The organism is Georgenia satyanarayanai, from assembly GCF_900116375.1.
In the GTDB taxonomy this organism is placed as follows: Bacteria; Actinomycetota; Actinomycetes; order Actinomycetales; family Actinomycetaceae; genus Oceanitalea; species Oceanitalea nanhaiensis.
The window spans coordinates 1-57,671 of record NZ_UETB01000008.1 but is presented as its reverse complement, the minus strand read 5'-3'; the positions used below and the strand labels follow the sequence as shown (position 1 = coordinate 57,671).

Below are 57,671 nucleotides of genomic sequence, written 5' to 3'. Positions count from 1 at the left end.
TCCGCGTCGACCGTCCCCCGGCCGGGTCCCGCTGGTCGTGCTCGCGCATCGTCACCCCTTCGTCGACTGGGAACCACGGTCCCAGCGGGTGCCGCGCCGCTGAAGGGTCCGCGGTCCGTCCCAAGGGGAAGCAGCACGTGCCCGAAGGGGCGGCTCACCGCACGAGGGACCAGTACCCGCCGAACTCGCTGGGCACGGTGAGCCGCCCGAGCTTGCGGTACTCGCGCTGCACCGCGGTGACGACGTGGCCCATCGTCACCGTGCCGCCGTCGTCGGCCGCGAAGTACGCGGCGGTGACGGCGGCGGACCGGATGGCGCCCCCGGCCAGCTCGAAGGTGTCGGCGCAGAAGCCGAGGTCGAGGTCCGCGGCGCGGGGCAGCGTCGTGCCCAGGCAGCGGTCCCACAGCCGCCGCCGCTGGACGACGTCGGGCACGGGGAAGTCGACGACGACGTCGAGCCGGCGGGTGAAGGCGTCGTCGATGTTGGCGCGCAGGTTGGTGGCGAGCACGGCGAGGCCGTCGAAGCTCTCCAGCCGCTGGAGGAGGTAGGCGCTCTCGATGTTGGCGTAGCGGTCGTGCGCGTCCTTGACCTCCGAGCGTTTGCCGAAGACGGCGTCGGCCTCGTCGAAGAGGAGGACCGCGTTGACGCCCTGCGCGGCGGCGAAGATCCGCTCGAGGTTCTTCTCCGTCTCCCCCACGTACTTGTCGACGACGGTCGCGAGGTCGACGACGTACAGGTCCAGTCCCAGGTCCTGGGCGACGACCTCCGCCGACATCGTCTTGCCGGTGCCCGAGTCGCCCGCGAAGAGGGCGACGACGCCGCGCCCGCGAGCGCCGCCGGGGCGCATCCGCCAGTCACCGAGGACCTGCTCGCGGTGCCGGGCCCGCAGCGCGATCTCCTGCAGGCCGGTGAGGGCGGGCTCGGGCAGCACGAGGTCGGCCCAACCCACCGCGGGGCGCACCCGGCGGGCCAGCCGCTCCAGGGCCGTGCCGTTCTCGGCGCGGGCGCCGGCGAGGAGGTGCTCGACCCCGACGACACGCTCCCCGGCCAGGCGCGCCTGCACGCGGGCGGCCTGGGCGGCGCGCACGACCTGCTCGGGACGCAGCCGCAGCTGGGAGGTGGCCGCCACCTGGTCCGGGCCCACGCCGTCGGCCGCGAGCTCGGTCAGCCACAGCGCGCTGCGCTCGCCGACGGTGCTCTCGGGCACCTCGACGAGGAGCGGCACCTGCGCCGACCACGCCGGGTCCCAGCTGCGGTCCCCGACGAGCAGCACGGGTGCCTCCCCGGCGGTGAGGACGTCGAGCACCCCCGCCGGGGGCGTCTCGACCGGCCCGACGACGAGCCCGGCGCCCCGCAGGCGGGCCTCGCGCAGCACCAGCCGGGTCAGCTCGACCGGCTCGGGCTGGGCCGCGAGCACCGTGAGGTCGACGTGGACGGCGCCCCGTCCGCTCCCGTGGAGGGCCCGCACCGCCAGGGCCCGGCCCGACCCGGTGGCCGGCTCGCGCAGGTAGACCAGGCACGTGCCCTCCTCCAGGGCGCGGGCGAGCGGCGCGGGCTCGCCCCACGCGACGTCGGGGAGCTCACGCAGGAGGGGGGCAACGGCGGGGTCGGGCGTGTCGTCACCGAGGAGGTGCCCGACGACGCGGTCCGGCACCCGCAGCGAGCGCCCGGCGAAGGCACGCTCGCCGTCCTCGACGGTGAGCAGCCGCGCCGTCGTCAGCGGGCCGTGGAGGAGGCGGGCTCGGACCTCGGCGGCGGCCAGCGGCACCCCGCACAGCGCCAGGGCCACCTCGACGCTGGGCCGGCGGCGCGTGACGTCGTCGTTGAGGTAGCCGTAGAGCGCCTCGAAGCGGACGTCGAGGTCCCCGGCGAGAGCGACGAGCAGGAGCTCCTCGTCGAGCGGCGTGAGGCCGAAGTGGCGGCTGAGCTCGCGCAGCCGCACGCGTTCCCCACGCGCCTCGGCGGCGTCGGCGAGGGCCTCCGCTGCGGCGAACCCGCTCGGGTCCGTGGGCGGGCGAGGGACGGGCGGTCCCGACTCGAGCAGTCGGGTGACCATCTCCTCGCTGAAGTAGAGCCCGCGGAAGGGGTCGTCGGGCTGCGGGTCGGTGGCGCGACGCTCGGCGACGAGGTCGCGCACCCGCTGCTCGACGACGCCGAGCCGGGCGAGGAGGTGGCCGATCACGTGCGCTTCCTCGGTTTGCGTGCGCGTCGGGCGGGTGCGGAGGGCTCGGGCGGCGTGCCGGGCTCCTCGGGACGGGCGCGGCGCCCACCGGCACGCTCCTGGGCCGGGCCGCGCAGGTCGGAGATGTTCACGACGGCCGGCTCGGCCACCGGCGGGCCGACCGGGACGTCAGCGCCGGCGCTGAAGGGCGCGGTGAGGACGACGTCGATCGAGGGCTTGAGCTGGCCACCGAGGGAGGACCAGACGTCGGCGAAGCCGCGGTCCTCCGGCGGGGGCAGGCCCACGGTCAGCGGCACCCGGACGCCCTCGAGCTCGCTGCTGAGCAGCTCGGCGGGCAGCACCTCGACCGCGAGGAGCGCGTGGAGGAGCGCGTCGAGCAGCCGGTGCTCGTCCTCCGGCCGCGCCGTCCACGCGGTGACGAGGTAGGAGAGCTTGAACAGCCGGGGGGCGGGCACCCGGCCCGTCACCGTGCCGTCGGCACCCGTGCGGGGCGCCCAGCCGCGCTCGCGCCAGCGGGTGTCCTCGCGCAGGTCGTAGAGGTAGAGGTTGACGGTGGGGGCGTTGCGGCGCGCGGCCCAGTCCGTGGTCGGCGCGTCGAGGACCACCTCGACGTCGGAGCCGTCCAGCGCGTGGGTGCGTACGAGCTCGCGCAGGGCCTCGTCCATCTCACGGATCACGGCTCACCCCCGGGTGAGGAAGTCGGGCGGGGCGGAGGTCTCCGGGACCACGAGCATCGGCAGGGCCGGGACGTCAGCGAAGCCGGGACCGGACGCCCAGGTGGCGGTCGCGACCCGCTCACCGAGCACGTCGCCGGGCAGCACGAGCAGCGGCGAGCGCACCGTGCCGTCCGCGGCGACGGTGACCGGCCGCACCCACGCCGTCAGGCCCGGCGCCCACGACAGGGTGAGCCGGGCGCCGGGCGGGAAGTCGGTGCCGTAGGCGAGGGTCGCCTCCCCCGGCTCCCCGACGGACGGCAGCAGCCGCAGCTCCGGCTGGATGACGGTGAGCTCGGCGGCGCCGGAGTCGTTGGCGGGGTCCAGGTCCAGTGCCGTCGTGCTCACCGTGGCCGTGACCGGACCGGCGCCCGCCCTCACCGGGTCCAGGGCGACGGCGACGGTGCGGCTCCCGCCGGGCGGGAGCGTGCCCAGCGCGCAGGGCGCCGCCGCGAGGCAGGCGTCCGGGCCGGCCGTGACGACGTCCGGGTGGGCCAGCGTGAGGACCACCCCCGTGGCCGGGCCGGCGGCGTCGTTGGTGACGACGAGACGCACGCCGACCGGGTCGCCGCCGACCCACGCGGTCGGTCGTTCGAGCTCCACCCGCACGGCGACGTCGGACACCAGCGTGACCGGTGGTGCGGCGAGGACCTCGACGGCGGCCTGGGCGGTGTCGTTCTCGGCCAGCGGGTCGATCATCCGCGAGGTGACCGTTCCCCGGGTGACGTGGCTGCCCGCGACACCGATCTCCAGTGGCACCGTGACGCTGTGCGCCGCGCCCACGGGGACGGCCTGCGGCGCCTCGCAGCGCAGCCCGGTGGCGGTGGCCGTGCAGCCGGCCGGGACGCCGACGAGGTGCTCACCCCCGCCGGGCAGCGCGATGTCCAGGACCACGCCCCAGGCCGGTGAGGGGCCGTGGTTGGTCGCGGTGACCGTGAGGTCCACCCGCTCCCCCACCTCGACCTCGGCCTCGGAGGCGGTGACCGCCACGCCGAGGTCGGCCCAGGGCTGGTGGTCGAGGTCGGCGAAGCCGTGGCGCAGACCCGGGACGACCTCCTCGCGCAGGACCACCGGCTCGCCGCCCGTCGCCGGGACGCGGAGCAGGGCGTCGCCGCCGGAGGCTCCCGCTCCGTGGGCGACGACGGCGATCGACGCGCCGTCCAGGGACCAGTCCGGGTCGGCCGGGGACCAGGACCCGTCGCCGGCGCCGGCCACCCGCAGGGGCGCCGCGACGCGGTAGGCGCCGGCCTCGGGCGCCCCCGCCACGGCGACGGTGTACAGCGCCTCCCAGTAGATGTCGTCGGGAGCGACGAAGGCCACGCGTGAGCCGTCCGGTGACCACGCCGGCGTGCGCCCCGCCAGTGGCTGGTCGCAGGACCCCGGCGGCCCGGCGCACGTGTCCGGCACGACGACGACGGGGCCGGCCTCCTCGCCGTCGACGTCGACCACCCACAGCTGCCCGCCGGCCTCGACGGCGAGCCGTCGGCCGTCGGGTGACCACGTGGGGGCGTTGGCCCGGACCGGCAGCGCGGCGTCGAGCAGACGCACGTCGCCCGTGGCGAGGTCGACGATCCCGAGGCTGCGCCCCGTGCCGGCGGACCGGACGAAGGCGAGGCGGGTCCCGTCCGGGGACCACGCCGGCTCCTCGTCGCTGGCCTCCGGGTCCCGGTCGTAGTCGAGCGGGACCACGTCGACGAGCCCGGTCGTCCCGGGCCGGGTGGTGCCGACCATGAGCTGCTGGCGTCCCCCGAGCGAGGGCGGGCCCCCGGTCGGGGCGCCGACGAGCTCGCGGTCGGCGGCGAGGACGAGCTGCCGCCCGTCCGGGGAGTAGGTCGGGTGGGTCTCGTGGGCACGGTGACGTCGCCCGAGCAGGTCGGTGGGCCGCTCGTCGGCGAGGACGCGGAACTCCTCGCCGTCGGCCCAGAAGACGTCGGCGACGTCGGAGGGGAGCTCGGCGTCGAGGTCGGGGACGTAGCCGAAGGCGAGACGCGGCTCGACCCCCGTCCCCGGCACCCGCGGGTCGACGACGACCACGGTGCTCGCGGCGTCGTTGCCCGGCACCGGGTCCAGCGTGCTCGCCGTGACCGCACCTGTCACCTCGTGCTCCCCCGGCTCGTCGAGGACCACGGTGAAGGTCAGCTCGAGGTCCTCGCCCGGCCCGAGCGGCCCCGGCTCCGTGCACGTCGCGGAGGTGCCCGAGACGGAGCAGCCGGCGGGCGCGTCGAGGACGCGCTGCCCGGGCGGCAGGGTGAGGGTCACGGTCAGCCCCCACGCCGGGGAGGGGCCGGCACTGGTGACGACGACGGTCATGTCGGCGGGCGCGCCGGCGACGACGGTGCCGGCCGGCGGGCGCAGGGTGATCCCGACGTCGCTCCACGGCTGGTAGGCCGGGTCGCCGTAGCCGCCGGGGGTGTCCTCGCCCCACTCGGCCACCCGCACCTCGGGCGCGCCGCCACCTGCCGGGACGGCGTGCAGGGCCGGCCACGACTCCCCCGTCGTCCGCCCGACGAAGGCGACCTCCGTGCCGTCCGGGGACCACGCCGGGTGCCAGGCGGCCTCGAGCGTTCCCGGTGGCTGCTCGCCCTCGGCGTCGGCCGGCCGGCCGGCGAGCACGCGGGAGTCGGTGACGGCGTAGAACCCGTCGACCGGCTCCGGGGCGAGGTCGTGGACGAGCACGGCCGAGTACTCGGGAGCGTCGCCGAAGACGGTCGCGTCCCCGGCCGCGACCTGCCCACCGTCCGGTGACCACGCGGGGGCCACCGCCCGGACCGGGTCGAGGCACTCGAGCGCGGTGCCCGAGCAGCCCGCGGCCGGGGTGCCGGCCGGGTACCAGGTGCCGTCGTCGAGGTGGACGACCCACAGCTCCTCGCCCTCGGTGCGGTACCCGTCGACCGCGACGACGAGGCGCTGCCCGTCCGGCGCCCAGCTGGGGTCGGCGCTCCCCGAGCCGGCCTGCTCGGGCAGGTCGAGCTCCCGGGTGGCGCCCGTGGCCACGTCGAGGACGAGGAGCCGCGGGCTGCTCCCGTACAGGCTGTCCCGGCGGGTGAAGGCGATCCGGGTGCCGTCCGGTGACCACACCGGGGCGACGTCGCTCTGCCCCGGTTCGGTCGCGTAGCTGAGGAGGCGGAGGTCGGTGAGGGGCGGCTCGCCCACCGCCACGGGCTCGCCGGTGAGGTCACCCACGGCGAGACGCAGGTCGAGCGAGACGGCACCGTCGATGACCTGGGCGGCGCTGAGGGCGAGCCGGGTGCCGTCCGGGGAGTAGGAGGGGTGGCGCTCGTCCAGGTAGAGCGGCGGGCCTTCGTCGGTCGTGACGACCCGGTGGGCGAGGAGCCTGGCGTGCTCGGCCCCCTCGGAAGGAACGTCGGCGAGGTCGCGGCTGTCGTCCCCGCCCGGGCGGTCGGCCCAGCGGGTGAACGCGAGGTGGGGCTCGAGCACCGGTGGCGGAGGATCGCTCACCTCGAGGGTGACGACGGCGGCGTCGTTGCCGGGCACGGGGTCGACGGAGGCCGAGGACGCCGCGGCCCGGACCGGGTGCCCGCCGGGAGCGGTGGTCCTCAGCTCGACCGTCAGCCCGACCGCCTGCCCGGCCGGGAGCACGTTGGGGAGGGTGCACTCCAGGCCCGCGGCGCTGGGCGTGCACTGGGCGGGCCAGCCCTCGAGCACGGCATCACCGGCGGCGACGGCCGGGACCTCGACGGTGACACCCACGTCCCACGCGGGCGACGGGCCGAGGTTGGTGACCGTCGCCGTCACCGTGGCCGGCTGCCCGGCGTCCACCGGGCCGGAGCCGGTGAGCTCGACGGCGACGTCGGCCCACGGCTGGTAGACCGGGTCCCCGACGTCCGGGGCGATGCCCGGAAGCTCGCGCACGAGCGTCGCGGGACCGCCCTCGGCGGGGACCGACAGGAGGCTGCCGAGGCCATCCCCGTCCTGGCCGACGACGGTGACCGAGCCGCCGTCCAGCGCCCACGTCGGCTCCCGGAGCAGGGGGTGGTCCTCGGGGTCGGGCTCGGAGACGAGCCGGGGTGGGGGGACGAGGTGGACCACCTCGCCCCAGCTCGTCGTCGTCGGCTCCCCCATCGTCACGGTGAACAGGCCGTCGACGTCGTCGCCCGCCAGTGCCGTGTAGGCGATGCGGTCACCGCCTGGCGACCAGGCCGGACCCTCGCCGACGACGGGCTCCACACACGTCTCTGGCGCCCCTGTGCACCCGGGCACCTCGGTGACCATCCTGTGGACGGTGCCGTCGTCGGCATCGACGACGGCCAGCTCGGGTCCCGGCTGCGTGTCCGGGTCCGCGATCACCAGGTGCTCGCCGTCCGGGGACCACCCGACGTCTGCGGCCGGTACCGGCCAGTCCTGCACGGCTCCCGTCGCCAGCTCGACGACGGACAGGGTGCGGCCCTCGCCCCGGTGGCGCAGGAAGGCGATCCGGGTGTCGTCCGGCGACCAGACAGGCGAGGTCGCGGAGGCGTCCTCCTCGTACGCGGCCGCGAGCAGCGTGAGGTCGCGGGCCCCGTCCGGCCCGACGTCCGCGACGAAGAGCGTGGGCTCGTCCGGCAGCTCGCCGTCGTCGAGCTCGTGGCGCTCGCTGCTGAGGACGAGGCGGCGGCCGTCCGGGGAGTAGGAGGGGTGCTCCTCGACGGGTCGCGCCACGCTCGCGCCGTCGTCGACGAGCTCGTCGACGAGGATGCGGAAGTCCGAGGCGTCGGCGGCGAGCACGTCGGCGATGTCGGCGCGGCGGTCGTCCGCCGTGCCGTGGCGGTAGGAGAAGGCGAGCCGCGGCTCGGTGCCGACCGCGGGTGGGAAGGGCCCGTCGAGCGCGACGGTGGCGACGTTGTCGGTGGTGGCGGGGTCGGGCGTCACGGCGTCGACGCGGACGTCGGTGCGGTACGTGCCGGGCTCGGGGAGGGCGACGGTGACGGTGAGCTCGGCCGTCTCCCCCGCAGCGAGCGGCTCGTCGAGGACGCAGCTGAGGACGCCGCCGTCGCCCTCGCACTCTGGCGGCCAGCCGACGACCGTGTCCATGCCGTCCGGAGCCCCCGGGAGCTCGTACTGCACGGTCACGTCCCAGGCGGCGGAAGGTCCGGGGTTGGTCACGGTGGCGGTGAGCTCGACGAGCTCCCCCAGCTCGATCCCGCCGGTCCGGGAGGCCTCGATGGCGACGGCGAGGTCGCTGAAAGGCTGGTGGTCAAGGCCCGAGACCTCCTCCCACGGTCCTGCGGCGGGAGACGCACTGCTGATGGTGCGGTAGGTCCCGTCTGCGACGGAGATCGCGTACACCCCGTGCGTGGCAGCGCTGCCGGCGTAGTCATCGGCGACGACGGCGATCTCCGTCCCGTCCGGTGACCACGAGGGTTCGCGGATGCCCCACAGCCCGACCCTCGGGTCGTTGTCCGCCGGGACGTAGACGGTATCGGCATCGATCTCGATCGCGCCGGCGTCCGGCTCCTCAAGAACGCCTGCCACGAGGGTGACCAGGACCTGGGCGTCGCCCGCCGAAAAGGCGAGCTGAGAGCCGTCCGGGGACCAGGCCGGCCCCCGGCCGGTGACCTGCTCGCCGTCGGCGTCGACGAGGCCGAGCAGCTGCTCCTCCTCGAGATCGACGACCCACAGCTCACCGAAGTTGTCACCGTCACCACCCACGACCTCGAAGGCGATCCGCGTCCCGTCGGGCGACCACACCGGCCGGTGCACGTCCGCGTCGCCGAAGGCCTCCTCATGCGTGGTTCCGACGACGGCGAGAGGGTCGGTGACGGCACCGCTTCCCTCGTCGACGACGCGCAACTGCGTGCTGATGCCCTCGGTCAACTCGTCGACGACCTCCCGGGTGAATGCGATCAGGCCGCCCGCGGACCAGTCCGGCTCGTCGTCGCGCGTACCGTCGGTCCATCCCGAGTCGAGCGTCTCGGTCGTGGCCGAGAGCCCCGCGGTGAGGTCCGCGGTGACCAGCTGCCGACCCTCCGCGCCCTCGTCGTCGACCTCGCGGCTGAACACCGCTCGTGAGCCATCCGGGGAGTAGGACGGCGACCGGAAGCCGTAGCTGCCGTCCTGGGCGGAGTCGACCCGCTTGCGCTGGTCCGTGGCGCTCTCGGCGATGACGTCCCACACGTCCGGCGCGCTGTCGGGTGTGTCCGCAACTGGGATGCCGGCGAACAAGAGGCGTGGTTGCGCCGGGTCTGGCGCGGGGAGAGCCGTACTGACAGCCTGGACCGGCGTGGCCCCCGGTAGCGCGCTGGGCGCCAGCAGGCTCCCGACCACCCCGAACCCGGCGACCGAGGCCACCACTGCGCGTCTCACCTCTGAGCCTCCACGCGTCCACGGTGGCAGCGGCGCCCGGCCCGGTCAGCGGGCGGCGGACAGCACTTCGGGCAGTCCCTCCCGCACGAAGGGGCACCGCGCGCCCACGCCACCCCCACCGCCCGTGCCGGGTGGTGGGCAGACCTGTCCCCTGGGGCTGCTAGGTCTGTTCGTGCTTGGCGGTGATGAGCTGGCCGTGGCGGGTGTAGAAGTACCAGCGGCCGGCGGCTCTGACGATGGTGATGCCGTAGGCGTGGACCCAGTCGTGGTGGTGCCAGCACAGCAGGATGCCGTGCTCCACACAGGTGGCCCCGCCGTCGCGGTACCACTGGATCGAGTGGTGGATCTCCCCGGCCCCGGGTGGTTCGTCGCAGTCGGGGACCTGGCACTTCTTGTCGCGGGCGATGATGGCCCGCACCATGTGGGCGGGGAAGATCCGCTGCTCCCTACCCACGTCCAGCACCGTGGACTCTGGTCCGAACACCACCCGGGAGAGGCTCGACTCGCACACCAGGCGGGCGAGCATCGCCGGCGGGACCGGTGTCCCGTCCTCCATGGTCGCCGGCTGCACCCCGGTCATCGCACGGGGGTCGATCGCGGCAGCGATGACGTGGGTGTCACCCGGCTGCCAGGTGTCCATCCAGGCCTGCGCCTCCGGGGAGAGCCGGAACGGATCGTCAGTGGTGTGGTCGGGGTCGCGGGGACCGCCGGGAGCACTGAAGGTGGCCTCTTCCCAGAACCCCAGCTCGGCGCCCGGCTCGTGCTCCCGGCCGCTGGCGGTGACCGGCGGCTTGGGGGAGCCGGTCGCGGCGGCCAGCGCCCGCAGGGTCTCGATGTCGGCGGTGACGGTGAGGTGGGGGCGGATGCGGGCGCCCTTGCCCTGCTCACCCGCGTCCAGGGACTGCCGCGCCAGCGACGTCAGTGCCGCCGCCCGGCGCTGGGCCGGGGTGCGCTCATCGCCCTTGGCCTTGCGGCCCATGTGCGCGCGTAGTGCGGTGTCCACGCTCTGGCCCGACAGCTCGTCCAGCCACCCGTTGAGGTGGTAGCCGTCCAGGGTGCGCGACAGGGTCAGCTGCTCCTTGGTGCCGTCCTCGCGCCACGCGCGGTCGGCGGCCTCGGGGTCGGTGGCGATGGCCCAGGTCTCCACGAGCCTGGCGAAGGACCCGGCATCCATCCGCTGGGCCTGGGCCACCAGGAACGCCTCACCCAGGTCCTCGTCGGCCAGCTGGGCCCGCAACCGGTTGGTGGTGGTCGCGCGGCGCACCAGGACGCCCACGTGCTCCTCGCTGATCCGTCCCTGCGCCAGCGCCTCCCGTGCCAGGGGCAGCAGGTCACGCAGGGCCCGGGCGTGGCGTACCTGCCGTGAGGCGCTCTGGGCGGTGGCATCGGTCCGGGTACGCAGCCACGCGGTGAAGGTCCGCTGACCGTCCAGCGCCCACAGCCCGTTCGCCTCGATCGTGGCCAGCATCGCCGCCCGCACCCCGGCCAGCCGCCGTTCCAGCTGCTCCCCGATCCCGAAGACCTCGTGGAGGCGGTGGCCGTCCATCTCGTGCCAGTCCACCGCCTCCAGCCGCGTCAGACACTCCAGGATCGTGTCCAGCTCGCTCCTCGCATCGGCCACCACACCCGCGCCCGGCCCGCGCCCAGGAGCGGAACCCACGCCGCCGGTGTTCTCCTCGGCCACGGTCCCCACCCCCTCCAACACCCTCGATGTGCTGCTGGTCACATCGTCCCAGGGGGGTCTGACATTCGGCACCGAGACCGGTGGATCGCTCAGATGAGCCCCTCCCGCAGCGCGTAGGCGACGGCGTGGGACCGGTTGCGCAGCTGCAGCCGGCTCGTCACGTCGTGCAGCACGTTCTTCACGGTGCGCTCGGAGTAGGACAGCTGCCGGGCGACCTCACCGGTGTCGTAGCCGTCCGCGATGAGACGCAGCACCTCGATCTCGCGGGACGCCAGTCCGGTGAAGGTGAGACCACGGGGCCCGAGGACCTGCCGCTGCAGCTTGCCCACCTGGTCCATGAGACGGCCCAGGAGGTCCGGCGGGACGGTGCCGTCCCCCGTCGCGGCGGCACGGATGACGGCGACGAGCCGGTCCGAGGTCGCCTCCCCGCGTCGCACCAGCCCGACCACGCCCGCCTCGATCGCGGTGACGAGGTCGCTGTCCTCGAGCTGCCCCACGACGAGCACCGTGCGGGTGAAACCCTTGCGCTGCACCGCGCGGAGCATCCGCAGCGTGTCGCCGTCGAGACTGTCGCTGATGACGACGGCGACGAGCGCGTCGTCGTCCTCGTCGCGTCCGACGATCCGCACCTCCGGGCGTGGGCGCAGCTGGCTCACCACGCCGGCCTCCGAGATCGGGTCCCGGGCACTGACCCAGACCGGCACTCGTTCCATCATCATGTCCTCCTCCACCCCAGCACGGCCGCGCCGCCGTGTCCGGGACACTGTCCCGCTGAGGACTCTTCGTGCACTCAACGCGGACTCAACGGGCAGAACCGCTGCCCCGCGAGCCGCCGTTTCGCCCTCAGGGACGCGTCTTCGCCGGTCGTACCGTCTGGGCCATGACCACGACCGCGCGCCTGGAGCGCCCCTCCGTCCAGCTGACGGCCGGCGCCGTGGAGCAGGTGCCCCTCCAGATCCGCAACGACGGCGAGATCGTCGAGGGCTACCGGATCGAGGTGCTCGGGGTGCCGGGCGCGTGGACCTCCGTGGAGCCCGCCGAGATCACCGGCCTGTTCCCCGGCACGGAGACGACGGCGACGATCTCCTTCGCGCCCCCCCGATCCGCGTCCGTGCCGGCGGGACAGCTGAGCTTCGGCGTGCGGGTGGTGCCCACCGAGCACCCCGACCAGGCCGTCGTCCCCGAGGGAATGGTCGAGGTCCTGCCGTTCCTCGAGACCACCGCCGAGCTGGTTCCCCGCACCTCCCGCGGCCGGCGCGGGGCCACGCACCACGTGGCCGTGGACAACCGGGGCAACGTCCCGGTCACCGTCCGCCTGGACGCCCCCGACCAGGACGCCCTCAAGGTGGAGGCGCGACCCCCGGCACTCACCGTCCCGCCCGGAGAGGCGGCCTTCGCCGACCTGCGGGTGAGCCCGCGTACCCGCATCTGGCGCGGGGCCTCCGTCACGCACCCCTTCTCCCTCACCGTCCACACCGAGGAGACGACGCCGGTCACGCTCGAGGGCACCCACCTGCAGGAGGCGCTCCTGCCGCCGTGGTTCCTCAAGGCGCTGCTCGCTCTCCTCGGCCTGCTGCTCCTCCTCGCCGCGCTGTGGTTCCTCGTCCTGCGCCCCACCATCGTGTCGACGGCGGAGCGAGCCGTCGAGGAGGACGTCGCCGCGGCGAACGAGGCCGCCCAGGAGGCCGCCGTCGCGGCGCAGCAGGCCGGCGAGGAGGCCGCGCAGGCGTCCAACGCCGCGCAGGCCGCGCAGGGCGCGGCGACCGAGGCCGGCACCGCCGCCGTCGAGGCGAACGAGCTGGTGGGCTCCCCGACCCTGGACGACCTCGTCGTCCCGGTCGCCGACCGCTTCCAGGTCAACACGCCCCCGGGGGCCACCCAGTCACCGGAGTCCTTCGTCGTCCCCGCCGAGGGGACGGTCCGCCTCACCGACTTCGTGCTGAGCAACCCGCAGGGCGACTTCGGGCGCGTCGAGGTGACCCTGGAGGGACGCACGCTCCTGGACCTCGCGCTGGAGAACTTCCGCAGCGTCGACTACCACTTCCAGGAGCCGATCGTCGCCGGAGAGGGCGCCGAGCTGGTGATGACGGTCCGTTGCGACGAGGTCGGAGTCCCTCCGGCCCAGGACCCGCCGCCCACCACCTGCGACACCTCGGTGCTCTACGGCGGCACCCTCCTCCAGCCCGTCGAGGACTGAGCGGTGCCCGTAGGACCGGCCCTCCGCGCGGGCGACAGCGCGCTGTGCCCGCTGTTCGACGGCCCCAAGCCGCACGTGGGCGGGCCGGTCACGCCGGCGGCGGCGGTACTCACCGTGCTCATCGGCGGGATGCCCGCGGCGGTCGCGAACTCGATGCCCGGCGGCATCGCGTGCGTCTCCCCCGCCCCCAACGGGATCGCGATGGGCAGCATGACCGTCCTCATCGGCAACTTCCCCGCCGCGCGCCTGGGCGACCTGTCGATGCACGGCACGCCGATCGCGCCAGGCCCCGGCTGCCCGACGGTCATCATCGGCGGCTGATCCGTTCCTCGACGCTGCCCCCCGGTCCAGCACCGAAGCACGTGGTCGGCCACCCACGCTCGCGGGGTCGAGAGCGTCGGCAGCTCACCGGCCGCGACAGTGGCGCGCGGGCCGCGGCGTCCCTCGACCTGCGAGACGGGCGCACGCAGGCGACCATCGAGGTTCCCGCCCCCTGCCGAAGGAGCCCCCATGGCCACGAGCATCGCCGAGCACCTCGTCCGCCAGCTCGCCGCCGCCGGCGTCGAGCGCATCTACGGCATCGTCGGGGACTCCCTCAACCCGGTCGTCGACGCCGTGCGCCGCACCGAGGGCATCGAGTGGGTCCACGTCCGCCACGAGGAGGCGGCGGCCTTCGCCGCGGCCGGCGAGGCCGAGGTGACCGGCCGGCTCGCCGTCTGCGCCGGGTCCGCCGGGCCGGGCAACCTCCACCTCATCAACGGGCTGTACGACGCCAACCGCTCGCGCCTGCCCGTGCTCGCGATCGCCTCGCACATCCAGAGCAGCGAGATCGGGACGCAGTTCTTCCAGGAGACCCACCCCGACCGCCTCTTCACGGAGGCCTCGGTCTTCTCCGAGCTGATCACCACCCCCGCCCAGCTCCCGCGCGTCACGCGCAGCGCGATCCAGCACGCCGTCGGCACGCCCGGCGTCGCCGTCCTCACGTTGCCCGGCGACGTCGCCGACGCCGAGATCGACGACGACGGTCAGCACCTCGTGCCGGCCACCGGGGCGGCCACCCTCGTGCCGGCCGAGGCGGACGTCGCCGCCCTCGCCGAGGCGGTCAACGCTGCGCGCAAGGTGACACTCTTCGTCGGCGCCGGGGCCAGGGGGGCGCGCGCGGAGGTCCTCGCCCTGGCGGAGCAGGTGGGTGCACCGGTGGGCCACTCGCTGCGCGGCAAGGAGGTCATCCAGTACGACAACCCATACGACGTCGGGATGTCGGGCCTGCTCGGCTACGGCGCCTGCCAGGACGCGATGGAGGGGGCCGACCTGCTCGTCCTCGTCGGCACCGACTTCCCGTACACCGACTTCCTGCCGGCCGACGTGCGCACCGCCCAGATCGACGTCGACGTCACCCACCTGGGGCGGCGCACCCGCCTGGACGTGCCCGTCCACGGCGACGTCGGCGCCACACTGCGCATGCTGCTGCCGCTCGTGCGACGCAAGAAGTCGCGTGCCTTCCTCAAGGACATGCGCAAGCGCCACGAGAAGGTCATGACGAAGGTCGTCGGCGCGTACACCCGCAAGGTCGACAAGCACCGGCCCATCCACCCCGAGTACGCGGCCGTGCGGCTGGACGAGGCCGCCGGCCCGGACACCGTCTTCACGGTGGACACCGGGATGAACAACGTGTGGGCGGCGCGCTACCTCACGCCGAACGGGCGACGGCGGGTCATCGGCTCCTTCATCCACGGCTCGATGGCCAACGCGCTGCCGCACGCGATCGGGGCCGCCTTCGCCGACCCCGGCCGCCAGGTCGTGGCCCTGGCCGGTGACGGCGGGCTGTCGATGCTCCTGGGCGAGCTCGTCACGCTGCGGCACTACGACCTGCCGGTCACCGTCGTCGTCTTCAACAACGCCTCCCTCGGGATGGTCAAGCTCGAGATGCTCGTCGAGGGCCTGCCCCACCACGCGACCGAGTCCCCCGCCGTCGACTACAGCCGTCTGGCGCAGGCGCTGGACATCCCCTCCCTGCGCGTCGAGGACCCGCGCGAGCTGTCCGGCGCCTTCCGGGATGCCTTCGACCGGCGTGGACCGGTGCTCGTGGAGGTGATGACCGACCCGAACGCCCTGTCGATCCCCCCGAGCATCTCGGCGGGCCAGGTGCGCGGCTTCGCGACGTCGATGACCAAGCAGATCTTCGGTGGCGGCTCCGGTGAGGTCATGGCGATGGCACGCTCCAACCTCCGCAACGTTCCCCGCCCGTAACTCCTTTGCAGGACGGCGCACCACACGTCAACCCTTGACGCAGCCCTCGTCGGTTCGTCACAGTGGGCGGTGCCGGCGAGGACGCCGGGACCTACGGGAGGGGTACGTCATGCGCAGGTTGCTTGCTGTCGGTGCGACGTTGAGCGTCATGGTCGCCGGGGCGGTGCTCCCCGCCGCCGGCGCACAGGACGACCGGATGGGGTGGGACCGGGCGGGGGCGCCCGAGCGGGTGCTGCGGGACGGCACCGCGGAGGAGGTCGGGCTCGTCGCCCGCGAGCTCGAGCAGATCGAGCCCGCACTCCGCGACGGGCTCACCCGCGAGCCGACGCCGTTCTACCCCGGTGCGGTGGCGCTCGTCGCCGCCGAGGGCGTCGTCGTCGAGCGCACCGCGGTCGGTCACGCGGTGCGGTGGGCGGACGCGACCACCGAGCTGCCCGCCGAGGAGCAGGTCGAGATGCGCACCGACACGATCTTCGACCTCGCCTCACTGTCCAAGCTCTTCACCGCCGTCGCCGTCATGCAGCTCGTCGAGGCCGGCGAGGTGGACCTCGCCGACACCGCCGCCTCCTACGTCCCCGCGTTCGCCGCGAACGGCAAGGAGGCCATCACCGTCCAGCAGCTCCTCACCCACACCGCCGGCCTGCCGGCGTGGATCAACCTGTGGAGCGCACCGGACGAGACCGCCGCGCTCCAGCGGGTCTGGGACGTCACGCCGACGAGCACGCCCGGGACGGGGTACCTCTACAGCGACCTCGGGCTCATCACGCTGGGTGAGATCGTCGAGCGGGTCTCCGGCCAGGGCCTCGACAGCTACGTCGCCGAGCACATCACCGGCCCGCTGGGCATGGGCGACACGATGTACAACCCGCCGGCCGAGCTGCTGCCGCGCATCGCGGCCACGGAGTACCAGGCGACTCCGGCGCGGGGGCTCGTCCACGGCGTCGTCCACGACGAGGCCGCGTGGCGCCTGAACGGTGTCGCCGGGCACGCCGGCGTCTTCTCCACCGCCGACGACGTCGCGGTCTTCGCGCAGATGCTGCTGAACGGCGGCAGCTACGACGGGTCGCGCGTCCTGGAGGCCGCGACGGTCGAGACGATGATGCGGGACTACACCGGGCAGCTCTCCTCCTCGCACCGCGGCCTCGGCCCCGAGCTGGAGGCGTGGTTCTACCACGACGTCCTCACGAGCGCGGAGTCGGCCGGGCACACCGGGTACACCGGCACGTCCCTCGTCATCGACCCGCACACCGAGACCATCGCGATCCTCATGACCAACCGGGTCCACCCGAGCCGCGACTGGGGCAACATCAACCCCGTGCGCCGCGCGGTCGCCCGTGCCGCCGGCCTGGCCCGCCCGATGACCGGCTTCGCCCGCGGCGCCGCGTGGTACTCGGGCATCGGTGACCTCCTCGACCGCAGTCTCACCGTGCCGGCCACGCTCTCCGGCGACGGCGAGCTCCTCCTCGACCTGTGGTTCCACACCGAGCCGACCGACGTCCTCCACGTCGAGGCCTCCACGGACGACGGCGCCACGTGGCAGCCGCTGACGGGCACCGTCGCCGCCGGGGACGCGGTCCGCGACGCGACGGACGGCGTGTCCGGTGACGGCGAGGACCGCTGGTGGGAGGGCCGCTTCGAGCTCGCGGGCCTCACCGGCGACGTCCTGCTGCGGCTGCGCTACGCCACCGACACCTTCTACTCCGGCCGCGGCGTCTACGTCGAGCACCTGCGGGTGGTCGACGACGGTGGCCCGGTCGTCGACGACTGGGACCCCGCCGACCGGGCGACGGTCGTCACGGACGGCTGGACGCGGGTCACCGCCGACGGCTCCGCCGTCCCCACCGCGCCGGCGGACGCGCTCGCGGGCCTGGACGCCGCGCTGGAACGACACCTCGCCTCCGGCGGTGTCGCCGGGCCGATCGCCCACCAGCTCGCCACCGCCCTGCACCAGGCGCAGGACCGGCTCGACCGCGGCCGCGAGGACGCCGCCGCCCGAGTCCTGGAGCGCGTGCTGCGGCACCTGGACAACCCGCGCCGGCCGGACACCCTGCGGCCGGACGCGCGGTCCGAGCTGCGCGGCCAGGCGGTCCTCACCCTCGACCTCCTCGCGCCGGTCCCCGTAGCGATTGCGGACGCCGTGTGACTGGGGCCACACTTAGCGGGTGCCGAGAGTGTGAGGTGACGTCGTGGACGCCGACATCGAGATCCTGCCCATGCTGTCGCGGGGAAAGCACCGCAGTCCGCGCAGGGGTGCCTGCTTCATGGAGCTGGCCTCCTACCTGGCCGGTGAGCGGTGGAGCGACAAGCCTGCCTGCACCCATCCGTTGCTCGCCCACCTGGCACGGCTCGTCAACGACCTCACCGAGGACGCCGAGCGGCCACGGCTGGCGACGCTCATCCCGGCGGTCATCGGGCTGCGCAGCGAGGACCCGCGGTGGGACGACGAGCTCACGCTCCTCGCCGCCTCACGGGCGCTGCCCGTGGTGAGCGAGCACCACCAGCGCGCCCTCGCGGTGGGCATCCTCAGCTGCGAGCGCCGGCGCGCCGAGCGGACGGGCGAGGCGGGCCTGCACCCGGCGAGCCGCCGCGCGCTCGACGCCGTGCCGCTCGCGGAGACGTGGGCACGCGCCTTCGTCGAGCAGGTCGGTGGGGTGGGCGCGCACCACCCGGGCTCCGCCGTCGTCGAGATCGCGACGGTGGGACTGGCCACGGCCTGCGTCCCCGACCCCTCGGGGATGCTCCGCGAGCTGCTCGCCGACGCGATCACGCTGTGCGAGCACCTCGCCGGCCGCGAGGAGCAGCAGCACGAGCCGCTGGCGGCGGAGCAGTGGCGCGAGGTGGTCACCCCGGCGCCCCTGCGCTAGACGACCGGCAGGCTCGGCGCGGCCGCCTCCAGCGCGCGGCGCTCGCGGTGCAGGGCGACGCGCAGGACGAGGGACAGCAGCAGTGCCACGGTGCCGGCGACCACGGTGACCCGGTAGGCGCCCGTGTAGCCGGCGACGTCGGCCAGCCGGCCCGCCGTGCTCGAGCCGAGCGCGTAGCCCAGGGACGTGGCCGCGGCGAGGATCATCATCGCCGCACCCAGCCGCGACGGGTCGACGACGCGCTCGCACGCGGAGTACAGCGTGATCATGTAGGGCGCCACGGCCAGACCGAGGATGCCCAGCACGGGAGCCAGCACCCCCAGCGAGCCGACGACGAGCAGCGGCAGGGTGAGCACGGCCAGACCCGCCGCGAAGACCGGCAGCCGGTCGGCGAGCCGGAAGCGCACGGGCAGGACGACGATCGCGAGCCCGGCGACGACGCTGCCGACGCCGAGGACGGCGTGGAGCAGCCCGGCGAGACCGGGCTCGCCGGCCTCGGTGGCCATCGCCGTCGTCCCCGCCTGGACGGAGCCGAAGATCGTGCCGACGATGAGCTGCCCGGCGCCCAGGCCGACGAGGAGCGGGCTCACCCGGGGACCGCTCGCCCCGCCCTCGCCGCGGTGCCCGCGCACGAGCTCGACGGTGGGGTGGACGGCGAACCACGTCGCGAAGACGGCCAGGCCGCCGGCGGCGACGAGCAGCGCGCCGGCCGGGGAGACGAGCGCAGCCATGGTCCCGACGATCGCGGGGCCCAGGACGAAGCCGGCCTCGTCGGCCGCGCCCTCGTAGGAGAAGGCGGTCGACAGGAGCGTGAAGCGCTCCTTGCCGCGGGTCTTGGCCAGCTCACGCCAGCGCACCCGCGCCATCGTCCCGATCTGCGGCACAAACACGCCCGCGACACCGCTGACCACGGCGAGCAGCTGCCACGGCACGTCCTGTCCCGAGAGGACGACGAGCGCGACGAGCGTCAGCGCCCCACCCGCCGACTGGACGAGGAGGACGGGTCGCTGCCCGATCCGGTCGGTGAGGGCGCCGGCGACGGGTGAGGCGACCGCGTTGACGATGGCGAAGGCACCGGCAGCGGCACCACCGCCGCCGTAGCTGCCGCTCACCTCGGCGACGAGGAGGAGCGTGCCCATCTGCGCCATGGCGAGGGGCAGTCGTGCGACGAGCGCGACGACGACGTAGAGCGGACCGGTCAGCGAGAAAAGGCTGCGGTAGGAGGACAGGGCGGACAATCGGTCTCCACGGAGGATCGGACCGCGCTCCTCCCACCCCGGAAGCGCTGCGAACCCTGTGAGGACCTCAGTCTAGCCGAGCGCGCACCCGCTCGACCTGCGAGACAGGCCACTGCAGCCGGGCGGCGAGCTCCGCCGTCGTCGCGTCCCCGCCGAGGGCGCGCTGCGCGTGGGCGACGAGGCGACGGCGCAGGACCGTGCGGCGCCGGCGGCGCAGCACCGCGGCGCCGACGAGCCCGTGGCGGGGCGCGGCGAGGAGCGCGAGGAGGAAGAGGACGCCGACGACGCTCGCGACCATCCCCGCGATCGACAGGTCCCCGACGACGGCGAGCCCGTACCCGACGAGCACGGCGACGGCCCCGACCGCGAGCGCCGTCGCGAGCATGAGGCCGAGCCGGTCGGTGAGGAGGTACGCGGTGGCCGCGGGCCCGGCGAGGAGGGCGACGACGAGGATCGCGCCCACGGAGTCGAAGGCACCGACGACCGTGACGGACACGAGCGCCATGAGGACGTGGTGGACCAGCACCGGGGAGAGGCCGACGACGGCGGCGAGCGCCGGGTCGAAGGTCGTCACCTTGAGCTCCTTGTGGAGCAGCGTGACGACGGCGACGGCGAGGACCGCGACGGTCCCGGTGGTCCACCAGGAGCGCGGTCCGAGACTCACCCCGTCGACCGTGAGCAGGTGCAGGGGCGCGAAGGCGATCTCACCGAAGAGGACGTGCTCGAGGTCGAGGTGGACGTTGCCGCCGTAGCGGGCCACGAGGAGGACACCGAGGGCGAAGAGCCCGGTGAAGACGATGCCGGTGGCGGCGTCGCCCCTCACCGTCCCGCTCCGTTCGAGGAGGTCGACGAGGACGACGGTGAGCAGCCCGAACACGGCGGCCCCGGCGACCGCGGCGAGCGGCCCGAGGGACCCGGTGAGGAAGAAGGCGAGGACGATCCCGGGCAGGGCGGCGTGGGAGATCGCGTCCCCCACCATGACGCTGCGGCGCAGCAGGAGGAAGCAGCCGAGCAGTGCGCACGGGGCGACGACGAGCAGGGCGGTGACGATGATGACGAGGTCGACGTTCATGCCCGCTCCCCCACCGGTGCGCGCCGGGCGCCCCGCCGGCCGCGGACGCGGCGCGCGGGCAGGGACAGGACGAGGAGCGCGGTCGCGACGAGGACGACGAGCGGACCGGTGGGCAGGTCGGTCGCCGTCGCGCTGAGCACCGCCCCGGTCACGCCGCTGAGCGCCCCGATGAGCGCGGCGAGCACGATCATCACCGGGAGCCGGTCGGTCCACTGCCGCGCCGCGGCCGCCGGGGTGATGAGGAGCGCGGCGACGAGCACGACGCCCACCGTCTGGATCCCCACGACGATCGCGACGACGAGCAGGACGGTGAGCAGAGCCTCCACGCGCCGCACCGGGTAGCCCACGGCCCGCGCGAAGGCCGGGTCGAAGGCGACGAGCTTGAGCTCCTTGTACGCCACGGCGACGACGGCGAGCGCCACCCCCGTCAGCGCCGCCATGGCGCGCACGTCAGCGGCGACGAGGCTCGCGGCCTGCCCGAGGACGAAGCGGTCCAGGCCGGACTGCCCGGAGGCGCCGGTGCCCGCGACGTAGGTGAGCAGCACCGTGCCGGCACCGAAGAACACCGACAGGACCAGCGCGAGGGCGGCGTCCTGCTTGACGCGCGTGCGCTGGACGACGACGAGGACGAGCCCCGCGGCGAGCGCCGCCGTCGCGCCCGCGCCCAGCATGGGACCGGAGCCGGACGTGGTGCCGGTGAGGAGGAAGCCGAGGACGACCCCGGGCAGCGTCGCGTGCGCGAGCGCGTCGCTGAGCAGGCTCTGGCGGCGCAGCACCGCGAAGGTGCCCAGCGTGCCGCCGAGCAGCCCGAGGACGGCCGCGCCGAGCGCGACGGTCCGCAGCGTGTAGTCACCCGCGAGCGCGGCGAGGTCACCCATCGCGACCCATCTCCTCCGCACGGCGCGCCGCCCCGCCGTAGGTGCGGGCGATGTTCTCGGCGGTGAAGACCTCCGCCGTCGGGCCCGCGGCGACGAGCTCGCGGTTGAGCAGGACGACGGTGTCGAAGTAGTCGGCGACGGTGGAGAGGTCGTGGTGGACGACGACGACGGTGCGGCCCTCGTCGCGCAGCTCACGCAGGAGGTCGACGACGACCCGCTCGGTGAGGTAGTCCACGCCGACGAAGGGCTCGTCGGCGAGGTAGAGCCGCGCGTCCTGGGCCAGGGCCCGGGCGAGGAAGACGCGCTGCTGCTGCCCACCGGACAGCTCCCCGATCTGCCGGCCGGCGAGGTCGAGCATGCCCACCCGCTCGAGGCAGCGCTCGGCGGTGCGCCGCTCCTCCGCGCCGGGCCGCCGCAGCCAGCCGAGCCGCCCGTAGGTGCCCATCTCGACGACGTCGCGCGCGTCGGTGGGGAAGTCCCAGTCCACGCTCCCCCGCTGGGGGACGTAGCCGACCTCGCGGCGCACCCGCTCCAGGGGCTGGCCGAAGATCTCGACGGCGCCTGCGACGGGGCGCACCAGGCCCATGGCGGCCTTGAGCAGCGTCGTCTTGCCCGCGCCGTTGGGGCCGACCACGCCGACGAGCCGACCCTCGGGCACGGAGAAGGACACGTCCCACAGGACGGGCTCGTCGCGGTAGGCGGCGGTGAGCCCGTGGACGGACAGCGGCGCGGTCATGACCCTCCCAGGGCGGTGGCGACGGTCTCGGCGTTGGCACGGAGCATCCCCGCGTAGCTGCCGGTGGGGGTGCCGGGCTCACCGAGGGCGTCGGAGTACAGGCCCTGCTCGGGCACGTGCACGTCCCAGCCGCGGTCGGCCGCGGCCGCGCGGACGGCCTCGATGCTCGCCGGGGAGACGCTCGACTCGGTGAACAGGGCGGGCACCTGCCGCTCGACGAGGAGGTCGACGAGGCGGCGGACGTCCGCGACGCCGGCCTCGTCCTCGGTGGACAGGCCCTGCACGCCCCGGACCTCCAGGCCGTAGGCGCGGCCGAGGTAGCCGAAGGCGTCGTGGGAGGTGACGAGGACGCGGCGCTGCTCGGGGACGGCGCCGAGGAGCTCGGCGGCCTCGGCGTGGGCGTCCAGCGCGTCCTCGACGTACTCACGGCCGCCGGCCGCGAAGGTCTCGGCGTGCTCGGGGGCGATCTCGGTGAGCTCCTCGACGAGGGGGTCCACGACCTGTACCCACAGCTCGGGGTCGAACCACACGTGGGGGTCGTACTGGTCGGGGTGGTCGGCGGAGGCGAGCAGCGCGTCGGGGGGCAGCGCGTCGGTGAGCGCGAGCACCCGCTCGAGCGCGCCGGCCTCGAGCACCTCCTCCATCCGGCCCTCGAGGAACAGGCCGTGGTAGACGACGAGGTCGGCGTCGACGAGGGCGCGCACGTCGCCCTGGCCGGCGCGGTACAGGTGCGGGTCCACGCCCGGCCCCATGAGCGCGGTGACCTCGACGTGCGCACCCCCGACCGCACGGACAAGGTCGGCCGCGTGCGTCGTCGTCACGGTGACGCGCACGCGCCCGTCGTCCGCGCCGCCCGCCGGCCCCGTGCACGCCGCGAGCAGCACGAGACCCGCCGCGAGCGCCACACGGTTTCGGGTACCCGAACTCATAGGGAGAGGTTAGCCGAACTTGCGCCCGGCGTCCCACCCCACCCCTCGCACCATGCGCCCGCTGATCCACTGTGCGCCCGGTCGGCCAGGCGCACAGTGGATCAGCGGGCGCACAGTCGAGGAGCGGACCGGCTCAGGCGGGCGCACGGCGCCGACAGCCAAGGCCTCCTGTCAGGCCGGGGTGAGGACCTCCGCCTCGAGCCGGGCGTAGCTCGTCTCCATGCCGTCGACCATCCCGGTGGCGAGGACGGCGTCACGCGTCTCGGTGTCGGGGTAGGTGACGACGAGCGTGAGGAGCGTGCCGCCGTCGACGGGCGTGAGGGTGAGCTCGTTGACGGCGGCCGGGCCCTCGGTGCCGATCATGCGCTCGGTCGTCACCTCGCGGCGGGGCGGCGCCGACTCGAGGAGCTCACCGGTGAACCCGAAGCGCCCGCCCCCACCGTCCCGCTCCCACTCGTTGCGGAAGGAGTCCCCGACGGACGTCGCCACCTCGCACACCGGCATGCTCCACCCGTCGGGCCCGAGCATCCAGCGGCGCAGCAGCGCGGGCTCGTGGTGAGCGTCCCACACCGTCTGGACCGGGCCCCGGATGACGCGGCTGACCCGCACCTGGGTGTCGCCCAGGAGCTGGGCCGCGGCGGGCAGGTCCGCGGCGAAGGAGGCGAGGTCGGCGACGACGGCGTCGACCTGGCCCATGGCGGCGGTCAGACCCTCCTCCATGCCCATCGAGAGCAGCTGCTCGAGCTCGCCGAGGGAGGGGAAGTAGGTGCGGGTCGTCAGGCGGGAGCCGGTGTCGGTCGGCTCGAAGTCGTAGACCATCCGCATGGACGGCAGCTCGGCGTCGGGGGCGCCGTCGGGCGTCGTGAAGCCGTCGCGCACCTCGAAGGACCGGCCGGGCTCGACGGCGAGGAACTCCCAGTACCCGCCCGACCGCTCGCCCTGGGGGCCGGTCATGACGTACTCGGAGCGTCCGCCGACGGCGAGGTCGTGACGCGTGAAGGTGGCGGGCCAGCCGGGCGGGCCCCAGAACTTCTCGATCTGGCGGGGGTCGGCGTAGGCGTCCCACAGCCGGTGGACCGGCACGGGGAAGTCGGCGACGACGGTCATCGTGAGGGCGTCGAGGTCCTTCTCGACGGAGGTGACGGGCATGGTGGTGCCTTTCTGGCGGTCACTCGTCTTCGGTGAGGAGCGCGTCGAGCCGGGTGACCCGTCCGCGCCAGAGCTGCTCGTACTGGTCGAGCAGGAGCTGGGCGCGGCGGATCGTGTCGGGGTTGCCGCGCACGAGGCGTTCGCGGCCCTGCCGGTGCTTGGTCACCAGACCGGCTCCCTCCAGGACGGCGACGTGCTTCTGCACGGCCGCGAACGACATGTCGTAGTCGCCTGCCAGCTCCGTCACGGTCGCCTCCCCCACGAGGGTGCGCCGGACGATGTCGCGCCGGGTGGCGTCGGCGAGGGCCCGGAACACCCGGTCCGTCGCGGCGTCGTCCAGCACGTCAAGTACAACCATGTGGTTGTACGTTAGTGACGTGGCGCCGGGCCGTCAACCCCCTCGGTCAGACGTACTGACGGGCGACCTCCACCGTCCGCGGGCCGTAGTGGCCTCCGAAGATCACCGCGTGCATGACGAGCATCGTCAGCTGGTGCAGGCCCACCCGCTCGCGCCAGCCGTCGGCCAGCGGGGAGACCTCCTGGTAGCCGGCGAGGATGTCGGGCAGCCGGTCGACGCCGAAGAGCGCGAGCGCCGCGAGGTCGGTCTCGGCGTGCCCGCCGTGGGCGGCCGGGTCGATGAGCACGCCCTCGACGACGCCGTCCCGACGCGTCCACACGACGTTGCCTCCCCACAGGTCGCCGTGCAGGCGCGCGGCCCCCTCCCCGACGAGCGCGGGCTGGTCGTGGTCGAGGTCGCCGGCCGAGAGCCGGTCGGCGACGCGCTCGAGGACGCGGGCGCCGTCGTCGTCGACGGAGCCCTTCGCGAGCGCGCGGGCCACGTAGGGGCGCAGCTGGTACTCGGCGTAGAACTCGCCCCACCGGCTGAACGGTGCCTCGGCGTCGTGACCGTGCAGCGGCATCGGCCCGGAGCTGCGCGGCACCTCCCCCCGCCAGCCGGGCGGCGTGCACCCCAGGGAGGGGGCACCCGCGGCGTGGGTACGGGCCAGGCCGCGCCCGAGAGCGGCGGCGGCCCCCGCCGTCGGCTCGGCCGCGGGCAGGTGGACCAGGTCCATCCACCCCTCCCCCTCCGCGAGGATCTCGACGACGGGTGCGCCCCCCTCGTCCACGGCCTCGGTCAGCCAGCGGAGGCCGGCCGCCTCGAAGCGCAGCGTCACCGGCTCGTCGGTCTTGCGGAAGGTGCTCATCGGACCATCGTGGCAAGGCGGTGGCCGCCCGGCGAGGGCGACCCCGGTTCGCTACAGTCGTCCCCGTGAGTGAAACGGGCGCGCGTGGCACGGCAGTGGTGATCGAGGACGACGCCGACATCAGGTTCCTCCTCGAGGTCACCCTGGGGCAGGCCGGCTTCACCGTGACGACGGCGCCGACCGGCCAGGCCGGCGTCGACGCGGTGCGCGAGCTGCAGCCCGTCATCACCACCCTCGACATCTCCCTGCCCGACTTCGACGGCTTCGAGGTGGCGCGGCGCATCCGTGCGTTCTCCGACACCTACATCCTCATGCTCACCGGCCGGGCGGAGGAGATCGACACCCTCCTCGGTCTGGAGGCCGGGGCCGACGACTACGTGACCAAGCCCTTCCGGCCCCGGGAGATCCGGGCGCGCATCGAGGCCCTCCTGCGCCGCCCGCGCGCGGTGGCCGCCGAGGCGCCGCCGGTCGGGTCGCCGGCGCCACCGCAGGCGCCCGAGGCGCAGGACGAGGCCCTCCTCGTCCACGGCGACCTGCGCCTGGACCGCGACGCCCGCGTCGTCGAGCTGGGCGGGAAGCCGCTGGAGCTGACGCGCAGCGAGTTCGACATCCTCACCGCCCTGCTGTCCAACCCGCGCCGGGTGCTGTCCAAGTCCCAGCTCGCCGGCGTCCTGTGGTCCGAGGGCTACGACACCGGCCTGGAGGCGACCGACGCGGACCGCCGCTCGGTGGAGGTCCACGTCGCCAACCTGCGGCGCAAGCTCGGCGAGGACGCCAGCAGCCCGCGGTACGTCGAGACGGTCCGCGGGGTGGGCTACCGGCTGGCGCTCAGCGCCCGCTGAGCGCGGCCCGTGCCCCGCGCAGCGCGTGGCACGTGGGCCCGGCCAGGGCCTCGACCTCGGCCAGCGCCCGCTCGGCGGCTGCGCCGTGCTCGGTGCGGCAGCGGGTGGCCGCGTCCGCGAGGGCGTGCGCCCCGAGCATCTGCGCCGAGCAGCCCAGGCTGAGGGAGACGTCCCGCAGGTCCTCCCCGGTGACCACCGCGAGGCGGAGCCGGGAGAGCCGGGCGGGCACCATCTCGATGAAGCGGTCGACCATCCCCGCCGTGGCCTGCACCCCCACCTGCTCGACCAGCCCGGACAGCTGCGACCGGTCCAGCGCCCCCTCGTTCACGGTGTCGTCCCCCGCGCTCAGGAGCAGTACGCCGCACCGAGACCGATGCGCTCGACCCGGACCCGGGTGCTCGAGGGCGCCGGGACGGTCGTGCCGTCGGCGAGCACCGCGGCCACGCGCAGGGTGTAGCTGTCGAAGTTGACGAAGTCGAACTGGTAGGGGCTGACCGTCGTCGTGCGCTGACGGGCCGGGACGGTGCCGACCTCGCGCCAGGTTCCCCGGTCCTCGAGCTGGAGGCTCCACCGGGCCACGGCCTGGTTGAGGCCACCGGCGTCCCAGTCCCAGCCCAGGGTGACCCACTGGTTGAGCCAGCCGGACGTGCAGCGCATGGCGGAGACGCTCGGGGCGGCCGGCAGCTGGTGGGTCGCGGTCCACGTGCTCGCGGCGGTCCACGCGCCCGCGGTGGCGGCGCCGTCGACGGTCGTGGCGAGCGCGAGGGTACGGCCGCCGAGCTGGACGCGGACCTGGTCGGAGGGCACGAAGGCGAGGCACACGGTGCGGGCGCCGCTCAGGCGCTCCCCGCCGGTGACGGCGAAGGAGGTGCGGGGACCGGTGAGGCTGGCGGTGTAGGCGACCGGGTCGGTCGCGGCGCAGGTGCCGTTCGTGCCGGCGAGGCGGTAGTCGACGCGGGAGCCGTCGAGCTCGGCGCCGGTGAGGGCGCGTCCACCGGAGGTGACGGTGACGGCGCCCGGGCGCCACGTGCCGCTCGTGTCACCGGACATGCCGAGGGTGGCGGTGGTGCCGGCGCCGGCGGTGGTGACGTCGACCTGGACGCCGCCGGTGCGCAGCTGGGGCACGGTCGTGGTGGTCTCGTCGCTCCACGCGGCGAGGGTCGACTCGCTCGGGCCCAGGAGAAGCACCCCGCCCAGCACGACGGCGAGGGCGAGGAGGCAGGCAGTGAGCCGCGTGGTCATGGCATCTCCTGGGTGAGGGTCCAGCGGATCGCGCCGGCGTCGAGGGTGGTGTGCTGGGCGACCGTCGTCGGGACCGTGAGGTCGACGACGGCGGTGACGGAGGCGCCGTCGTTCGCCGGCGTGACGGTCCAGCCGCGCGTGCCGGCGGCGGGGAGGGTCGTCGTCACCTGCGGCGTGGAGCGGGTCAGGCCCTGCAGGCCGGTGACCTCGAGACCGAGGGTGGCGGTGAGGAGCTCGCCCGCGGCGCTCACGCGCACCGTGGAGGTGAGGCGCACGACGTCGCCCGGGACGAGCGGGGTGCTCGCGGGCAGCGGCTGGGAGGTGCCGGGCCGCAGGACGACGGTGCTCGCGCCCAGCGGCTCCACGCTGAGCTCTCCGGCGGAGACGACCTGTGCCTCGCGGAGCTCGGCGTCGTTCCACCCGGCGAGGGTGGTGCCGCTGCCGGAGAGGAGGACCGCCGCCACGACTGCGGCGAGTGCGGCGCGGGTCAGGCGGTTCGGCACGATGGTCCTCCTCTCCGGTGGGTGGTGCGGGTGGTGGGTGCTGGTCAGGCGGCGGGGACGGTGTCCTGCGTCAGGGTGATGTCCAGGCCACCGAGGGAGACGGCCTGGCCCTGGCCGACGAGACCGGCGGTGCGGGCGTCGAAGGCGACCGTGACGGCGACGTCGAGCGTCTGCTTCTCGTCCTCGGCGACGACGGCGGCGGAGGTGCCGGTGACGGCCTGGCCGTTGAGGGACATCGTCGCGTTCTCGCGCAGCTGGGTGAGGAGCTCGGCGTCGCCGGTGAGGCCCTCGAGGTTGTGGGCGACGGTCGCGCGGAGCAGGTCACCCTGCGCGTCGATCGTCATGGTCTCGCGGTAGGTGAGGGCGTCGCCCGGGACGACGAGGTAGGAGCCGTCCGCGACGGCGGTGGTGACGTCCGCGCCGGCGGCGTTCGTCCAGGTGCCCTGGCCGGCGGCGAGGTCGAGGACACCGGCAGTGATCGCGGTGTCGGTCGCGGCGGCCTCGGAGTCGGACCACTCGGCGAAGGTGGCGCCGCCGGCGCCGAGGACGACGACGCCCACGGCGGTGGCCGCGACGGCCTTCCACGTGGTGCCGGTGGAGCGGGAGGTGGTGGAGCGTGCCATGGTCGTGCCTCTCGGTGCGGGAAGCCGGTCTGTCCGGCGCTGCACCCACTGTCGGCCGCCGACCTCAGCCGGTCCTGCCCCTCACCTCAGCCCCACCTCAGGACTGCCTCAGGTTTCCTCAGTACCAGCCCAGCACCCGGTTGCCGCCCTCGACCGCGGCGCGGTTCGCGCGCTGCGTGGCCAGCGCGCGCAGGGCGTCGAGGTCGTAGCCGGTCTCGGCGTCGCTGGCGACCCCGAGGCTGACCCGCAGCCGCAGCCGGGCGCCGCCCTCGATGGTGAGTGGCGTGGCGATGACCCGGCGGCGGAGGTTCTCCGCCCACACCTGGCCCTCGGCCCCCGTGAAGCCACGCAGGAGCACCTCGAAGGCGTCGCCCGCGTCGTCCACCTGCCCGGCGAGTGACGCGGACGGCGGGGCCAGCAGGCGGGCGCTGTCGACGACGGAGACGAGCGCACTCTCGGCGACCGCCGGGTGGAAGGCGGTGGACAGGTGCTCGTGGCCCTCGACGGTGACGGACACGAACGTGAGCGGGTCCCCGGCCCGCTGCGCCTCACGCACCGCCTCCCGGGCGCGCGGCACGAAGGTCGTCGGGGTGCGCAGGCCGGTCCGCGGGTCGAAGGCACCGCTGCGGGCCTCGAGGGCGTGGACCTCGTCGGTGCGGATGACGACCATGCTGTAGCCGGCGGTGGTGATGAGGACGAGGACCACGAGCGTCGTCGTCGACGTCCCGAGCGGCCCGGTGAACATGGCGGCACCGGGCCCGGCCACGAGGTAGACGGCCAGGCGCAGGAGGTAGTAGCCGCCGACGAGGAGGAGGACTCCGCCCAGCACCCTCCCCAGGCGGTGCCGGTACACCCGGCCCCGCAGCGCGGCGACACCACCGAGCACCCCGCCGGCGGCGGTGCCGAGCAGCACCGCCCAGCCCCCGCCCCACGCGCCGGCGTCAGGTCCCGCGAGAAGGGCCGCGAGGGCGGTGACCACGGCGGCCCCGAGGGTGACACCGAGCAGCGGGCGACGCCCGTCGTCGGCGCGCACGCCGTTCCACATCGCCAGCGTCGTCACGACCGACGAGGCGTTGCCGAGCGCGACGAACCACCACAGCGAGTCGCTCGTGGAGGCGGCGAGGTAGAAGAGCGCGGTGGTGACGGCACTGCTGAGGGCGAGGGTCCACAGCAGGTCGACGGGCGAGCGCCCGCGGCTGGCGACCTCGATGACGAAGCTCGTCGCGACGATCGCGATGACGACGATCGAGACGACGTACAGGGTGGTGGGGTCGAGCATCAGCGTCCCACCCCCGCCGGCAGGACGATCTCGACCCGCGTGCCGCGGCCGGGCTCGGAGGACAGCGCGATGGACCCGCCGAGCGCCTCGACGATCTGCCGGCTGATGTGCAGACCCAGGCCGGTGCCCTGGACGGCGGTGTGACGCACCTCGGGCGCGCGGTAGAACCGGGTGAAGAGCTGACGCTGGTCGGCCTCGGGGATGCCCGGCCCGTCGTCGGCCACGACGAGCCGCACCTTGCTGCCCTCGTCCCGCAGCTCGATGCTCACGTGCCCGCCGGGGTGGGAGTACTTGACCGCGTTGGAGACGACGTTGTCGACGACCTGCGTGAGGCGTCCGACGTCGGCGCAGACGATGCCCGAGCCCTCCGCGGTGGTCGCGATCTCGATGTCGCGGTCGACGGCGCGGGGGGTCTGGGACTCGACGACGTCCGCGATGACGGCGTGCAGGTCCACGTCCTCCCGGGACCCCACGTCCGAGGCCGTGCGCGCCGCGCTGAGGAGGTTGTCGATGAGGATGCGCAGGCGGCCGGCGTTGCGCTCGGCGACCTCGAGGTAGCCGGCGACGTGCGGCGGCACGTCGGGGTCGTCGACCGCGAGGTCGAGGTAGCCGGTCACCGAGGTGAGCGGCGTGCGCAGCTCGTGGGAGACGGAGGAGACGAAGTCGTCGCGCTGGGACAGGGCGAGGAGCTCGTCCGTGACGTCGTGGAGGGCGACGACGGTGCCCTCGCTGCCCGCGCCGTCGTGCGGGAGCGGCGCGCTGGAGATCCGGAAGGCGGCACGGTCCGCCGGCCCGTACTCCCACCACACGACGCGCCGTGACACACGCTCGCCGTCCACCACGCCGGCCAGCCGCGCCGGGTCCACCGGCGTGACGCCGTCGGCGGTGAGGAGCCGCGGCAGCGCGTCGGTGAGACGCGCGCCGACGGTGAGGACGCCTCTGCTCGCCTCACGCAGCGCCCGGTTGGCGACGACGACAGCACCGCGGGGGTCGAGGACGGCGACGCCCGCGTCGATCGTGTTGAGCACACCCTCGAGGCGGGCGCGGTCCTGGGCGGTGTCCTCGAGGAGCTCCTCGACGAGGGCGCTCTGGCCCGCGAGCAGCTCGCGGCGCGCGGTGGAGCGTTTCTCGGACAGGTGCAGCGAGGTGGCGACGGCGATGACGGCGGCGGGCACGACGAACATCCGGGCCGCGTTGTCGGGGGTGATCGCGAGCGCGCCCGCCTCGACCGCGCGGACGATGTCCACGCCCATCGACGAGGCCACCCCGGCGGTGACGGCGACGATCGTCGCCGTCCGGCCCATCGCGGCCAACCACACGACCGGCAGGATGATGAGCACCGACGCGCGCGCCCCCACGGTGAGGACACAGACGACAGCGACCATGTCGAGCAGCGGGACCACGGTCTCGGCCCACCGGGGCAGCGCCGGCCACGGGACGGCGGCGGCGAGCGCGGTCGCGAGGAGGTTGACCGCCGCGCCGACGAGCACGGGGTCCGGCAGTCCCGGGCCGTACTCCTGCCAGGCCGTCAGCGCCACGGTCATGACACCGAAGACGGCGAAGAAGGGCAGCTGGCGTCCGAGCACGGCGAACCGGCGTTGCGTGGTCTCGGCAGGGAGCGAGGCTGGCTGGCGGGGCACGTCTGGAGCCTATGGTGCTCGGCGGAGGGTGGCGCGGGCGGCACGCGGCAGCCGGACCGGAGGCGTGGTGGGTGACGTTCTCGTCCAGGCGTCGCCCGTCGTGGCGGTCGTCGGGCTGGGCCCGGTGGCACCGCGCCTCAGCCGAGCACCTCGGCGACCCACTGCGGCACGAGCTGCACGGCCGGTCCGGTGCGGACCTCGTCGAAGTAGCGGGACACCGCGCTGGGCTCGAGGTTGAGCTCGACCGTGCGTGCCCCGCTGTGCGCCGCCAGCGCGACGTAGCCCGCCGCCGGGTACACGGCCCCGGACGTGCCGACGGCGACGAAGAGCTCGCACCCGGTGAGAGCCCGGTCGATGACCTCCAGCGCGTAGGGCACCTCCCCGAACCAGACGACGTCGGGGCGCAGCTCCGCCCGCCCGCACACCGGGCAGGGCGGGGCACCCTGCAGGTCGGTGTCCCAGGCGGGGCGGGCGCCGCAGGCCTGGCACCGGGCACGGCGCAGCTCGCCGTGCATGTGGACCACCCGACGCAGGCCGGCACGCTCGTGGAGGTCGTCGACGTTCTGCGTGACGACGAGCAGGTCCTCCCCCAGCGTCTCCTCCAGGGCGGCGAGCGCCGCGTGGGCCGGGTTGGGCGCGACGAGCGCGAGGCCGCGGCGGCGGGCGTCGTAGAAGCGGTGGACGAGGTCGGGGTCCCGGGCGAAGCCCTCGGGGGTGGCGACGTCCTCGACGTCGTGCCCCTCCCACAGCCCACCGGAGTCGCGAAAGGTGGCCACCCCCGACTCCGCGGAGATGCCGGCACCGGTGAGGACGACGACGCGCATGAGGCCATTGTCGGGGCACCGGGCGCCGTCCCGCCCACCGCTACGGTGAGGCGGTGAACCTCCGTCACGTCCTGGGACGTGCCTTCCGAGCTCTCGACCGGGTCCCGCGGTGGGCGCGGCTCCTCCTCGCGGCGGGCGTCGTCGCCCTCGGCGTGCTCACGGTGCTGCGGCCGACCTCCTCCCTCGGGGCGCTCGCGCTCCTGCTCGGCGCCGGCCTCGTCCTCCAGGGCGTGGTCGAGGTCGTCGGCGCCACCCCCGGTGCGAGGGGGCGCGCCACCGCAGCCGCCGCCGGCTGGGTCCTCGCGGGCGGTCTCGTCCTCCTCCTGCCGGGGCTCACCGTCCGCGTGCTCGCCGTCGTCGTCGCGGTCGCGCTCCTCGTCCACGGTGCCCTCCTCCTCGTCTCCGCCCTGCGCCGCGGCCGGGCGGGCGCCGACCGGCTCGCCGACGCCGCCTTCGGCGTCGCCGGTGTCCTCCTCGGCCTGCTCGCCCTCGCCTGGCCGGACATCACCTCGCTGGCGACGGCCGTCGCCGTCGGCGCTCGGCTCGTCATGAGCGGTGTCGCCCTGGCGTGGACGACGGCGGGCACCCGCCGCTCGCCCCGCCACCGGCCCCGCAGGCGCGCGGTCGCGGCACTCACCGCCGTGGCGGTCGCGGCGGGCGCGGCGGTCCTCAGCGGCACGCTCCGCGAGGGCTCGACGGTGACCGACGACTTCTACGCCGCACCGCGCGACGTCCCCGCCGAGCCGGGCCGGCTCGTGCGCGCCGAGGACCTCACCCGCGGGGTGCCGGAGGGCGGCCGAGGCTGGCGGGTGCTCTACACGACGACCAGGGGCGACGGCACCCCGGCTGTGGCGAGCGGCCTCGTCGTCGTCCCGGAGGGCGAGGGCCCGTGGCCGGTGGTCGACTGGCACCACGGCACCACCGGCGTCGCCGAGCACTGTGCGCCGTCGCTGTCGCGCGAGCCCTTCGCGTCCGGCGCCCTGCTCGTCCTTCCCGAGGTCCTCGACTCCGGGTGGGCGCTGGTCGCCACCGACTACATCGGGCTGGGCACCGGCGGGCCGCACCCCTACCTCGTCGGACCGGACAGCGCGCACGCCGCCCTCGACGCGGTCCGCGCGGCGCGCGAGCTCGTCGACCTCGACGACCGCACCGTCGCGTGGGGCCACTCCCAGGGTGGCGGCGCCGCCCTGTGGAGTGGTGCGCTCCAGCCGGAGTACGCGCCGGACGTCGAGCTGGCGGGCGTCGCCGCCCTCGCCCCGGCGAGCGACCTGCGGGGTCTCGTCGCGGGCCTCGAGGACGTCACCGGGGGCAGCGTGCTCGCGTCCTACGTCGCCGCGGCCTACGCCGCCGAGTACGACGACGTCACGTGGCGGCAGTACGTCCGGCCGGGCGCCGAGGTCGTGCTGCGGCAGATGGCCGAACGGTGCCTCGAGCCGCCGGGCGTGCTCGCCTCGGTCCTCACGGCGCTGGCCCTGTCGGCCGAGCCCACCCTGTTCGCCGCGGACCCGGCCTCCGGCGCTTTCGGCGCGCGCCTGACGCAGAACGAGCCCCCGCCCTCGGCGCTCCCGGTCCTCCTCGCGCAGGGCGGGGCGGACACGCTCATCACGCCGGCGGTCCAGGACGCCTACGTCGAGCGGCTGTGCGCGCGGGGCGCCACCGTGGACCACCGCACCTACACCGGCCGGGACCACCTCTCGCTCGTCGCGGCCGACTCCCCGCTCGTCCCTGATCTCCTCGCGTGGACGGCCGAGCGGCTCCGTGCTGCTCCCGTCTCGCGGGACTGCCGTACGGTCCGCGACGCAGGGCCCGAGGCGCCGCCACCACCCCCATGAGCACACCGTCGTCAACCGGCAGGGGCACGCTGCGGCGGCGCCGCACCGGGACCGCGAACCACTCCTCGCCCGCGCCGCCTGCGCGGACCGTCACCGCGGCACCTACCCTCCCGCGGTGACGGTCCGGTTGTGCTCGAGCGCGACCTCGAGCCAGGACGCGAGGCCCTCCCCGACGAGGGCGGTCGCCGCCACCTCGACCCAGCCCGGGCCCATGTCCCTGTCCGGTCCCATGACCGCCTGCGCCGCACCGGGTCGGTCGAGGAGCTCCTCGTGACGGTCGGCGTCGACGCGCACGAGCAGCCCGCCGTCCTTGAGCGCGCTGGCGACGAGCTTCTCCCTCACGAGGAAGGAGCGCGTGCCGAACATGGTCTCCTCCCGGACCGGCGCCTCACCGGACAGCAGCGCGCGCATGCGGTCGACGAGCTCGGTCTGTGCGGTCATCACGGGCTCCTCGTCACGGCGGACACTGTCGAGGACGAGTGTGCCGAGGACGGGCAGCTTGCGTAGCCGTTTTCCGATGCGGAGACGTCAGAGGCGCGACACCCGGTGGGTGCCGCGCCTCTGACGAGCTGTGGAGCTAGGGGGATTCGAACCCCCGACCTCTTCCATGCCATGGAAGCGCGCTACCAACTGCGCCATAGCCCCTTGCTGCGTCACCGAGTCTAGACGACGGCGGACCTCGCTGACCAATTCGCGGGCCGTGGTGCGCACCACACTGCTCAGGCGGTGAGGTTGTGCGCGGTGAGCCGCCAGCCGGGACGCCGCCCCGGGTTGGGAGCGACGAGCGCCCAGGCGCAGTTGTCCAGGCCGCCGAGCCCGAACCACGCCCCGGCGTCGAGGTCGAGCAGGTGGGTCAGGCCCAGGGTGATGGCCGCACCGTGGGCGACGGCGACGAGCACGCCGTCGTCGTCCACCTCGCCCGCCGCCTCGAGCAGGGCGGCCGCGACACGGCGCCCGACGTCCACGCGGGTGTCCGCCTCGATGCCCTCCGGCTCCTCCCCCTGCCGCCAGGCGCGGTAGGCGGCGGGCCAGCCGGCCTCGATCTCGGCCTGCGTCAGGCCCTCCCAGTGCCCGAAGGAGCGCTCACGCAGCCTCGGCTCGGGCTCGACGGGCACGCCGGTGAGCTCACCGAGGGCCGCCGCCGTCCGCAGCGCGCGCTGGAGGTCGGAGCTGATGATGCGAGCGGGACCCAGCTCGGCGATCCGGGCCGCGGCCGCCTCGGCCTGGGAGATCCCGGTCGCGTTGAGGGCGATGTCGGACTGGCCCTGCAGCCGCCCGGCGGCGTTGAAGTCGGTCTGGCCGTGGCGCCACAGGAGGATGGTGCCGGCGGTCACGAGAACGTGCCGGCGTCGTCCTCGTCGGCCGGCCCGTGCAGGTCGGCGGGCAGCTCGATGACGGGGCAGTCCTTCCAGAGGCGCTCGAGGGCGTAGAACTCGCGGTCCTCGGTCTGCTGGACGTGGACGATGATGTCGCCGTAGTCGAGGAGCACCCAGTGCGCCTCGGTCACCCCCTCCTTGCGCATCGCCTTGGCGCCCTCGCCGTGGAGAGCCTCCTCGACGCCGTCGACGATGGCACGGACCTGACGGTCGGTGCCGCCCGACGCGACGACGAACGCGTCGGTGAGGACGAGACGCTCGCTCACGTCGAGCGCGACGATCTCCTCGGCCTTCTTCTCTGCGGCCGCGCGGGCGGCGACGACGGCAAGGTGGCGGGCTCTCTCGTCAGCTGGCACTGGTCTCCTCGGGGTGGGTCGTGGTGATGGTGGTGGTGGGCAAGGCGGTGGGCGAGCCGGCGAAGGCGCCGGTGGCGAGCAGCCAGATGAGCGCACCGAGGATGGCGGCGACGAGCACGAGCACGGCGATCTTGACGGCCGCCACGGCGGGGTTGGGCTCCTCGGCCGTCTGCGGTGCGGGCGCGGGCGCGACGTCGGCCTCGGGCTCGGGCTCGGGGGCCGGGTCCTCGGCCCGCAGTGAGCGGCGCGAGGGCGCGGCGTCCGGGCTGGCGCCGGAGACGGCGTCGATGGCCACCCACCGGGGGCGCAGCGGAAGGTCGTCGTCCTCGGGTTCCTCGGCGCTCTGCCCCGTGGCCGGCTCCGGGAGCGCCGCGCGCGCGGCGCGCGCCGGGCCGTCGAGGTCGAGGGAGAAGGTGGCGCGCTCGGACCACACCGCCGGCCCCGGGCTCGCCTCGGGCTCGACCGGCGCGGCGGTGGGCTGCGCCTCCGGGGCGTCCGGGGCGTCCGGACGGACGACGGGCTGGATCCCGGTCAGCTGACCGGTGGAGTCCAGCGCCCGGACGCCCCGAGCGGTGCTGGGCGTGCGGACGACCGGTCGCCGGCCGGTGGCGGTCCGCTCCTGCGGCTGCTCGGCGCTGGCCGGCCCCGGGTCGCGCTCCCGCAGGGACCGGCGGCTCGGGATCCGCGGCGGCGCGCTGGGCGCCTCGCTCGGCGGCGCGGAGGCCGGGGTCGGTGCGCTCGCCGGCGCGGAGGCCGGGGTCGGTGCGCTCGCCGGCGCGGACGGAGCACTCGGCGCGGAGCCGCGCTCCGGCGTCGGGGCGGCGGACGTCGACGGCGCGGAGGGGGCCGACGGCGCCGACCCGGGGGTCGTCATGGGCGGCGGGACGGGCCGCTCGTGGTGCTGACCCAGCGGGAGCTCGCCGGTGGCGATGGCCTCCAGGCGCGCGGCCTCCTCGGCCTGCTGCCAGCGCAGCTCGCGGCGGGTCAGCGGCCGGGTGGCCCCGGCCTGCTCGGCGGCGCGGGCGGCGGCGCGCTCAGCCTCACGACGGCGCCGGCGCTCCCCCGTGGGACGGTCCGTCCCCTCACTCATCGGCTCGTCCTCCCTCGCGGCTGGGCGGCGTCATGCCGGCGCCGGACGGAGCCGGCGACCGGTACAGGCCGTGCTTGTGGATGTACTGGACCACGCCGTCGGGCACGAGGTACCACACGGGCATGCCCTCCTGGACGCGGCGGCGGCAGTCGGTCGAGGAGATCGCCATCGCGGGCACCTCCAGGAGCGAGACGCCGCTGCTCGGCAGGCCGGTGTCGTCGAGGTGGTGCCCCGGGCGGTCGACGCCGACGAAGTGGGCCAGGGACCACAGCTCGTCGACGTCCTTCCACGACAGGATCTCCGGGAGCACGTCCGCTCCGGTGATGAAGTAGAGCTCGGCGTCGGGGAAGGAGCCCTTGAGGTCACGCAGCGTGTCGATCGTGTAGGTCAGGCCGGGCCTGTCGATGTCCACCCGCGAGACGGTGAACCGCGGGTTGGACGCGGTCGCGACCACCGTCATGAGGTAGCGGTGCTCGGCGGGGGTGACCGTGCGGTCCTGCTTGAACACCGGCTCGCCGGTGGGGACGAACAGGACCTCGTCGAGCGAGAACACGTCGGCGACCTCGCTCGCGGCCACCAGGTGTCCGTGGTGGATCGGGTCGAAGGTGCCTCCCATGACGCCGATCCGCCGCGCCTGGTGCTCGGTCATGCTCAGCGGCGGCGCGTGTGCACGTTGCGGTAGGCCAGCGTCACCAGCAGCAGGAGCATGAGGATCGCGAAGGCGATGATCCCGTACATGATCGCCGGCATCGGGAGGTGGTTAGCGTGCTCCTCCGTCTGCTGGGCGAGGTTCACGAGCGAGCTCGTCATGGTGGTCGGCTTCCTTCCGTCGGGACGTGCGGTCCAGTCTCCCACGGCCGGGGAGGAGGGACCGTAGGGACCTTACTCGCGCACGTGGCCGTCGCCGACCACGACCCACTGGGTGGTGGTGAGCTCCCCCAGACCCATCGGGCCGCGAGCGTGCAGCTTCTGGGTCGAGATACCGATCTCCGCACCCAGGCCGAACTGCCCGCCGTCGGTGAAACGGGTGGAGGCGTTGACGATGACCGCGGCGGAGTCGACCTCGCGGGTGAAGCGCTCCGAGGCACGCAGGCTCGTGGTGCAGATCGCCTCGGTGTGGCCGCTGGACCAGCGCCCGATGTGGTCGATGGCGGCGTCGAGGTCGTCGACGACGCGCACCGCGAGGTCGAGGCTGAGGTACTCGGTGGCCCAGTCCTCGTCGGTGGCGGGGACCACGTCCACGCCCTGCGGGGCGAGGGCGGCGGCGTCGTCGTCGGCGTGGATGCGGACACCGGCCTCCCCGAGCGCGGCGAGCGCGACGGGGAGGAACCGCTCGGCGGCGGCGCGGTGGACGAGGAGCGTCTCGGCCGCGTTGCACACCCCGGTGCGCTGGGTCTTGGAGTTGAGCACGATCGCGACGGCCTGCGCGACGTCGACCTCCGCGTCGACGTAGACGTGGCAGTTGCCCACACCGGTCTCGATGACCGGCACGAGGGACTCCCGGACCACGGTCCGGATCAGGTCCGCGCCGCCGCGCGGGACGAGGACGTCGACGAGCCCGCGAGCGCGCATGAGCTCGACGGCGCCGGCGCGACCGTGCGCGTCGATGGACTGGACGAGGTCCGCCGGCAGCCCCTGGGCCTCGAGAGCCTCGCCGAGCACCTCGACGATGACGGCGTTGGAGGAGGCCGCGGCCGATCCGCCGCGCAGGATGACGGCGTTACCGGACTTCAGGGCCAGGCCGGCGGCGTCGACGGTGACGTTGGGCCTGGCCTCGTAGATCATCCCGACGACGCCCATGGGGACGCGGACCTGTCGGAGCGTGAGGCCGTTGGGCAGGGTGGAGCCGCGCACCACCTCCCCGACGGGGTCGGGCAGGGCGGCGAGCTCGCGCAGGGCGTCGGCGATGGCGGCGATGCGCTCGTCGGTGAGGGCGAGACGGTCGAGGAGGGACTCCTTCATGCCGCCCGCCCGGCCGCGGTCGAGGTCCTCGGCGTTGGCGGTGACGATCCGCGCCGAGGAGGCGACGAGGGCGTCCGCCATGGCGTGCAGGGCGGCGTCCTTGGTCGCGCGGGTGGCGGTGGCCAGCACCCGGGAGGCGGTCTTGGCCGCTCGTGCGGTGGCCTCCACGGCGGCGCGGACGTCGACGGTCACCGGCGCGGTGGGGCCGGGGTCGGCGACGAGGTGGGCGGGCTCGAGCACAGGCGTGTCCGTCATGCCCACCAGGGTATGCCGGACCGCCGACAGCCGGTAGGCGCGTCTCCCGGAGCAGTCACGCCGCCGCCGTGGCGCGCCCGGCAGTGACGCCCGTCCCAGCCGGCGTCACACGTCGGCGACGTACCCTGGTGGGGTGACCTCGACCAGTCCCCTGCCCGCGTCGGCCACACCCCCGGCCCCCGCCTCTCCCGGACCTTCCCGCTCCCGCGACGGCCTCGTCGACCGCCTCACCTGGGGTCTGGCCATCGCCAACCTCGTCGCGCAGATCGGGATCATCGTCACCGGCGGGGCCGTGCGGCTCTCCGGCTCGGGGCTCGGGTGCTCGGAGTGGCCGCTGTGCGAGCCGGGCTCCTTCACCCCGACGTTCCACGGGGAGAGCGACCTGCACCAGGCGATCGAGTTCGGGAACCGGACGCTCACCGGCGTCCTCGGGATCATCGCGCTCGCGCTCGTGTGGGCGGTGTACCGGCGTCAGCCCACCGCCTCGCGGCCCGCGTCGCTCAAGCGGCTCGCCCTGCTGCCGCTCGCCGGGATCGCTCTCCAGGCGTTCGTCGGTGGCGTCACGGTGTGGGTGGACCTGCACCCCGCGATCGTCGGCTCGCACATGCTCATCTCGCTCGCGCTCGTCGCCGTCTCGACCTACCTCCTGCTGCGCCTGGCCTCCCCCGACGCGCCCGCCCGGGCCGCCTCCTCCGGCCGCTTCCGCACCGTCGGCGGACTGGTCGTCGCCGTCGGCGTCGTGCTCCTCGCCCTCGGAGTGGTGACGACAGGCGCCGGGCCGCACTCCGGTGACGCGACGGAGCCCTACCGCTGGGCGCTCGACCCCGCGCTCGTCTCGCGCTTCCACGCGCTGGCCGTCTGGGCCTTCGTCGTCCTCGTCGTCGTGGGCCTGGTGCTCGCGCGCCGTGAGGGCAACGCCGCAGCGCAGCGGACGTGGCGCTGGCTGCTCGGTGTCACGCTGGCGCAGGGCCTCATCGGCTACGTCCAGTACTTCACCGGCCTGCCCGAGGTGCTCGTGGGCCTGCACATGCTCGGCTCGGCGCTCACGGTCGTCGCGCTCGTCTACGCCGTCGGCGCCCTGGTGACGCGCGACAGCCGCGTCACCACCGGCAGCTGACCCACTCCCCACCCCCTCGCCGAGCGCTGAGTTGTTACCCGCACCCCCACGCGCCGACCGCTGAGTTATTACCCGCACCCCCACGCGCCGACCGCTGAGTTATTACCCGCACCCCCACGCGCCGACCGCTGAGTTGTTACCCGAGCGCAGCGTGCGACGTCGACTCATGGCCCCGCAGCGGCTCGCGCTCGGAACAACTCAGCGCTCGGCGGCGAGGCGGCGAGGCGGCGAGGAACAACTCAGCGCTCGGCGACGAGGCCGGCGAGGAACAACTCAGCGCTCGGCGAGAAGGGGGTGGCCAGGAACAACTCAGCTGTCGGCGAGAAGGAGGGGGGTGGGGTCAGCGGAACCAGGGGGCGTCGGCGGGGCGCAGGGTGGCCCAGCCGGCGGCGCGGGCGCTGGCCGCGGCGAGGATGCCGACGACGGCGCTCGGGTTGTGCAGCCGCCCCTCGTGAACGGCGGCGAGGGCGTCGTCGAGCGTCACCCAGCGGGTGGTCATGTCGCGCTCCTCGTCGGCGCGCTCGTACCGCTCCGCCTCGGGCACCTCGGTAACGTCGCGCGCGAGGTAGATGCGCAGCGACTCGTTCGACCCGCCCGGCGAGGTGAAGTAGTCGACGAGCACGTCCCAGCGTCCCGCCTGGAGGTCGGTCTCCTCGGCGAGCTCGCGCTGGGCCGCGACGAGGTAGTCCTCGCCGGCGACGTCGAGCAGCCCGGCCGGGATCTCCCACAGCACGGCGCGCAGCGGGTGGCGGTACTGGTCGACGAGCGCGAGCTCCTCGCCCTGCGGCCCCTCCCGCAGGGCGACGACGGCGACCGCGCCGGGGTGGTCGAGGAACTCCCGCACCACCGGCTCGGTGTCGTCGGCGTCCAGCCGCACGTCCTCGCCGACGAGGTCGAAGACCTTGCCCTCGTGCAGCATCCGGCGCGAGACGACCTCACGGCCGTCGTCGCGCCGGTCGGTGAGGCTCACGCGCCGGCCTTGCGCGAGCTCGGCGAGTGCTCGGCGGCGCCGGGCGCGGGTGTCTCGTCGACGAGGTCGGTCGTGCGCGGCACACCCGGCTCGTCGACGCCGGTGCCGCTGGGCGCGGCGGGGACGGCGTCGCCCTCGACCTCGAGCAGGCGGGTGGCGCGCTGCCGGTCCAGCGCGGCACCGACGAGCCCGTGGAACAGCGGGTGCGCCCTGGTGGGCCGCGACTTGAACTCGGGGTGGGCCTGGGTGGCCACGTAGTACGGGTGCTTCTCGCGGTCCAGCTCGACGAACTCCACGAGGGAGGAGTCCGGAGAGCGGCCGGAGATCTGCAGGCCCGCCTCGGCCAGCGCGTCGCGGTAGTTGTTGTTGACCTCGTAGCGGTGGCGGTGGCGCTCGGTCACCCGGGTGGCGCCGTAGGCCTCGGCGACGACGGAGCCCTCGGTGAGGACCGCCTCGTAGCTGCCCAGGCGCATGGTGCCGCCCATGTCTCCGCCGCCGCCCTCGACGAAGTCGACCTGCTCGGCCATCGTCGCGACGAGCGGGTCGGGCGTGCCGGGGTCGAACTCGGTGGACGAGGCGTTCTCCAGGCCCAGGACGTTGCGGGCGTACTCGATGACCATGCACTGCAGGCCCAGGCAGATGCCCAGGGTGGGCACCTGGTTCTCCCGCGCCCAGCGCAGCGCGCCGAGCTTGCCCTCGATGCCGCGCACGCCGAAGCCGCCGGGCACGAGGATCGCGTCGACGTCCTGGAGGGCGCGACGGGCCCCCTCGGGGGTGGCGCAGTCGTCGGCGGGCACCCAGCGGATGACCACCTGGGCGTGGTGGTGGAAGCCGCCGGCGCGCAGCGCCTCGGTGACCGAGAGGTAGGCGTCGGGCAGGTCGACGTACTTGCCCACGAGGGCGACCTCGACGGTGTGGCGCGGCTTGCGCACCCGCTGCAGGAGGTCGTCCCAGTCGCTCCAGTCGACGTCGCGGAACGGGACGTTGAGACGGCGCACGACGTAGGCGTCCAGGCCCTCACGGTGCAGGACCGCGGGGATCTCGTAGATCGAGGACGCGTCGCGGCACTCGACGACGGCCTCGCGGTCGACGTCGCACATGAGCGCGATCTTGCCCTTGACGCCCTCCGGCAGCTCGCGGTCGGTGCGGCAGACGATGGCGTCGGGCTGGATGCCGATGCTGCGCAGCTCGCTCACCGAGTGCTGGGTGGGCTTGGTCTTGAGCTCGCCGCTCGCGCTGAGGTAGGGCACGAGCGAGACGTGGACGAAGAAGACGTTGTCGCGGCCGAGGTCGTGACGCACCTGGCGCGCGGCCTCGAGGAAGGGCAGCGACTCGATGTCGCCGACCGTGCCGCCGATCTCGGTGATGATGACGTCGGGCGCCTGCGCGCCGTCGACCGGCTGGGCCTGCGCGCGCATCCGCGCCTTGATCTCGTCGGTGATGTGCGGGATGACCTGGACGGTGTCGCCGAGGTACTCCCCGCGGCGCTCCTTGGCGAGCACGGTCGAGTAGACCTGGCCCGTGGTCGTGTTGGCGGCGCGGGAGAGGTTGACGTCGAGGAAGCGCTCGTAGTGACCGATGTCGAGGTCGGTCTCCGCGCCGTCCTCGGTGACGAAGACCTCACCGTGCTGGAAGGGGTTCATCGTGCCGGGATCGACGTTGATGTAGGGGTCCAGCTTCTGCATCGTCACGCGCAGACCGCGCGCGCGGAGCAGCTGGCCCAGGCTCGAGGCCGTCAGGCCCTTGCCGAGGGAGGACGCCACACCACCGGTGACGAAGATGTGCCGAGGGACTGTGTCGCCGCTAGTGCGGTGAAGGGTGACCACGGAATTCCACCTTATCAGTCGGTCGGTCGGGTCCGGTCCGTACCGCGAGTGCGCTGCGGCACCCCGGCTCGAGCGTAGACGTCGCGCAGCTGGGCGACGACGTCCTCGGGGGTGGGCAGCCGGCCGGACCGCGCACGTGCGGCGGCGCGCAGGCGGTCGCGCTCTGCGTCGTCGGTGAGCAGCCGGGAGACGGCGGCGGCGAGCGGCTCCGCCTGCGGCGGGACGAGGACGGCGGCGTCGGCCGTCACCTCCCGGGTGCCGCCCACGTCGGTGGCGACGACGGCGGCCCCGGCCTGCAGGGCCTCCTGCACCGCGAGCGGCTGCCCCTCCCACGTGCTCGTCGACACGACGACGTCCGCGACGGCGTTGAGGGCGGGCACGTCCTCGCGGCGGCCGGCGACGACGACGGGCAGTGCGTCCGCGCGCACCCGCTCGGCGAGCTCACCGGCGAGCGGGCCGTCCCCGACGACCACCCACCGGAAGGCCGGCGCTCCCCGGCGCACGAGGGCCGCGGCGGTGTCGGCGAGGAGGCCCAGGCCCTTCTGCGGTGCCAGGCGCCCGACCGTGAGGACGAGCCGCTCCTGCGGCGCGAGCCCCAGGGAGGCGCGCAGCTGCTGCCGGGCGGCGTCGTCCGGCGGGCCGGCGTCGGCGCGTGCCGGCGCGGGGACCAGGGCCCGCTGCGCGGAGGCGCCGAGCCGGGCGGCGCGGGCGACGAGGTCACCGCTGACCCCGAGGACGAGGTCGGCACCGCGCGCGACGACACGTTCGAGGACGGCCGCCACCGCCTGCACCTTGGCCCCGCCCACGGGCAGGTTGTGCAGGGTGACGACGACGGCGGGCCGCGCCCGCATCGCGCGGGTGGCGAGCACGGCGGCGGCGCCGGCGCGCAGCCCGTGGGCGTGGATGAGGTCGGTGCCGGCGAGCACGCCGCGCAGCCTGCGCAGGGCCGCGACGTCGCTGGGACGGGGCCGGTCGGCGATGTCGACGACGGCGGTCGGCACGGGTGAGTCGGCGACGACGTCGGCCGGGCCGGCGAGAAGCACCTGCTCCCCCGCGTCCGCGAGGAGCCCGGCGACCTGTCGTGCGTGCCGGGCGACGCCGCCCGCGCTCGTCGACGTCAGCTGGACGATCCGCATGACCCTCACCATGTCACGGCCTCAGGACCAGCGCGCGGGACGCAGGGCGGTGCGGTCGGCGAGCACCACGGCCAGGGCACCGAGCGCGGCGGCGCACAGCCCGCCGGCCACGGAGGCGAGCAGACCGGAGAGGAGCTGGGGGTCCACGGCGTCGAGCACGGCGTCGGTGACGAGCCTGCCGGCCAGTCCCCCGGCGGCCGCCCCCACCGTGCCCACCGCCGCGGTGCGCACCAGTGCGCCGAGCGGCGCGTCAGCACCGAGGGCGTGCCGCAGCGCCCACAGCAGCGCCAGGCCGGCGACGGTCATGCCGATCGAGGTCGCCAGCGCCAGGGAGAAGAGCGTGGCCGGCCCGTTCCCGCCGTCGGGCGCGGTGACCTGGACGAGCACGGCGGCGGCGACGCTGACGACGAGCCAGCCCGCCGCCGTCGCCATCACCGCGGCGCGGCCGCGGTCCAGGGTGTACAGGCAGCGGGACACGTGGAAGACCAGCCCGTAGCCGACGACGGCGGGGGCGAGCCACGTGACCGCCGTCGTCATCCCCTCCATCGTGCCGCTGAGGGAGAAGACGGTCGTGACACCGGGCGCGACGGCCGTGAGGATGCCCGCCCCGACGAGGGACGCGGCGAGGACCGAGCGGGTGGAGCCGACGGCCATGGCCGCGAAGGCGGCGCGGTCGTGGCCTCCCGCGAGCTCGGCGAGCCGCGGGAAGACGGCGGTGGCGACGGGCACCGCGAGGACGGCGTAGGGCAGGAAGTACACCGCGCGGGAGTACTCCCAGATCGTGATCGTGCCCTCCACGCCGCCGGCGCGGGCCAGGACGATGAACACGACGACGCTCACCTGCTGGGCGAGCAGCGCGCCGATGCCCGCGGCGGCGAGGTTGACCGCACGGCGGCCCACGCCGGGTGGGAAGCGCAGCACGGGGCGCAGCCGCACGCCGCTGCGCACCACCGGCACGAGCAGCGGCAGGCTCATCGCCGCGACGCCCAGGGTGGTGCCCCAGGCGAGCCAGTCGAGCGCCGACTGGGCCAGGCGCTCGGGCTCGTCGGCCATCCCGCCGGAGAGCATCCCGAAGGCGAGGTAGGCGCCGATGACGACGACGCTGGACAGGAGCGGGGCGATGGCCGGCAGGAGGAAGCGCCGCTGCGCCTGGAGCACGCCCGTGAGGACCACGCCCACGCCGTACAGCGGGATCTGCAGCGCGAAGATGCGCAGGAAGAACGTGGCGAGCTGCCGCTGCGTCTCGACGTCCGAGCCGACCGAGTCGGGCAGCAGCCCGACGATGGGACCGGCGAGGAGGGCGACGAGGAGTCCGAGCGGGACGAGGACGGCCAGCGTCCAGGTGAGCAGCGCCGAGGCGATCCGGTCGACCTCCCCGCGCAGGGAACGGGCGAGCGGGGCGGCGAGGAGGGGGACCACGGCGCCGGCGAGGGCGCCGCCGGCCGCGACCTCGAACAGGACGTTGGGCAGCGTGTTGGCCGTGGAGTAGGCGTTCGCGGTGGCGGAGTCGCCCAGCGTGGCCGACTGGACGAACCACCGCACGAAGCCGACGGCGCGCGAGAGCACCGTCACGGCCGCCATCATGCCCGCGGCGCCGGCGACCCCGGCGAGGACGCGGCGGCGGCCGGTGACCGGGTCGGTCACCTCCCGACCACCGGGGTCACCTCCGGCCCCACTGGTCCAGGGCGTGCAGCACCGGGGACTGGTCGATGACGCGGGAGAAGCTCACCCGTTCGCTGAGCAGCGTGAGGGCGACGACGGCGGCCAGCGCCCCGCCCCGCAGCACACGGGAGGGGTGGGCGGCCAGGGCGGCGCCGAGAGTGGCGCCCAGGGCGTTGGCACCGGTGTCGCCGAGCATGGTGCGCTCGGAGAGGTCGTCGCGCAGGCCGGCGGCGGCGGAGCCGAGAGCGGTGGCAGCGACGGGCGCGCCCGGGCCGCCCGCGAGGGTGGTGGCGGCCGCCGCCACGCAGGTGACCTTGAGCGCCCGGCCGGGGCGCAGGTCGAAGAGGTTGAGGAGGTTCGCGGTCCCGGCGATGAGCGCGGCGCTCGTGCCACGGTGGGCGAGGCGCGCGACGCGCCCCGAGCCGCGTGCCGGCAGGACGAGCGAGGCGAGCAGCGCGCCGCCGCCGATACCGGCGATCTTCAGCGCACCGGTGGTGACCTGGCCCTCGCGCAGCGCGCCGAGGTGGCCGCGCAGGCCCTTGACGTGGCGGTCGGCCTCCCGCTCGGTGAGGTCGTCGACGGCGCCGAGCGCGCCCGCGGCCCCGGCGGCGACGGCTGCCGCCGCGCCGGTCCGGCCGGCGCCGAGCAGCGCGAGGCTCGTGCCCCCGGCCTGCGCGAGGCCACCGAGGAGGCTCACGCTGCGCCCGGCGTAGTTCGTGCGCTGCCAGCGCTCGGGCCCGCCGGGCGGCGCGCTCTCGACCGCGGTGGCCACCGCACCAGTGGCCACGACGCCCAGCAGCGCGGCCCGCAGACGCGCCATCAGCCGGCGTCCTCGGTCTCGGCGGCCTCCTCCTGCTCGGGGCCGGGCACGGCGGGCGGGGGCAGGTAGACCGCGGGCGGGACGAGGGCGGTGGCCTCGGCCCCGACCCCGTAGTGGCCCACCTCGCCGGAGATGTCGACGGCGAGGGCCATCGGCACGCTGAGACGCCCGGTGAGCTCGGCGATGGAGTCGGTCGTCGTCACGGCCTGGGCTGCGTCCGCGTCGGCGCGCACGGCGCTGATGAGGTCGAGCTCGGTCGCCGCCGAGCCGACGACGACGGTGCCCTCACCGGTCGCGGCCACGCCGCGGGCCAGGGCGACCTCCTCGGCCAGCCGCTGCTCACGGGTCTCGACGTCGGCGGGCTCGGGCGTCTCCTCGGGGCCGGTGGCCTCGCTGCGCGGGGCGACGACGACGGTCGCGTTGGCGGCCTGGCCCGGCTCCTCGGTGAGCTCGACGAGCGGGTCCTCGGCCGAGACGAGCAGCTCGAGGAGCGTCTCGGCGTCGGTCGTGAGGGTGCCGTCGACGTCCCCCCGGGTCAGGGCCTGGCCCAGGGCGGTGCCGAGGATGACGCCGGCGTCCGCGCCGTCCTGCGGGGCGGGGTCGAGGTAGCCGAGGATCTGGCCCGCGAAGCTCGAGCGGAACGTCGCGGTGCCCGGGTCGGTCCACGCCTCGGTGACCTGGACCTGCCCGGTGACGGTGGCGCCGGCCTGCTCGAGGCGCAGGCGCACGTCGGCGACGTCGTCCTCGTTCGCGGCGGGCAGGACGACGACGGCGACCGAGCGGCCCTCGAGGCGCGAGCCGAGGGTGGCGGGGGCGACCTCGTCGAGGAACTGGTCGCGCGTCTCGCGCTCGGCCTCGCTGACCTCGAGCTCCGTCCGCAGCCGGTCGCGGTCCTCGCGCAGCTCCTCCACCTGACCGGTGAGCTGGTCACCGAGGGGCTGGTTGAGGGGACCGGCACCGAGGAGGATCCCCAGCGCCAGGGCGAGGAAGACGGCGATGAGTGAGACGAGGTGGTAGCGGAAGTCGATCATCGTGCTCCTACGAGGTGGGCGCGGGCGGGGCGATGCCCAGCAGGTCCTTGATGGCGGCGAACAGGCCGTCGAGCCGCGCCATGACGATCTGGTACAGCGCCTGGCCGAGCTCGGTGGACGCGAGGGCCACCCCGATGGCCAGCAGCCCGGCGAGCGCGAGCAGGACGATCTGCAGCGTCGAGATCCGGGTGCGGTAGAGCTGGGAGACGCCCTTGGCGTCGACGAGCTTGGAGCCCACCCGCAGGCGCGTGAGGAAGGTCGAGGCCATGCCCGCGCGGCCCTTGTCGAGGAACTCCACGAGGGTCGCGTGGGTACCGACGGCGACGATCAGCTCGGCGCCCTTGTCGTCGGCCAGCAGCATGGCGACGTCCTCGCTCGTGCCGGTGGCCGGGAAGACGACGTGGTCCACGCCCAGCTGCTCGACGCGCGCCATGCCGGGGGCGCGGCCGTCGCGGTAGGCGTGGACGACGATCTCGGCGCCGCTGCGCAGGGTGGCGTCGGAGACGGAGTCCATGTCCCCGACGATCATGTCCGGCGTGAGGCCGGACTCGATGATCGCGTCCGCGCCGCCGTCGACGCCGATGAGGACGGGACGGTACTCGCGGACGTAGGACCGCAGCATCGCCAGGTCCTCCTTGTAGTGGTAGCCGCGCACGACGATGAGGACGTGCCGGCCCTCGATGGCGGTGTGCACGTCGGGCACGCCCACGCCGTCGAGAAGGAGGTCGCGCTCCCGGTTGAGGAAGTCCATCGTGTTGCCGGCGAAGGCCTCGAGCTGGACGGACAGGCCCTCGCGAGCCTCCACCATGGCGGCGGCGACGCTCTCCTCGGTCTGCTCGGTGCCCTCGGCCATGAGGACGGTCCCCGAGTAGACGGCGTTGCCGTCCACGCGCACGGGCCGTCCCTCGCGCAGCGACATGACCGAGCCGCCGAGGTCGTCGACGAGCGGGATCCCCTCGACGACGATGATCTCCGGGCCGAGGTTGGGGTAGCGCCCGGAGGTGGACTTGGCGGCGTTGAGGACGGCGGCCGGACGGCACGCGACGAGCGCCTCGGCCGAGACGCGGTCGAGGTCGAGGTGGTCGATGACGGCCACGTCACCGGGCTGCAGGCGCTTGGTGAGGTTCTTCGTGCGCGCGTCCACGCGCACGGGTCCGGTCACACCGGGCCCGGTGTCGGGAGGTGTGCGGCGACGGAAGAGGGGACTCACGCGAGTCATCGTGCCACGACGGCACGGTCCAGGAGCTCTGCGGCGTGGCGGCGAGCCACGTCGGAGTCCTCCTGTCCCGACAGCATGCGTGCCAGCTCCTGCTCCCGCTCGGGCCCGGTGATCTCGCGCACGTCGGTGATGGTCGTCTCCCCGGTCGACTTGCTCACCAGCAGGTGGGTGTCGGCGAAGGCGGCCACCTGGGGCAGGTGGGTGACGACGACGACCTGCGCGACGCGAGCCAGTCCGGCCAGCCGGCGCCCGACCTCGATGGCGGCGCGGCCGCCCACGCCCGCGTCGACCTCGTCGAAGACGAAGGTGGGGCGCACGGCCGTGTCCGTGGCCGGCGCGGCGACGGCGACCTCGAGGGCGAGCATGACGCGCGACAGCTCACCACCGGAGGCTCCCTCCCCGAGCGGACGTGGCGGGGAGTCGGGCCGGGGCTGCAGGAGGAGGCTCACGGTCTCCGCGCCCCAGGGACCGGGCTCGGGCAGGGGCTCGAGGCCCACCTCGAGGTGGGCCCCGGGCATGGCCAGCCCGGCGAGCTCGGCATCGACCGCGGTGGAGAGCCGGGCGGCCGCGTCGGTGCGGGCGGCGGTGAGCCGCTCGGCGAGCTCGCCGAGCGTGGCGGTGAGCGCGGTGAGCTCCTCGCGGAGGGCGGCGCCACCGTCCTGGGGGCCGTCGATCTCGGCCAGGCGGGCCGCGGCCGAGCGCGACCACTCCCCCAGCTCGTCGGAGCTCTCCAGGCCCAGGCGCAGGGCGGCGTCCCGCAGGGCCGCGCGGCGCTCGTGGACGGTCTGGAGCCGGTCGGGGTCCGCCTCGAGGGAGGAGAGGAAGCCCGACAGCTCGGTGCCGATGTCGGACAGGAGGTAGGAGACCTCGGCGAGGCGGGTGGAGAGCGCCGCGAGCTCGGGGTCGCTCACCTCGAGGGCGCGGCGGGCGTCGTCGACGAGCACGGTCGCGTCCTGCTCGCCGCCCTCCCCCGCCCCGAGGAGGGCGGCGTGGGCGCGGCCGGCGGCCTGTCGCAGCTCCTCGACGTTGCCGAGCCGCTCGGCCTCCGCGCGCAGGGCGTCGTCCTCGCCGGGCTGGGGGTCGAGGGTCTCGAGGAGCTCGAGGTTCGTGCGCAGGCGCACCGCCTCCCCGGCTCGCTCGTCCGCGCGGGCCTGCCACTCCTCCAGGCGCGCCTGGACCTCGGTGAGCCGCTGCCACGTGGCGCGGTACTCCCCGAGGAGCGCGGAGGCGCCGGCGAAGGCGTCGAGCAGGGCGCGCTGCCGGGCGGGCGAGCGCAGGCGCAGCTGGTCGGACTGGCCGTGGACGGTGACGAGGTCGGCGGCGAGCTCACCGAGGAAGGCCTGGGGGACGCTGCGTCCACCGGCGAAGGACCGGGAGCGGCCCTTGGCGGGCAACGCCCGGGCGAGGAGGAGCGCGTCGTCGTCGAGGGAGCCGCCTGCGTCGGTGACCCGGGCGGCGACGTCGTCCCCGACGACGAAGGTGCCCTCGACGACGGCGCGGTCGGCGCCGCCGCGGACCATGGCGGTCTCGCCCCGCCCGCCGAGGAGGAGGTCGAGGCCGGTGAGGACCATCGTCTTGCCGGCGCCGGTCTCACCGGTGATGACGGTGAAGCCCGGGCCCAGGCCGAGGGTGGCCGAGGCGATGACACCGAGGTTCTCGATGCGGATCTCCTCGATCACGGGTCCTTCCTCCCCCCGCGCCACCCGGTGACCGGGAGCGCGAACTTCGCCACGAGCCGGCCCGAGAAGGGCGTGGGCTCGATGCGGGCCAGGCGCACCGGCTCGCTGCCGCGCCGGACGTCGATGTGCGAGCCGACGGGTGCGGGCAGCTGGCGGCGTCCGTCGCACCACACGTCGCCGCCGGACAGGTTACGGTCCAGGACCTCGACGGCGAGCACCGAGGAGGGGCCGGCGACGAGCGGGCGGGCGAAGAGCGCGTGCGCGGCGATCGGGACGACGAGGAGCGCCTCGACGTCGGGCCACACGACGGGCCCGCCGCCTGAGAAGGCGTAGGCCGTGGAACCGGTGGGGGTGGCGATGACGATGCCGTCACAGCCGAAGGAGGACAGGCCCCGGCCGTCGACGCCGAGGGCGAGCTCGATGACCCCGGAGCGGTCGACCTTCTCGATGGTCGCCTCGTTGATGGCCCACCCGGTGTGGATGTCACCCGCGGGGGTCTGGACCTCGACGTCGATCGTCATCCGCTCCTCGACGGTGTAGTCGCGGTCGGCGATGCGCTGGACCACCTCCCCGAGGCTGTCGGGGTCGGCCTCGGCGAGGAAGCCGACGTGCCCGAGGTTGACGCCGATGAGCGGGATGTCGCGGCCGCGGACGAGCTCGGCGGCGCGCAGGAGCGTGCCGTCCCCACCGAGGACCAGGACGAGCTCGGGGTCGTTGGCGGGGTCGTCGTCGAGCTCGAGCACCGGCTCGATGCCGAGCTCGCGCAGCCGGGCCTCCGCCTGCTGCGCCGCGGTGACCGCCTGCTCGCGCCACTCGTGGCTGACGAGCAGCACCCGGCGGCTCACGGCGCCACCGTGGGTCGCTGGTCGATGGCGGCGGCGATCACGGCGTCGAGCTCCTCGGGTGGGTGGACGCGGCTCGGGTCACGGCGCAAGCCTATGAAGTACTCGACGTTCCCGCTGGGACCTGGCAGCGGGCTGGGTACGACGGCGAAGGTCCCCAGGCCCAGGGTCGCGGCGGCGTCGGCCACGGTCCGCACGGACTCGGCGTGCAGGGCGGGGTCACGGACGACGCCGCCCCTGCCGAGGCGCTCCTTGCCCACCTCGAACTGCGGCTTGACCATGAGGAGGAAGTCGGCGTCGGGCGCGGCGGCAGCGGCCAGGGCGGGCAGGACGAGGGTGAGGGAGATGAAGGACAGGTCCCCGACGACGAGTCCCGGCGCCGGGGCGACGGCGGCGGGGTCGAGGGTGCGGACGTTCGTGCGGTCCAGGACGGTGACGCGCGGGTCCTGCTGGAGGGACCACACGAGCTGCCCGTAGCCGACGTCGACGGCGACGACGTGCTCGGCGCCGCGGCGCAGGAGCACGTCGGTGAACCCGCCGGTGGAGGCACCGGCGTCGAGAGCGCGGCGGCCGGCGACCGTGGGGGCGGCGGGCCCGAGGGCGTCGAGGGCGCCGGCGAGCTTGTGCGCGCCGCGGGAGGCGTAGTCGTCGGTGGGTGGGGCGACGACGCGCAGCGCCTGCGCGGGATCCACCTGCCGGGCGGCCTTGGTGACGGCGGCGCCGTCGAGGAGCACGTGGCCCTCGGCGATGAGCTCGGCGGCGTGCTGGCGCGAGCGGGCCAGCCCGCGGCGGACGAGCTCGGCGTCGACCCTGACGAGACGCGCCACGTCAGGACTCAGCCGCCGACAGCTGGGCTGCCAGGGCGCGGTGGACGGCGTCGAGGACGGTGACGTGCTCGCTCAGGGGGCGCCCGGCGAGGGTCTCGAGCTCCGCGAGCTCGGGGACCGGCTGCGGTGCGGAGGGGCCGGGGCGCGGCGGCGCGGGCCGAGGGGCTGGCGCTGGCGTCACGTCCGGCATGGGTCTCCTTCTCGCGTCCGTCCTGCAGGGTCGGTTCCCCGCCAATGTACCGCCGCGCTCCCCCGGCCCCACCGCATCGACACCCACCACCTCCCGCCGACAGCGCACTTGTCGCCGACAGCCGACTTACCGCCGACAGCGCACTTATCGCCGACAGCCGACTTGCTTCCGACGGCGGCCCGCCCTCAGGTGAGGTTGACGAGCGCGACGTAGGTGAGGGTGCCGGCGCCCACGCTCAGCAGCGTGCGCCGTCCGCCGGTGAGGTGGACGGCGACGGTGACGGCGGCGGCCAGCGCGGCGTGGAGCAGGTGCCCGCCCGTGGCGGAGGACCGGAAGGTGGCGGCCGCCAGGACGGCGAGGATGCCGGCGGGCATCCACGCCGCCATTGTCATGACGAGGCGGGAGTCGCGCAGCGGCTCGAGGATCGCGAAGGGCACCGCGCGCAGCGCGAGTGTGATGACGAAGACCGTGGCGAGGGCGGCGACGACGTAGCCCGGCTCAGGCACGCGCCCCTCCCCTCGTGAGGACGTACCGGCCGAGGAGCAGGCCGACGAGCAGGACGAGACCGACGAGGAGCACCGAGCCGGGGGCGACGACCACGGCGCAGGTGAAGGCGAGCCCGGCCAGCAGGAGCGAGGGAACCTCCCGGCGGCTGCGGGCGGCGTCGAGGGTGAGGGTGATGAACAGGGCGCACAGGGCGAACTCCAGGCCCTGCACCGGTCCGGGCAGGAGGGAGGCGACCGCGACGCCGGTGAGGCCACCGCCCACCCAGTAGGCCTGGAAGCACAGCTGCATCGAGAGCAGCCGCCACGCCGTCCAGCCGTGCGGGCGTACGGCGGTCATCGCGTAGGCCTCGTCGATGAGGGCGTAGACGGAGTACGCCCGCGCGACGGGATGGCGCACGACGCGCAGGGGGAAGGAGAACGCGTAGAAGACGTGCCGGAAGTTGACGACGAGGGTGGTCACGGCGATCGCCGCGATCGAGGCTCCCCCGCTGATCATGCCGACGAGGAGGAGCTCGAGCGACCCGGCGAAGGCCGCGACGGACAGCGCCGGGGCGAGCCACCACGGCAGTCCGGCCTGGACGACGAGGAGGCCGAAGGCAACCCCGAGCGGGTACATGCCCAGTCCGGCCGCCAGGGAGGCCCGGGCGCCGGCGCCGATCTCGGCGCGGCGTCCGGGTCCCTCGTGGGCGGTGGGTCGTCGCATCGGAGCCGGGGTCAGCCGACCACCAGGGCGGGGACGACCTCCGGAGCGAGCGGGGCGCCGCGGTCGGCGGCGTCCCACGCGGCCACGCACAGCGCGCGCCAGCCGTCGAGGCTGACGCGTGCCCGCCCGCCACTCAGTCGCTGCGGGTCCGACGGGCCGAGCGGGCCGGTGGGGTCGTCGACGAGCTCGAGAGCGCCGTCGTGCACGCGCGCGACGGCCGCGCCGCAGCCCCACCGGCCGTCCTCCACCTCGAGCGGCGCGGGGTGCTGGACGAAGAGCCCCCGCAGGTCGAGGGCGAGGAGGGACGGACGCTGGTGCGCGGGCGCGAGGACGGCGTCGCGCGCCGTCGTCACACCGGTGAGGACGAGGAGCCCGGGCATGCCGGCGGCGCGGGCGCCCTCGAGGTCGGTGTCGAGCCGGTCACCGACGGCGATCGGGGACGAGGCACCGAGCCGGTCCGCCGCCTGGTGGTAGATCGCCGGGAGCGGCTTGCCCGAGGCGAGGGGCTCGATGCCCGTCGCCTCGACGACGGCGCGGACGAGCGCCCCGTTGCCGGGTGCCACGCCGCGCTCCTTGGGGATGGAGCCGTCGAGGTTCGTCGCGACGTGGCGCGCCCCGGCGCCGACGGCGTAGGCGGCCTCGGCGAGGTCCCGCCACCCGAGATCGGGGGCGAAGCCCTGGACGACGGCCGCCGGTGCGTCCGCGGCGCTCGTGACGAGCTCGAAGCCCGCCGCGCTCAGCGCGGTGCGCAGACCCTGGCCACCGACCGGGAGCACGCGGGCACCGGGCTCGAGCTCGTCCTGCAGGAGCAGAGCCACGGACTGGGCGGAGGTGACGATCTCCTGCGGCTCGCACGGGATGCCGAAGCCGGTGATCTGGGCGGCGATGTCCTCCGGCTCACGGGAGGAGTTGTTGGTGACGTACAGCGGACGCAGGCCGCGCGCGGCGGCCGCCTGGATGGCGGCCGGCGCGTGGGTGACGGGCTCGTCGCCCAGGTAGACGACGCCGTCGAGGTCGTAGAGGGCGACGTCGTAGCTGTCGGCGGGTACTGCGGACCCGGTGAGGGTTTCCGTCACGGGCGCTCCTCCTCGGTGTCGGCGAACAGGTCGAGCTGGACCTGGCCGGACTCGTCGGCCTCGTCCTTCTCGACCGTGGCCTCCGGCTCCGCGGCGGGCTCAGGCTCGGCCTCCGGCTCGGCGGCAGGCTCAGGCTCAACCGCGGCCTCGGGCTCGCGCTCCGGCTCAACCGCGGCCTCAGGCGCGGGCTCGGCCTCCGGCTCAACCGCGGCCTCAGGCGCGGGCTCGGCCTCCTGCTCGAGCTGGGCCTCAGCCTCGGCCCCAGGCTCGGGCGCGGGCTCGGTCTCCAGCTCCGGCTCCGGCTCCGGCTCCGGCTCGGTCGTCAGCTCCGGCTCGGACTCCGGCTCGGGCTCGGCCTCGCGCTCCGGCTCCGGTACCAACGCGGCGCTCGTCGCGATGTCGTCGTCCTCGTCCTCGTCACCCAGGAGGTCGACGACGACGAGGTCCTCGTCCTCAATCGGCATCTCCCCGGCGGCCTCGCGGACGGCGGCTGCCTCCTCGTGGCGGCCGAGCGTCTCCAGACGGTCGGCGCGCACGAGCTGCAGCCGGCGCTTGGGCTCCGCTTCCTTGACGGCGGGGATCAGGCGCTCGACGACAAGCAGGGCGGCCTCGTGCTCACCGAGGTCGGCGCGGGCGCCGCTCTCGACGAGGGTGAGCTCGACGGCCTCGGCGACGGGCAGCTTCCTGCTCTTGGCCTCGGCGATGACGCTGAGCGCCCGCTCCGGGCGGCCCAGGCCACGCTCGCAGTCCGCCTCGATCGCCGGGTGGGCGTCCATGCCGCTCAGGCGGCGCACGGTGCGGACCTCACGCAGTGCCTCCGCGTACCGCCCGGTGGCGTAGGCGGTGAGCGCGAGAGCCTCGCGGACGACGTCGACGCGGCCGGCGCTGCGCACAGCCGTCCGGGCGTGCTCGTAGGCAAGCTCGGGGTCGGTGTCGACGAGCCTGCCGGCCATGACGAGGTGGGAGGCGACGTGGTCGGCGTTCGACTTCGTCAGCGTCCGCAACCGGGCGCGCGCCGCGCGGTCGAGCATGTCGGGCGTGACGTCCTCGTCGATGATGGGCTCCGGCTCGCGCTCGACGCGGCGCGGGTCGAGCTCACCCGGGCGGCTGGGGCGACCGCTGCGTGCAGTGGCCGCAGCATCGCCACCGTCCCGGCTGAAGCGCCGGGGAGCGCGCGGGTCGTCACGACGCGCGTCGCGACGGGGTCCGCCACGGCGGTCGTCGTCACCGCGGGGCCGGAAACCCCGCTCCTCGCGTCCTCCGGACGCCTGCTCGCTCCCACGCTGCGGGCGAGAGCTCCAGTCTCCACGGCGCTCGTCGCGACGGTCGCCGGAGCCGCCGGTACGACGGTCCTCGCCCCTGGGCCCGGAGTCCCGGGGACCGCGTCGCTCGTCGCCACCACGGCTCGCACCGAAGTCACGGCCGCCGCGGCGCTCATCGCCACCACGGCTCCCGCCAAAGTCACGACCACCACGGCTGTCACCATCACGACGAGGACCGAACTCGCGGCCGCCACGACGCTCATCGCCACCACGGCTCCCGCCGAAGTCACGACCACCACGGCTGTCACCATCACGACGGAACTCGCCGCCACGGCGGTCGTCACTCCGGGCGCCGAAGCCGCGGTCTCCCGCTGCGCGCCCGCCCTCGCGGTCGGCGCCGGGGCGCGAGGACCTGGAGTCCCAGTCACCGCGGGGACGACGGTCGTCGGCACGGGGGCCGGAGCGCCGGTCGTCTCCCTCACGGCGCGGACCGCGGTCGCTGGTGGGACGCGAGCCCCACTCGCCACGCGGCTTGCGGTCGTCGCGCGGGCCGCTGCGCCGGTCGTCGCCCTCACGGCGCGGACCGCGGTCGCTGGTGGGACGCGAGCCCCACTCGCCACGCGGCTTGCGGTCGTCGCGCGGGCCGCTGCGCCGGTCGTCGCCCTCACGGCGCGGACCGCGGTCGCTGGTGGGACGCGAGCCCCACTCGCCACGCGGCTTGCGGTCGTCGCGCGGGCCGCTGCGGCGGTCGTCGGAGTCACGGCGGGGGCCGCCGTCACGGCTGTACGGCGCTCGCGCCGGGCGCGAGCCCCACTCGCCGCGCGACCGCGCGCCGCCGTCGGCAGAGCCGGACCGTCGGTCGCCCTCGCCACGAGGGCCGTCGCTGTCGCGGCGCGGCTGGTAGGGGCGCTCGCGGTCGCCCGCGCGCCCGCCCTCGCCTCCGGAGCGGGGCGTCCAGTCGCCTCGTGCACCGCGGTTGTCGCCATCGCGGCGAGGGGCCGAGCTCCGCGGCCCCTCGTTCTTGCGGTAAGGCCGCTGCGGCCCCCCGTCGCGGCGCGGTCCACCCTGGCCTGCGCCGCGGGACGAGCCGGCTCCGCCGCGCTGCCCCCGCTCGGGCCGCCCGGAGCGATCCTCGCCACGTGATGAGCTGTTCCTGTGGTCGTCCATCGATCTCTCTCTTCGTCTGGGCTGCACCCGGGTAGAAACACGTAAGGGCCGCAACGCATCGTTGCGGCCCTTACGGGAATGGGTGTTCGGCGGTGTCCTACTCTCCCACGTAGTCTCCCACGCAGTACCATCGGCGCTGAGGGGCTTAGCTTCCGGGTTCGGAATGGGACCGGGCGTTTCCCCCTCGCTATGACCGCCGTAACTCTGTGGAGTTGTCCGACCGCTTCCCTCACGTGTGTGAGGGGTGGGTGGCTCCAGAACCGTACAGTGGACGCGTCAACATTTGATCTTGATAGTTGTGGTGAAGTTGTTGGCCAATTAGTACCGGTCAGCTCCACGGGTCGTTAGTCCCCGCTTCCACGTCCGGCCTATCAACCCAGTGTTCTGCTGGGGGCCTTCCCACCTCGAGGGTGG

General features: G+C 74.9%; 51 protein-coding genes, 1 tRNA gene and 2 rRNA genes (1 of these 54 running past the window's edge). 8 read left to right on the top strand and 46 right to left on the bottom strand.

The annotated features are described in order from the left end of the window. The 6 genes from DSZ44_RS11495 to DSZ44_RS11470 form a co-directional block, all read right to left on the bottom strand. Window positions 1-49, bottom strand: partial view of an eCIS core domain-containing protein gene (locus DSZ44_RS11495; RefSeq protein WP_110852858.1) — the beginning only. The gene continues 632 nt to the left of window position 1, outside the view; only the first 49 of its 681 coding nucleotides appear in the window; the start codon lies at window positions 47-49; its stop codon lies off the left edge, out of view. 105 nt (window positions 50-154) lie between these two features. Continuing rightward, window positions 155-2,182: an ATP-binding protein gene (locus DSZ44_RS11490; RefSeq protein ID WP_110852773.1), complete on the bottom strand. Its 2,028-nt coding sequence runs from the start codon at window positions 2,180-2,182 to the stop codon at window positions 155-157. After that, entirely contained in the window at window positions 2,179-2,859 is a 681-nt protein-coding gene (locus tag DSZ44_RS11485) for a Pvc16 family protein (RefSeq protein ID WP_110852772.1), read from the bottom strand. Before DSZ44_RS11485 ends, DSZ44_RS11490 begins: the two co-directional genes overlap by 4 nt. Before the next feature lie 3 nt (window positions 2,860-2,862). After that, a complete protein-coding gene (locus DSZ44_RS11480) occupies window positions 2,863-9,057 on the bottom strand; it encodes a DUF11 domain-containing protein (RefSeq protein WP_146237532.1) in 6,195 nt (2,064 codons plus the stop codon). Window positions 9,058-9,358: 301 nt separating this feature from the next. Then, entirely contained in the window at window positions 9,359-10,882 is a 1,524-nt protein-coding gene (locus DSZ44_RS11475) for a DUF222 domain-containing protein (RefSeq protein ID WP_146237531.1), read from the bottom strand. 89 nt (window positions 10,883-10,971) lie between these two features. After that, window positions 10,972-11,595, bottom strand: coding sequence for a response regulator transcription factor (locus DSZ44_RS11470; protein ID WP_110852857.1), 624 nt, complete (start codon window positions 11,593-11,595; stop codon window positions 10,972-10,974). 167 nt (window positions 11,596-11,762) lie between these two features. Between DSZ44_RS11470 and DSZ44_RS18310 the strand changes: the two genes are divergently transcribed. From DSZ44_RS18310 to DSZ44_RS11445, 5 genes are all read left to right on the top strand, one after another. Further along, window positions 11,763-13,079 carry a COG1470 family protein gene (locus DSZ44_RS18310; RefSeq protein WP_110852769.1) on the top strand — a complete coding sequence of 439 codons (1,317 nt, stop codon included), beginning with the start codon at window positions 11,763-11,765 and terminating at the stop codon, window positions 13,077-13,079. Between the two features lie 3 nt (window positions 13,080-13,082). Then, window positions 13,083-13,400 carry a PAAR domain-containing protein gene (locus DSZ44_RS11460; RefSeq protein WP_110852768.1) on the top strand — a complete coding sequence of 106 codons (318 nt, stop codon included), beginning with the start codon at window positions 13,083-13,085 and terminating at the stop codon, window positions 13,398-13,400. 189 nt (window positions 13,401-13,589) lie between these two features. After that, the gene (locus DSZ44_RS11455) at window positions 13,590-15,329 is read left to right on the top strand and encodes a pyruvate dehydrogenase (protein WP_110852767.1); all 1,740 of its coding nucleotides are present in this window, start codon (window positions 13,590-13,592) and stop codon (window positions 15,327-15,329) included. A 109-nt stretch (window positions 15,330-15,438) separates the two neighbouring features. Beyond that, entirely contained in the window at window positions 15,439-17,472 is a 2,034-nt protein-coding gene (locus tag DSZ44_RS11450; RefSeq protein WP_110852766.1) for a serine hydrolase domain-containing protein, read from the top strand. A gap of 43 nt (window positions 17,473-17,515) precedes the next feature. After that, entirely contained in the window at window positions 17,516-18,193 is a 678-nt protein-coding gene (locus tag DSZ44_RS11445; RefSeq protein WP_258369447.1) for a hypothetical protein, read from the top strand. On the opposite strand, the gene DSZ44_RS11440 is transcribed toward DSZ44_RS11445, so the two are convergent. From DSZ44_RS11440 to DSZ44_RS11405, 8 genes are all read right to left on the bottom strand, one after another. Next, window positions 18,190-19,431: an MFS transporter gene (locus DSZ44_RS11440; RefSeq protein WP_110852765.1), complete on the bottom strand. Its 1,242-nt coding sequence runs from the start codon at window positions 19,429-19,431 to the stop codon at window positions 18,190-18,192. The two genes, DSZ44_RS11445 and DSZ44_RS11440, sit on opposite strands and share 4 nt — an antisense overlap. 67 nt (window positions 19,432-19,498) lie before the next feature. Further along, window positions 19,499-20,503: a metal ABC transporter permease gene (locus tag DSZ44_RS11435; RefSeq protein ID WP_110852764.1), complete on the bottom strand. Its 1,005-nt coding sequence runs from the start codon at window positions 20,501-20,503 to the stop codon at window positions 19,499-19,501. Further along, on the bottom strand, window positions 20,500-21,381 hold the full coding sequence (locus DSZ44_RS11430) for a metal ABC transporter permease (protein ID WP_110852763.1): 882 nt from the start codon (window positions 21,379-21,381) through the stop codon (window positions 20,500-20,502). Before DSZ44_RS11430 ends, DSZ44_RS11435 begins: the two co-directional genes overlap by 4 nt. Then, the gene (locus DSZ44_RS11425; protein WP_110852762.1) at window positions 21,374-22,117 is read right to left on the bottom strand and encodes a metal ABC transporter ATP-binding protein; all 744 of its coding nucleotides are present in this window, start codon (window positions 22,115-22,117) and stop codon (window positions 21,374-21,376) included. Before DSZ44_RS11425 ends, DSZ44_RS11430 begins: the two co-directional genes overlap by 8 nt. Then, complete coding sequence (locus tag DSZ44_RS11420; RefSeq protein ID WP_110852761.1) at window positions 22,114-23,046, bottom strand: metal ABC transporter solute-binding protein, Zn/Mn family; 933 nt, start codon at window positions 23,044-23,046, stop codon at window positions 22,114-22,116. The genes DSZ44_RS11425 and DSZ44_RS11420 overlap by 4 nt, the downstream gene beginning before the upstream one ends. A gap of 171 nt (window positions 23,047-23,217) precedes the next feature. Further along, entirely contained in the window at window positions 23,218-24,195 is a 978-nt protein-coding gene (locus tag DSZ44_RS11415; RefSeq protein WP_110852760.1) for an SRPBCC family protein, read from the bottom strand. 19 nt (window positions 24,196-24,214) lie between these two features. Beyond that, the gene (locus tag DSZ44_RS11410; RefSeq protein WP_110852759.1) at window positions 24,215-24,553 is read right to left on the bottom strand and encodes an ArsR/SmtB family transcription factor; all 339 of its coding nucleotides are present in this window, start codon (window positions 24,551-24,553) and stop codon (window positions 24,215-24,217) included. A 46-nt stretch (window positions 24,554-24,599) separates the two neighbouring features. Continuing rightward, window positions 24,600-25,400: a fructosamine kinase family protein gene (locus tag DSZ44_RS11405; RefSeq protein ID WP_110852758.1), complete on the bottom strand. Its 801-nt coding sequence runs from the start codon at window positions 25,398-25,400 to the stop codon at window positions 24,600-24,602. A gap of 65 nt (window positions 25,401-25,465) precedes the next feature. Here DSZ44_RS11405 and DSZ44_RS11400 point away from each other — a divergent pair, with 65 nt between their 5' ends. After that, window positions 25,466-26,242 (top strand): response regulator transcription factor, encoded by a 777-nt coding sequence (locus DSZ44_RS11400; protein WP_110852757.1) that lies wholly within the window; start codon window positions 25,466-25,468, stop codon window positions 26,240-26,242. Here DSZ44_RS11400 and DSZ44_RS11395 read toward each other — a convergent pair. From DSZ44_RS11395 to DSZ44_RS11365, 7 genes are all read right to left on the bottom strand, one after another. Then, a complete protein-coding gene (locus DSZ44_RS11395) occupies window positions 26,229-26,570 on the bottom strand; it encodes a hypothetical protein (protein WP_110852756.1) in 342 nt (113 codons plus the stop codon). The genes DSZ44_RS11400 and DSZ44_RS11395 overlap by 14 nt on opposite strands. Before the next feature lie 17 nt (window positions 26,571-26,587). Then, window positions 26,588-27,484 carry a hypothetical protein gene (locus DSZ44_RS11390; protein ID WP_110852755.1) on the bottom strand — a complete coding sequence of 299 codons (897 nt, stop codon included), beginning with the start codon at window positions 27,482-27,484 and terminating at the stop codon, window positions 26,588-26,590. Further along, complete coding sequence (locus DSZ44_RS11385; RefSeq protein ID WP_181424618.1) at window positions 27,481-27,987, bottom strand: alternate-type signal peptide domain-containing protein; 507 nt, start codon at window positions 27,985-27,987, stop codon at window positions 27,481-27,483. Before DSZ44_RS11385 ends, DSZ44_RS11390 begins: the two co-directional genes overlap by 4 nt. Before the next feature lie 44 nt (window positions 27,988-28,031). Further along, complete coding sequence (locus tag DSZ44_RS11380) at window positions 28,032-28,610, bottom strand: alternate-type signal peptide domain-containing protein (RefSeq protein WP_110852753.1); 579 nt, start codon at window positions 28,608-28,610, stop codon at window positions 28,032-28,034. Window positions 28,611-28,728: 118 nt separating this feature from the next. Further along, complete coding sequence (locus tag DSZ44_RS11375) at window positions 28,729-29,889, bottom strand: GGDEF domain-containing protein (protein WP_110852752.1); 1,161 nt, start codon at window positions 29,887-29,889, stop codon at window positions 28,729-28,731. Continuing rightward, the gene (locus DSZ44_RS11370) at window positions 29,889-31,529 is read right to left on the bottom strand and encodes a sensor histidine kinase (protein WP_146237530.1); all 1,641 of its coding nucleotides are present in this window, start codon (window positions 31,527-31,529) and stop codon (window positions 29,889-29,891) included. The genes DSZ44_RS11375 and DSZ44_RS11370 overlap by 1 nt, the downstream gene beginning before the upstream one ends. A 137-nt stretch (window positions 31,530-31,666) precedes the next feature. Then, window positions 31,667-32,353 carry an NAD-dependent deacylase gene (locus DSZ44_RS11365; protein WP_110852750.1) on the bottom strand — a complete coding sequence of 229 codons (687 nt, stop codon included), beginning with the start codon at window positions 32,351-32,353 and terminating at the stop codon, window positions 31,667-31,669. A gap of 53 nt (window positions 32,354-32,406) precedes the next feature. Between DSZ44_RS11365 and DSZ44_RS11360 the strand changes: the two genes are divergently transcribed. After that, a complete protein-coding gene (locus DSZ44_RS11360; RefSeq protein ID WP_258369444.1) occupies window positions 32,407-34,185 on the top strand; it encodes a lipase family protein in 1,779 nt (592 codons plus the stop codon). Window positions 34,186-34,287: 102 nt separating this feature from the next. Here the strand turns inward: DSZ44_RS11360 and DSZ44_RS11355 are convergent, their stop codons facing one another. The 8 genes from DSZ44_RS11355 to DSZ44_RS11325 form a co-directional block, all read right to left on the bottom strand. Then, window positions 34,288-34,626 (bottom strand): TfoX/Sxy family protein, encoded by a 339-nt coding sequence (locus tag DSZ44_RS11355; protein WP_110852749.1) that lies wholly within the window; start codon window positions 34,624-34,626, stop codon window positions 34,288-34,290. Between the two features lie 131 nt (window positions 34,627-34,757). Further along, window positions 34,758-34,830: transfer RNA gene (locus tag DSZ44_RS11350), tRNA-Ala, on the bottom strand. 74 nt (window positions 34,831-34,904) lie between these two features. Continuing rightward, on the bottom strand, window positions 34,905-35,519 hold the full coding sequence (locus DSZ44_RS11345; RefSeq protein ID WP_110852748.1) for a histidine phosphatase family protein: 615 nt from the start codon (window positions 35,517-35,519) through the stop codon (window positions 34,905-34,907). After that, window positions 35,516-35,917 carry a ribosome silencing factor gene (gene rsfS / locus DSZ44_RS11340; protein WP_110852747.1) on the bottom strand — a complete coding sequence of 134 codons (402 nt, stop codon included), beginning with the start codon at window positions 35,915-35,917 and terminating at the stop codon, window positions 35,516-35,518. Before rsfS ends, DSZ44_RS11345 begins: the two co-directional genes overlap by 4 nt. Next, window positions 35,907-37,007 (bottom strand): hypothetical protein, encoded by a 1,101-nt coding sequence (locus tag DSZ44_RS18305; RefSeq protein ID WP_110852746.1) that lies wholly within the window; start codon window positions 37,005-37,007, stop codon window positions 35,907-35,909. The genes rsfS and DSZ44_RS18305 overlap by 11 nt, the downstream gene beginning before the upstream one ends. Further along, window positions 37,000-37,656, bottom strand: a complete 657-nt coding sequence (nadD, locus tag DSZ44_RS11330; protein WP_110852745.1) for a nicotinate-nucleotide adenylyltransferase — start codon at window positions 37,654-37,656, stop codon at window positions 37,000-37,002. The genes DSZ44_RS18305 and nadD overlap by 8 nt, the downstream gene beginning before the upstream one ends. Window positions 37,657-37,658: 2 nt before the next feature. Next, a complete protein-coding gene (locus DSZ44_RS18300) occupies window positions 37,659-37,817 on the bottom strand; it encodes a hypothetical protein (protein ID WP_181424617.1) in 159 nt (52 codons plus the stop codon). Between the two features lie 72 nt (window positions 37,818-37,889). Beyond that, the gene (locus DSZ44_RS11325; RefSeq protein WP_110852744.1) at window positions 37,890-39,224 is read right to left on the bottom strand and encodes a glutamate-5-semialdehyde dehydrogenase; all 1,335 of its coding nucleotides are present in this window, start codon (window positions 39,222-39,224) and stop codon (window positions 37,890-37,892) included. Between the two features lie 133 nt (window positions 39,225-39,357). Between DSZ44_RS11325 and DSZ44_RS11320 the strand changes: the two genes are divergently transcribed. Further along, a complete protein-coding gene (locus tag DSZ44_RS11320) occupies window positions 39,358-40,341 on the top strand; it encodes a COX15/CtaA family protein (RefSeq protein ID WP_258369442.1) in 984 nt (327 codons plus the stop codon). Window positions 40,342-40,681: 340 nt separating this feature from the next. On the opposite strand, the gene DSZ44_RS11315 is transcribed toward DSZ44_RS11320, so the two are convergent. The 17 genes from DSZ44_RS11315 to DSZ44_RS11230 form a co-directional block, all read right to left on the bottom strand. After that, window positions 40,682-41,260, bottom strand: a complete 579-nt coding sequence (locus tag DSZ44_RS11315; protein WP_110852853.1) for an NUDIX domain-containing protein — start codon at window positions 41,258-41,260, stop codon at window positions 40,682-40,684. Between the two features lie 47 nt (window positions 41,261-41,307). After that, entirely contained in the window at window positions 41,308-43,137 is a 1,830-nt protein-coding gene (gene pyrG, locus DSZ44_RS11310) for a CTP synthase (RefSeq protein WP_110852743.1), read from the bottom strand. A 14-nt stretch (window positions 43,138-43,151) separates the two neighbouring features. Continuing rightward, window positions 43,152-44,273, bottom strand: a complete 1,122-nt coding sequence (locus tag DSZ44_RS11305) for a glycosyltransferase family 4 protein (protein ID WP_220035172.1) — start codon at window positions 44,271-44,273, stop codon at window positions 43,152-43,154. A gap of 21 nt (window positions 44,274-44,294) precedes the next feature. After that, entirely contained in the window at window positions 44,295-45,917 is a 1,623-nt protein-coding gene (gene murJ / locus DSZ44_RS11300) for a murein biosynthesis integral membrane protein MurJ (RefSeq protein WP_110852741.1), read from the bottom strand. Between the two features lie 16 nt (window positions 45,918-45,933). Then, window positions 45,934-46,755 carry a hypothetical protein gene (locus DSZ44_RS11295; RefSeq protein WP_110852740.1) on the bottom strand — a complete coding sequence of 274 codons (822 nt, stop codon included), beginning with the start codon at window positions 46,753-46,755 and terminating at the stop codon, window positions 45,934-45,936. After that, window positions 46,755-47,786, bottom strand: coding sequence for a copper transporter (locus DSZ44_RS11290; protein ID WP_110852739.1), 1,032 nt, complete (start codon window positions 47,784-47,786; stop codon window positions 46,755-46,757). The genes DSZ44_RS11295 and DSZ44_RS11290 overlap by 1 nt, the downstream gene beginning before the upstream one ends. A 7-nt stretch (window positions 47,787-47,793) precedes the next feature. Continuing rightward, complete coding sequence (gene steA, locus DSZ44_RS11285) at window positions 47,794-48,996, bottom strand: putative cytokinetic ring protein SteA (RefSeq protein WP_258369441.1); 1,203 nt, start codon at window positions 48,994-48,996, stop codon at window positions 47,794-47,796. 5 nt (window positions 48,997-49,001) lie between these two features. Then, entirely contained in the window at window positions 49,002-50,684 is a 1,683-nt protein-coding gene (recN, locus tag DSZ44_RS11280; protein ID WP_110852737.1) for a DNA repair protein RecN, read from the bottom strand. Beyond that, window positions 50,681-51,529, bottom strand: coding sequence for an NAD kinase (locus DSZ44_RS11275; RefSeq protein WP_110852736.1), 849 nt, complete (start codon window positions 51,527-51,529; stop codon window positions 50,681-50,683). The genes recN and DSZ44_RS11275 overlap by 4 nt, the downstream gene beginning before the upstream one ends. Next, a complete protein-coding gene (locus tag DSZ44_RS11270) occupies window positions 51,526-52,353 on the bottom strand; it encodes a TlyA family RNA methyltransferase (RefSeq protein WP_110852735.1) in 828 nt (275 codons plus the stop codon). The genes DSZ44_RS11275 and DSZ44_RS11270 overlap by 4 nt, the downstream gene beginning before the upstream one ends. 1 nt (window position 52,354) lies before the next feature. Beyond that, entirely contained in the window at window positions 52,355-52,534 is a 180-nt protein-coding gene (locus DSZ44_RS11265) for a hypothetical protein (protein WP_220035171.1), read from the bottom strand. Window positions 52,535-52,728: 194 nt separating this feature from the next. Then, window positions 52,729-53,049, bottom strand: a complete 321-nt coding sequence (locus tag DSZ44_RS11260) for an AzlD domain-containing protein (protein WP_110852733.1) — start codon at window positions 53,047-53,049, stop codon at window positions 52,729-52,731. Further along, a complete protein-coding gene (locus tag DSZ44_RS11255) occupies window positions 53,042-53,752 on the bottom strand; it encodes an AzlC family ABC transporter permease (protein ID WP_110852732.1) in 711 nt (236 codons plus the stop codon). The genes DSZ44_RS11260 and DSZ44_RS11255 overlap by 8 nt, the downstream gene beginning before the upstream one ends. A gap of 11 nt (window positions 53,753-53,763) precedes the next feature. After that, window positions 53,764-54,828: an HAD-IIA family hydrolase gene (locus DSZ44_RS11250; RefSeq protein WP_110852731.1), complete on the bottom strand. Its 1,065-nt coding sequence runs from the start codon at window positions 54,826-54,828 to the stop codon at window positions 53,764-53,766. Next, window positions 54,825-55,859: a hypothetical protein gene (locus DSZ44_RS11245; protein ID WP_110852730.1), complete on the bottom strand. Its 1,035-nt coding sequence runs from the start codon at window positions 55,857-55,859 to the stop codon at window positions 54,825-54,827. Before DSZ44_RS11245 ends, DSZ44_RS11250 begins: the two co-directional genes overlap by 4 nt. Window positions 55,860-57,341: 1,482 nt before the next feature. After that, window positions 57,342-57,458, bottom strand: a 5S ribosomal RNA gene (rrf, locus tag DSZ44_RS11235). Between the two features lie 97 nt (window positions 57,459-57,555). Then, window positions 57,556-57,671 (bottom strand): 23S ribosomal RNA (locus DSZ44_RS11230); the annotation flags it as partial.

Coding starts and splice junctions, on each gene's coding strand:
- DSZ44_RS18300 (WP_181424617.1), bottom strand. CDS start 37,817: ATGACGAGCTCGCTCGTGAACCTCGCCCAGCAGACGGAGGAGCACGCT.
- DSZ44_RS11380 (WP_110852753.1), bottom strand. CDS start 28,610: ATGGCACGCTCCACCACCTCCCGCTCCACCGGCACCACGTGGAAGGCC.
- DSZ44_RS11315 (WP_110852853.1), bottom strand. CDS start 41,260: ATGCTGCACGAGGGCAAGGTCTTCGACCTCGTCGGCGAGGACGTGCGG.
- DSZ44_RS11390 (WP_110852755.1), bottom strand. CDS start 27,484: ATGACCACGCGGCTCACTGCCTGCCTCCTCGCCCTCGCCGTCGTGCTG.
- DSZ44_RS11425 (WP_110852762.1), bottom strand. CDS start 22,117: ATGACCGCGCCGCTGTCCGTCCACGGGCTCACCGCCGCCTACCGCGAC.
- DSZ44_RS11410 (WP_110852759.1), bottom strand. CDS start 24,553: ATGGTTGTACTTGACGTGCTGGACGACGCCGCGACGGACCGGGTGTTC.
- DSZ44_RS18310 (WP_110852769.1), top strand. CDS start 11,763: ATGACCACGACCGCGCGCCTGGAGCGCCCCTCCGTCCAGCTGACGGCC.
- DSZ44_RS11470 (WP_110852857.1), bottom strand. CDS start 11,595: ATGGAACGAGTGCCGGTCTGGGTCAGTGCCCGGGACCCGATCTCGGAG.
- DSZ44_RS11430 (WP_110852763.1), bottom strand. CDS start 21,381: ATGGGTGACCTCGCCGCGCTCGCGGGTGACTACACGCTGCGGACCGTC.
- DSZ44_RS11415 (WP_110852760.1), bottom strand. CDS start 24,195: ATGCCCGTCACCTCCGTCGAGAAGGACCTCGACGCCCTCACGATGACC.
- DSZ44_RS11305 (WP_220035172.1), bottom strand. CDS start 44,273: ATGCGGATCGTCCAGCTGACGTCGACGAGCGCGGGCGGCGTCGCCCGG.
- DSZ44_RS11455 (WP_110852767.1), top strand. CDS start 13,590: ATGGCCACGAGCATCGCCGAGCACCTCGTCCGCCAGCTCGCCGCCGCC.
- DSZ44_RS11325 (WP_110852744.1), bottom strand. CDS start 39,224: ATGACGGACACGCCTGTGCTCGAGCCCGCCCACCTCGTCGCCGACCCC.
- DSZ44_RS11295 (WP_110852740.1), bottom strand. CDS start 46,755: ATGGCGCGTCTGCGGGCCGCGCTGCTGGGCGTCGTGGCCACTGGTGCG.
- DSZ44_RS11405 (WP_110852758.1), bottom strand. CDS start 25,400: ATGAGCACCTTCCGCAAGACCGACGAGCCGGTGACGCTGCGCTTCGAG.
- DSZ44_RS11290 (WP_110852739.1), bottom strand. CDS start 47,786: ATGATCGACTTCCGCTACCACCTCGTCTCACTCATCGCCGTCTTCCTC.
- nadD (WP_110852745.1), bottom strand. CDS start 37,656: ATGACCGAGCACCAGGCGCGGCGGATCGGCGTCATGGGAGGCACCTTC.
- DSZ44_RS11435 (WP_110852764.1), bottom strand. CDS start 20,503: ATGAACGTCGACCTCGTCATCATCGTCACCGCCCTGCTCGTCGTCGCC.
- DSZ44_RS11420 (WP_110852761.1), bottom strand. CDS start 23,046: ATGAGTTCGGGTACCCGAAACCGTGTGGCGCTCGCGGCGGGTCTCGTG.
- DSZ44_RS11450 (WP_110852766.1), top strand. CDS start 15,439: ATGCGCAGGTTGCTTGCTGTCGGTGCGACGTTGAGCGTCATGGTCGCC.
- DSZ44_RS18305 (WP_110852746.1), bottom strand. CDS start 37,007: ATGAGTGAGGGGACGGACCGTCCCACGGGGGAGCGCCGGCGCCGTCGT.
- DSZ44_RS11355 (WP_110852749.1), bottom strand. CDS start 34,626: ATGACCGCACAGACCGAGCTCGTCGACCGCATGCGCGCGCTGCTGTCC.
- DSZ44_RS11365 (WP_110852750.1), bottom strand. CDS start 32,353: ATGCGCGTCGTCGTCCTCACCGGTGCCGGCATCTCCGCGGAGTCGGGG.
- DSZ44_RS11255 (WP_110852732.1), bottom strand. CDS start 53,752: ATGCGACGACCCACCGCCCACGAGGGACCCGGACGCCGCGCCGAGATC.
- DSZ44_RS11245 (WP_110852730.1), bottom strand. CDS start 55,859: ATGCTCGACCGCGCGGCGCGCGCCCGGTTGCGGACGCTGACGAAGTCG.
- DSZ44_RS11375 (WP_110852752.1), bottom strand. CDS start 29,889: ATGCTCGACCCCACCACCCTGTACGTCGTCTCGATCGTCGTCATCGCG.